This is a genomic window from uncultured Oscillibacter sp., from assembly GCF_947654275.1.
GTDB lineage: Bacteria > Bacillota > Clostridia > Oscillospirales > Oscillospiraceae > Oscillibacter.
The window spans coordinates 1-57671 of sequence record NZ_CANTJS010000012.1 but is presented as its reverse complement, the minus strand read 5'-3'; the positions used below and the strand labels follow the sequence as shown (position 1 = coordinate 57671).

Below are 57671 nucleotides of genomic sequence, written 5' to 3'. Positions count from 1 at the left end.
TGGCTTGAGTTTGTATTCCCACACCAAATTGGGCATAGCGAATCGGTAGTGCCGCGGGTCACGGCGGGGCCAGCTGATAGGCATTGCACGCCGCCTCATTGCTGCGTCCCTCCAGCTGTGTTCTGCTCCACCCACTGGATGAACTTCTCCTTGGGAACCACCATGCGGCTGCCGACTCTCAGCACTGGGAAGCCGGACGTATGCATTAGCTCGTAACCGCTGGACGGCGAAACACCCAGCACCTGCGATACCATACTTGCATTAAGGAACAGGGGCAGGTCATCGTAACTCTTGCAATTTGACATTTTCATTGCAGTACCTCCTTCAAAAATTTTCTTGCGTTTCGGAGGCCGCTCTGTTAGACTGTTATCAGATCAAGTTGTGTTTTCCGAAACGCGGCGGGCCGCTGAGCTGTTGCAGCAGTTCGGCGGCCTTTTTGCACCGATTGTCCTGTGATTTCGCTTGGCCATGCACCATACCCGTTCCTGCCCTGTGGTCTTGTTTGACCCCCACGGCGTTTTCTTTGACCTTGGCGCGCTCGGCTGTTTCCAGCATCTTGGCCTCGCTTCCCTGGTGAGTATCGTCTTTGGTGATGGGTATTCAGTTGTCCAGGTGCAGATAATAATTGATGATTTATTTCCTGTGTGATATAGTCAATCTATCTGCAGGGCTATCGTAACACAACAAAATGGTATTGCCAATGTATAATAATAAAATAATCGTCTATTCTGCGAGAGGAGAACTTCTGATGAATTTTCCAAGACTTACTTTCCCATTGACTGTGGACTTTGGTGATACGGAATATTGGATCGGAGAACAGGGACCTTTCAAATACGCTGCCGCGGTGATGGAGTTTTTTATTGGAGAGGAAATCGGGGAGGTTTCCAACGACGGCATCCCCCTGATGCGGGAGCTGGAGCAGCAGCTTCAGACGTTCGGCAGTCATCTCAAGCCCTACGTGAGAGAGCGGGAAATAGACGCGGTGGCGTTTCTCTGTCCGGAGGAGCAAGCGGCTGGCTGTTCGGTTTGTTTTGCATTTCATCCAACGGATGGCCGCATTGGAATTATGACAGAGCGGTACAGCTTTTCCTCTCTACACGACTTCCTCTTCGTGGAGTTGGGCAAGGCGATCCTCCGCGGCAGCGCGCCCCGGCAGTGCCGGCTGTGCGGGCGCTGGTTTCTCCATGAGCAGGGAGACCGGGCGATGTACTGTGAGCGCATCGCTCCCGGTGAGACGGAGCAGACCTGCCGGGAGATCGGGGCGCGGGCGGTTTTTGAGAAAAAATTCAGGACGAGGACACCTGGAAGCTCTACAAGCGAGCGTATAAAAAGTACTATGCCAGGTACATGAAAGGAAATATGAGCGAGGAGGTTTTCAAGACCTGGGCGGCGCAGGCTGCGAGGGATCGGGACGCGGCAATTGAGCAAGTGAAAGCGGCCTTGGACGAGAATCTGAAAGCGCAAGTCATTGAGCGGCTGAAAGAGGAATTGAACCGTCAGTGAGTACTGCTCTATCTTTGGAGACACTGGTGCAGCAAACATTTAGACAGGGAGGAACTGATATGTCTATTCTTGGCGCAATCATCGTCCCTCACCCGCCGCTCATTATTCCCACGGTGGGACGCGGGCGGGAGCGGGAGGTCCAGGCCACCATCGACGTCTACCGGACTGCCGCGAAACAAGTGGCGGCCTGGAAACCGGAGGTGTTGATCATCACCTCTCCCCACCAGATCATGTACGCCGACTACTTTCACATCTCCCCAGGCAAGAGCGCATCGGGCGGTATGTCCGCCTTTGGCGCGGCCCAGACCAAACTGCGTGTAGAGTATGACGCCCCGCTGCGCCGCGAGATCATCCGCTGCGGGGAAGCTGTCGGCATCCAAGCCGGGACACTGGGACAGCGAGACCCATACCTGGACCATGGCACATTTGGGCCCCTATACTTTTTGCGGGAGGCCGGAGTGGACTGTCCCATTCTCCGCATCGGCCTGTCCGGATTCTCCCCGCTGGACCACTACCGGCTGGGACAGTGCATCGCCCAGGCTGTAAATGCCCTGGGCCGCAGGGCGGTGTTCGTCGCCAGCGGAAACCTTTCCCACAAGCTGAGAGATGACGGCCCCTATGGCTTCGCCCCGGAGGGCCCGGAGTTTGACCGCCAGATCACCGAGGCCATGGCCGCCGGGGACTTCCTGCGCTTTTTGACCATGGACCCGGCCCTCTGCGAGCAGGCGGCGTAGTGCGGCCTACGTTCCTTCCAGATCATGGCTGGCGCGTTGGACGGTCAGGCTGTGGAATCAAAACTCCTCAGCTACGAGGGCGTCACCGGCGTGGGTTACGGGGTGGCCACGTTCACTGTCATCGGCCCGGACGAGGACCGCCGATTTGGAAAACAGTGTGAGGTCATGGAGCGGGCTCGGCTGGCAGAGAAAAAGGCCAACCAGGACCCCTGGGTCAAGCTGGCCCGGATGTCTCTGGAGACCTTTGTGAAAACAGGAAGGCGTCTGGAGCGTCTGCCGGAGGATCTGCTCCCTGAGATGACAGAGCAGGTCGCCGGGGATTTTGTCTCCTTCCACGCCCACGGCCAGCTCCGGGGCTGCATTGGCACCACCGGACCGACCACGGAAAACGTTGCCTGGGAGATCGTGCAGAACGCCGTCTCCGCCTGCTCCTGGGACCCCCGCTTCCTGCCGGTGACCGTGCCGGAGCTGAACGGCCTGGAGTACAGCGTAGACGTGCTGGGCCAGCCGGAACCGATTGCCTCCCCAGACCAGCTGGACGTGAAAAAGTACGGCGTGATTGTTTCCTGCGGCAGCCGCCGGGGACTGCTATTGTCTGACCTGGAAGGCGTGGATTCAGTTGAGCAGCAGATTGATATCGCCCGGCAGAAGGGTGGCATCAGCTCTCGGAAGAAGGTCATCCTGGAACGGTTCGAGGTGGTGCGTCACACATGATTTGTGAACTGTGTTTCCATCACTGTGGCCTGTCCAAGGGACAGACCGGCTTCTGCCGGGCCGGGGCCTGTCGGGATGGGGCTATTGTCCCTCTGAACTACGGAAAGCTGACCAGCCTGGCCCTGGACCACATTGAGAAGAAACCCCTACGGCGGTTCCATCCCGGCGCTCTGATCTTGTCCGTGGGCAGCTTCGAGTGCAACCTGCGCTGCCCCTTCTGCCAGAACCATGAGATTTCTATGTGTGGGGACGGAGAACTTGGGATAGTGGAGCTGTCCCTGGAGGCGCTGGCCGACAAGGCGCTGGAGCTGCGGCCCTACGGCAATATCGGGGTGGCCTACACCTACAATGAGCCGTTGATCGGCTATAAGTACATCCGGGACTGCTCCGCCCTGATCCATGAGCAGGGTATGATTAACGTGCTGGTGACCAACTGCACCCTTGAGGAGGCCCCCTGGCGGGAACTGCTCCCGCTGATCGACGCCGCGAACATCGACCTGAAAGGCTTTACTCCCGAGTGGTACCGGAAGCTGGGTGGTGATCTGGAGACGGTGAAGCGCTCCATCGTCCTGGCTGCGGAGCAGTGCCATGTGGAGGTGACCACCCTCCTGATTCCCGGCAAAAACGACAGCGAGAAGGAAATCAGGAACCTGGCCCAGTGGCTGGCGTCGGTGGATTGTAATATTCCTCTGCATCTATCCCGGTTCTTTCCACGGTACCGGATGGCGGACAAGCCGCCCACACCGGTGGAGCGGGTGTGCGGGCTGGCCGATGTGGCGAGGGAGTACCTGCCTTTTGTCTATACGGGGAATTGCTGATGAAATCAGGATTGTACCCCATCTATTCAAAAATATGATGTAATAAAACAGAGATAGAGTTTGAAGACATGGCCTCTTAACTCTATCTCTGCTTCCTTAATCATGATTCACATATGCGGTATCGTGCCGAAGTTCCCATTGCAAAGGTTTTCAACATGTACAGGACCACGCAGCGGCGTCAGGAACGTTTTGCCGCCTCTGCGCATAGATTGTACCGAGCAAGGGGGCTCGCGATGGTTCGCGAGCTCCCGTTTTTTAGGAGGGACAACATATGTGCGGAATCGCCGGAATGATTGACTTTGAGCAGGACCTGCGGGAGCGGGAGAAAACGCTGCTGGAAATGCAGTCCGTCTTACGCAGGCGGGGGCCGGATGAAGACGGGATCTACCTGAGCCCGCGGGCGGCCCTGGCCCATGTCCGACTGTGCGTGGTGGACCCGGAAAATGGCCGTCAGCCCATGACCGCCCGCCGAAACGGCCAGACCTGCACCCTGGTTTACAACGGAGAGCTGTACAACACGCCGGAGCTGCGCCGGGAGTTGACGGAAGCGGGCTGGGAGTTTGACGGTCACTCGGATACGGAGATGCTGCTGAAAGCCTGCATGGAGTGGGGGCCCGCGTGTGTAGACCGCCTGAACGGCATTTTCGCCTTTGCGGTCTGGGATGGGGAAACGCTGTTTCTGGCCCGGGATCGGATGGGGGTAAAGCCTCTTTTTTACTCGGTGACGGCGGATGGAACCTTGGTATTCGCCTCGGAGATCAAAGCAATTCTGCGGCACCCGGATATTCCGCCGGAGGTGGATGCGGAGGGCGCGGCGGAGCTGCTTCTGATCGGCCCGGGCCGGACGCCGGGGCAGGGGGTTTTCCGGAATGTACGGGAACTGCTGCCGGGACAGTGCGGCGTCTTTGACCGGGAGGGCCTGCGGCCGTGGAAATACTGGAGCCTCACCGCCCGGCCCCATCTGGAAAACGAGGCGGACACCGTGGCCCATGTTCGGGACCTGGTCCAGGACGCCATCCGGAGGCAGTTGGTCAGTGATGTGCCTATTGGGACCTTCCTCTCCGGCGGATTGGATTCCAGTGTCATTTCCGCCGTGGCGGCGGAGGCCCTGGGAGAGCATGGGGAACGGCTGAGGACCTTCTCGGTGGATTACCGGGAGAATGACCGCTATTTCACCGCCGGAAAATTTCAGCCCTCCGCCGACGGGCCCTATATCGAAGCGATGGCGGACTGTTTGGATACTCTGCATACCAATGTGGTGTTAGATCCCGTCCAGGTGGCCGCGGCCTTGGATGACGCCGCGGAGGCCCGGGACCTTCCGGGAATGGCGGACGTGGATTCGTCGCTGCTGCTGTTCTGCCGGGAGGTGCGCGGGGATGTGACGGTGGCCCTCTCCGGAGAGTGCGCCGACGAGATTTTCGGAGGCTATCCCTGGTTCCGGGACCCGGCGGTCCGGGCGGAGAACGGATTCCCCTGGGCGCAGTCCACGGCTTGGCGGGCGTCTTTCCTGACGCCGGAGTACGCCCAGGGATTGGACGCCGATGAGTTTGTCCGACAGCGCTGGCAGAAGACGCTGGCGGAGACGGACTGCCTGGACGACGATACGCCGGAGCAGAAGCGGGTCCGTCGGCTCACACGGCTGAATATGGACTGGTTTATGCAAACGCTTCTGGACCGGAAAGACCGCATGAGCATGTGGAGCGCGCTGGAAGTCCGTGTGCCGTTTTGCGACTGGCAGATTGTGGAGTATTTGTACAATGTGCCGCCCGCGCTTCGGGAGCTTGGGGGACAGGAGAAGGGTCTGCTCCGGTCCGCGGCGGCGGACTGGCTGCCAAAATCCGTGCTCCATCGGAAAAAAAGTCCCTATCCCAAGACCGTTCACCCCATCTATCTGGAGACAGTCGCCCAGAGGCTGCACCGGCTGCTGGATGACGGAAATTCGCCTCTTTTCGCCGTGGTCCGCCGGGAGGCGCTGGAGAATCTTTTGACTTACGAGAGTCCCTGGCCCTGGTATGGCCAGCTGATGAGCCGGCCTCAGACGATCGCTTACTTTTTGCAGATGGATCACTGGCTGCGAGCCTATCAGGTCCAGCTGCTGTAAGCGGGAATCCAAACTCGGAACCGGTCACGTTGACAAAAAGGCGCCCCGGAATCGGGGGATTCCGGGGCGCCTTTCTTACATCTCATGAAAATGCCCTGTTGAGGAGGCCTTTTTGGCGTTCCTCTTTTGAACAGCTTTGTTGTACTCTGTCAAATTAGTACTGCCAATAGAAGAGTGCTGACGTTTACAAAATACCAAATATTTGTTCACACAATATGCGATTTTATATTTTAGTGTACCATTTCAGATGGACGCGATACAATGGCAGTATCATGATGCGGGAGGCAATCTTATGTATCGGTACAATATCAGCGCGGCTTTGGCTCCGCTGGAGAAGAAAATGGACGGGGATGTCCTTGTTCTGCTGACGTCGGAGGAACTGGAGCGGGGCGTCTCCATCCCCGGCCTGGAGCGTGTCCTTTGCCACACGCCCTCTGCGCGGGATGCCCGTGTATGCAAAGCGGAAGCCCGGCACAACTGCCTGTGCGGAACGATTGTGACCCCCAGGCGCACACGGGACGGCGTTCCCATCGCGTTCGGCTATCTTCTGACTCCCGGATGGGTGGTACTGTGCGACGATACCGGGACGGCCCGCTCCGCCGTGCAGCGCCTCCGGAAAGAGAACGCACACCTGGAAAACGGTATCGGCGGATTTTTTTATGAATTTATAGAATTGCTGATCGCCAAGGATTTGCACCACCTCCAAGGCATTGGAGACCGTCTGGAGCAGCTGGAGGATCAGGTCCTGTCCGGCGGGATGGAGGGGTTTAACCCCAGGATGACGGCGCTGCGCAAGGAGATTGCCGGCTGGATGCGGTACTACACCCAGCTGGACGATATGGTCTGTGAGTTTCAGGAAAATGAAAACGGGTACTTCGGCGAAAGAGAACTTCGTATGTTCCACATGGCGGAGAAGCGGATCGGGCGTCTGAACAGCGAGGCACAGCTGCTCCGGGAATACGGCCTGCAGCTGCGGGAGCTGTTCCAGGCGGAAATAGACATCCGCCAGAACCGGATTATGAAGGTTCTTACCATCGTGACTACGATTTTCCTTCCCCTGTCCCTGGTAGCCGGGTGGTACGGGATGAATTTTACCGGAATGCCGGAGCTGACATGGAAATATGGATATCCAGCGGTCATCATTGGCAGTGCGCTGATCGTGTTCCTCTGCTTGTGGATTATGAAGAAGAAACGATTTTGGTAGTCCTTCTACCTGAAGGCCTTTTCCTCTGATGACATTGCGGTACCTCCCATTACGAAAAGAAATCGGCGGAGGGACTGCGCTATATGAACATCATTGGCCACGTGTCCAGAAAAATGACGGCCGTCATCTTTGTGTTCCATGTAAAACCGCGGAGTCCTGTCAGTCGACAGAACTCCGCGGCTTTTTGCAGTTTTTTTAGTTATTTGGAAACTGCTGTTCCCCATTTCCCAAACAGCTTCCTGCTCTTCAGAGGATATTGCCGCCCGGTCCCGTTCCCCCTGTTATCTCACACTAAACAGCAGGTCGCCATAGTTGGGAAATGGCCAGTACTTCTTTGCGGTGACGGTCTCTGCCTCATCGCAAGCCCGGCGCAGCCGTTCCATCTGCGGCAGCACCCGGTCCCGGATGCGCTCGGACTCCGTCCTTATATCGCCGGCTCCTGCCAGTTCCTCCACCAGCCGCTCCAGCTCCGCTGTCCCGGTGTCAATCTGATCTGTGAGACCGGACAGCTTCTCTACCAACGCCATCTCATACGCACAGGCACAGCTGGGACTCAGCGCCTTTTTGCCGGCCGCTGCCCTTGCGGTGTCGGCAGCAAATGCCTGTATGGCGGGAAGGATCTCGGTACGGGCCATGTCCGCCATGGTCCTGGCCTCAATGAAAATGGTCTTACAGTAGTTGTCCAGCGTGACCTCGCAGCGGGAAACCAGTTCCGCCTTGGTATACACGCCGTGGGAGGTGAGCATATCCACGTTCTTCTGGTCCAGCAGATGGGGAACGCAGTCCGGCGTACTGGGGTAGTTCATCAGCCCCCTCTGACCGACAGCCGTCTCGATCCAGGCGGCATCGTAGCCGTTGCCGTTGAAGATAATCCGCTTGTGGTCACGAATGGTATCACGGATCAGGCCCTGCAGGGCGGATTCAAAGTCCCCTGTTCCCTCCAGCTGATCGGCAAAGCGCTTCAGGCTCTCGGCCATGGCGGCATTGAGCATAATGTTGGCACAGGCGATGGAGTCCGAGGAACCCACCATGCGGAATTCAAACTTATTTCCCGTAAAGGCAAAGGGCGAGGTTCGGTTGCGGTCAGTGGTATCCCGGCGGAACCGGGGCAGAACGTCCGCTCCCAGCTTCACCTTCCCCGCCTTCACGCCGGTGTAGGGCGCGTCATGCTCGATTGCGTCCAGAATGGCCGTCAGCTCCTCGCCCAGGAACATGGACACCACGGCGGGCGGAGCCTCGTTGGCTCCCAGTCTGTGGTCATTTCCGGCGGTAGCCACTGAGATGCGCAGAAGGTCCTGAAAGTCATCCACCGCCTGGATAACGGCGCACAAAAACAGCAGGAACTGGGCGTTTTCATAGGGCGTCTCTCCGGGAGAGAGGAGATTGACGCCGGCGTCAGTGGACAACGACCAGTTGTTGTGCTTGCCGGAGCCGTTCACGCCCTCAAAGGGTTTCTCGTGGAGCAGACAGACCAGGCCGTGGCGGGCGGCTACTTTCTGCATGATCTCCATAGTCAGCTGGTTGTGGTCTGTGGAAACATTCGTGGTGGAGTAGATGAGGGCCAGTTCATGCTGAGCCGGAGCCACCTCGTTGTGCTGGGTCTTGGCCAGGATGCCCAGCTTCCAAAGCTCCTGATTCAGATCCTCCATGTAGGCGGCCACCCGGGGCTTGATCGTGCCAAAGTAGTGATCATCCATCTCCTGTCCCTTGGGAGGCCGGGCGCCGAAAAGCGTGCGTCCGGTGAAGCGCAGGTCCCGGCGCTGCTCCCACAGCTTGGCATCCACCAGGAAATACTCCTGTTCCGGGCCCGCAGCGGTGCTTACCCGCTTTACCTCCGTGTTTCCAAACAGGCGCAGAATGCGCAGCGCCTGTCGGTTCAGCGCCTCCATGGAGCGCAGCAGAGGCGTCTTCTTGTCCAGCGCCTCACCATTGTAGCCGCAGAAGGCGGTGGGAATGCACAATGTCCGGTCCTTGATAAACGCGTAGGAGGTGGGGTCCCACGCGGTGTAGCCCCGTGCCTCAAAGGTGGCCCGCAGTCCGCCGGATGGGAAAGAGGAGGCATCCGGCTCTCCTCGGATCAACTCTTTGCCGGAGAACTCCATGATGACGCCGCCGTCCGGAGCGGGTGAGATAAAACTGTCGTGCTTCTCGGCGGTAACACCGGTAAGGGGCTGAAACCAGTGGGTAAAGTGGGTTGCCCCATGGGCCACCGCCCAATCCCGCATAGCGGAGGCCACCGCGTTGGCCACGCCAATATCCAGCCTCGCGTCCTCATCAATGGTCCTGCGAAGAGACTGGTACACTTCGGCGGACAGATTCGCTTTCATCACCCGATCATCAAATACCAAACTTCCGAAATACTCTGGCAGTGCTGCCATGTTCGTTCACCCTTTCCGCGATCATCGCATAAAAAGGGCAAAGGCGCCTTCCGGGAATACTCCCTAAAGACGCCTTTGCCTTTATGGGGGCATTATACGCCCTCGCCGGGACCCTGTCAATCATTTTTCAGGGGTTTCAGAAATCTTGGCCGAAACACCGGAAAATTCCGCTGCCGCGAAAAATTTTTCATGAACTTTCCACGATGGGCATTTCTCTTTCCAGAACCTATACCACCCGTACAAGATTGGTGCAGCCATTGAGGTACGCATCCACCTCCGCGGCGGCACTCCGCCCCTCCGCGATGGCCCATACCACAAGAGACTGGCCCCGGCGCATATCCCCGGCGGCAAAGACCTTCTCCACGGTGGTGGCAAAGCCGCCCTCCGAAGTCCGGACCGTCTCTTCCCAGGCCACGCCGAAGGCCTTGCACACTTCGCCCGCGCATCCGGCAAAGCCGGTGGCGGCGATCAGGAGCCCGCAGGGCAGAGCGTCTCCCTCCGTGGTGGTCACGGCGGTCAGTGCGCCGTTCTCCACACGGATCTCCTTAATTTGCACGCCAAACCGCCTGGGATCCTCTCCAAACAGGGCAGCAGCCTCCTCATGGGCACAGTCCCGGGGCAGAACACCGTTTTGCAGGTAGTCTGCCTCCGGACGGCGCACCAGCTGTGCAATGGACCGGCATCCCTGCCGCAGGGCCGTGGCCACGCAGTCGGAGGCGGTGTCGCCGGTACCGATGATGATCACGTCCCGCCCTTCCGCTGTGGGAACGGCGGGCGTTTTACCAAACTGCCGCTGTTCCACAGCGGCCTTCAAAAACTCCGTGCCGTAGCAGATGCCAGAGATTCCCTCTGTCTCCAATCCAAGGGGGCGGGGCCGCTCCGCGCCGCAGCAGAGGATTACCGCATCATAGTCCCGCAGCAGCCTCTGGGCCACCTGGGGGTCCGCCGCATCCACACCGGTGACAAAGCTGACCCCCTCGTCCGTCATCAGGTCAATTCTGCGCTTTACGATGTCCTTGGGCAGCTTCATATTGGGAATGCCGTAGGTCAAAAGCCCTCCGGGCCGCTCCTCCCGCTCCACAACGGTGACAGAGTGGCCCCGGTGATTCAGCTGGTCCGCCGCCGCCAGGCCCGCCGGGCCGGAACCCACCACCGCCACCTTCTTTCCCGACCACTGAGGCGGACGGCGGCGCCGCACCGCCCCGGCGGCAAAGGCCTCCTCTATGACGCTCAGTTCGTTGTCCCGGATGGTCACGGCATCGCCGTACATTCCACAGATGCACGCCCCCTCGCAGGGCGCGGGACAGACCCGCCCGGTGAACTCCGGGAAATTATTGGTTTTCAGCAGGCGGCTCAGGGCATGAGAGGGGTTCCCCGCATGGATCATGTCGTTCCACTCGGGAATCAAATTATGCAGGGGACAGCCAAAGTCCCGCCCCTCCCACCGGATGCCGGATTGGCAGAATGGGACGCCGCAGTTCATACACCGCCCTCCCTGTTCCCGGCGGGCTTCCGCCGTCAGGGGGATGCGGAAGGGCTCCCAGTCCCGGACCCGCTCCAGCGGCGGGCGGTCCGCCAGCTCCCGCCGGTCATATTCCAAAAATCCAGTGATCTTTCCCATATCGTCACCCCTCCTTATCCTCTCGCGGTGGCATAAAACGCCTCGATCTCCGCCTGCTCCCGGCTCATTCCCTTTTCCTCCTGCTGGGCAATAGCCCGAAGCATCCGGTCATAGTCTCTGGGCATGACCTTCTTGAAGCAGGGAATATAGGACTGGAACGCCGCCAGAATTTGCTTCCCTCTGGGGGAACCGGTGGCGGCTACATGCTCCTCAATCAGGGCACGAAGCTCCGCAATATCGTGGGCCTCTGTCAGTTCCGCAGCCTGAACCTGCTCCTTATTGAGGCGGAGATACAAATCATGCCGTTCGTCCAGCACGTAGGCCACGCCTCCGGACATGCCCGCCGCAAAGTTCTTCCCGGTGGGCCCCAGGATCACTGCCCGGCCTCCGGTCATGTACTCGCAGCCATGGTCGCCCACGCCCTCCACCACAGCGGAGGCACCGGAGTTGCGGACGCAGAAGCGCTCTCCGGCCATACCGTTGATGAAGGCCTTGCCGCCGGTGGCTCCATAGAGAGCCACGTTGCCCACGATGATGTTCTCCCCCGGCTTAAACCCGGTCCCCCCCGTCGGCGGATGCAGAATCAGCTTGCCGCCGGAGAGGCCCTTGCCGAATCCGTCGTTGCAGTCCCCCTCCAGGTCCAGCGTCAGCCCCCTGGGGATAAATGCCCCGAAGGACTGCCCGCCGCCGCCGCGGCAGGTGATGACATAGCTGTCCTCCGGCAGGCCGTTTTCGCAGGTTCGGGTGATCTCTGAACCGAACAGGGTGCCGAAAGCCCGGTCCGTGGAGGAAATCCGGATATCCAGACGCCCGCTCCTCCTGTCCCTGAGACTTTTTCCCAGTTTTTCCATCAGCACCCGCATATCCGCCGTCCTCTCCAGCTGAAAGTCGTAGACTGCGGCGGGGTCGAAGTGGGGCACATGGTCACCACAGGGATTTTGCAGCAGTGCGTCCAGATTCAGGGCCTCCGCCCGGCGAGTTATCAGTTTTTCCCGAACCCGCAGCAAATCGCACCGGCCCACCAGCTCGTCCACGGTCCGTACGCCCAGGGAGGCCATGTACTCCCGCAGCTCCCGCGCTACAAAATACATAAAGTTCTCCACGTACTCAGGCCTGCCGGAAAACCGCTTCCGGAGCTCTGGGTCCTGGGTGGCAATACCGGCGGGACAGGTGTCCAGATTACACACCCGCATCATGCAGCAGCCCATGGCCACCAGGGGCGCAGTGGCAAAACCGAATTCCTCCGCCCCCAGCATACAGGCAATTGCCACGTCCCGGCCTGTCATCAGCTTGCCATCGGCTTCAATCACCACCTGCTGGCGGAGGTCGTTTTGTATCAGGGTCTGATGGGCCTCCGCCACCCCCAGCTCCCAGGGCAGGCCCGCCCCCTGAATGGAGCTGCGGGGGGCCGCTCCGGTACCGCCGTCGTGGCCGGAGATCAGCACCACCTGCGCCCCGGCCTTGGCAACGCCGGCGGCAATCGTGCCTACTCCCGCCTCGCTGACCAGTTTGACACTGATCCGGGCGAACCGGTTGGCGTTTTTCAAATCATATATCAGTTGGGCCAGGTCCTCGATGGAGTAGATGTCATGGTGGGGCGGCGGGGAGATCAGGGTCACGCCGGGGGTAGAACACCGGGTCCTGGCAATCCAGGGATATACCTTTTTCCCCGGCAGGTGCCCCCCCTCGCCGGGCTTGGCCCCCTGGGCCATCTTGATCTGAATCTCATCAGCGCTGACCAGATACTCACTGGTGACGCCGAAGCGGCCTGAGGCCACCTGTTTGATGGCGGAGCGGCGGTCACTGCTCAGCCGCTCCCGTGCCTCGCCGCCCTCGCCGGAGTTGGATTTTCCGCCAATGCGGTTCATCGCAATAGCCATGCACTCGTGGGCCTCCCGGGAGATGGAGCCATAGCTCATGGCCCCGGTCTTGAACCGCCGGACAATGCTCTCCACCGGTTCCACCTCTTCCAGGGGGATTCCCCCGTCCTCCGAAACACGGAAATCCAACAGGCCCCGCAGCGTGTGGGGTTTGTCGGCAAAATCCACCAGGGCACTGTACTCCTTAAAAATCTCATAGCTCCCTTCCCGCGCCGCCTTCTGCAAAAGGAGAATGGTGCGCGGGTTGTACATATGGTCCTCTTTGTCCGGTCCGGAACGGAGCTTGTGAATCCCTGCGGAATCCAGCGTGGAGTCAAAACCCAGACCCAGAGGGTCGAAAGCCTGACTGTGATTCCACTCTACGCCTTCTCCGATTTCCTCCAGCCCCACGCCCTCCACACGGCTGACCGTGTTGGTGAAGTACCGGTCCACAGTGGCCCTGTTGATGCCCACGCACTCAAAAATCTGGGCGGACTGGTAGGACTGGATGGTGGAGATTCCCATTTTGGAGGCGATCTTCACAATTCCGTGGAGAATGGCCTCATTGTAGTCCCTGACGGCCACGGAGGACTCCTTGTCCAGCAGTCCCCGCTCCACCAGCTCCTCCACGCACTCCTGGGCCAGATAGGGATTGATCGCCTGGGCGCCGTATCCCAGAAGCGTTGCAAAATGGTGGACGTCCCGGGGCTCCGCGCTCTCCAGAACCATGGAGACCGCTGTCCGTTTTTTGGTCCGAACCAGGTGCTGCTCCAGGGTACTCACCGCCAGGAGAGAGGGAATCGCCACGTGATTTTCATCCACGCCCCGATCCGAGAGAATGATAATGTTGGCGCCCTTCTTATAGGCCCGGTCCACATTCACCACCAGACGGTCCAAGGCGTTGGCCAGAGGGGATCCCTTGTAGTACAGCAGGGAAACGGTCTCCACATGGAAGCCCGGGCGGTCCATATGCCGAATTTTCATCAGGTCCACCGAGGTCAAAATGGGGTTTTGGATTTGAAGAACCGTACAGTTGGACGCTTTCTCTTCCAGCAGGTTGCCGCTGGGACCCACATAAACGGTGGTGTCGGTGACAATTTCTTCCCGGATGGCGTCGATGGGGGGATTCGTCACTTGGGCGAAAAGCTGCTTGAAGTAGTTGAACAGGGGTTGGCGGCGCTCGCTGAGTACTGCCAGCGGCGTGTCCACCCCCATGGCGGAGGTGGGCTCCATCCCATCCCGGGCCATGGGGAGAATGGCATCCTTCACCTCCTCATAGGTGTAGCCGAAGGCCTTATACAGCCGGTCCCGCAGCTCCTGAGGATGGGTCTCCACCCGCTTGTTGGGAATGGGGAGGTCCCGGAGGTGAATCAGATTGGCGTCCAGCCACTCGCCGTAGGGCTGGCGGCGGGCATAGCGGGATTTGAGCTCTGCGTCGTCCACCAGCCGGCCTTCCCGGAGGTCCGCCAGCAGCATCCGTCCCGGCTGAAGGCGGGACTTTTTTACAATGCACTCCGGCGGCACATCCAGCACTCCCACCTCGGAGGAGAGAATCAGTTGTTGATCGTCTGTGAGATACCACCGGCAGGGCCGAAGTCCGTTCCGGTCCAGCACCGCCCCCACGGTGTCGCCGTCAGAGAAGACGATGGCGGCGGGCCCGTCCCAGGGCTCCATCATGGTGGCGTAATAGTGGTAGAAATCCCGCTTCTCCCGGTCCATCCGCTTATCCTTAGCCCACGGCTCCGGGATGCAGAGCATGACGGCCCGAGGCAGCTCCATACCGTTCATCATCAGGAACTCCAGGGTGTTGTCCAGCATAGCGGAGTCTGACCCGTTCTGGTCCACAACAGGCAGAATCTTATCCATATCGTCATCCATAACGGGAGAGGAGACGGTCTCCTCCCGGGCCAGCATCCGGTCCGCATTTCCCCGGATGGTATTGATCTCCCCGTTGTGGAGAATATACCGGTTGGGGTGCGCCCTCTCCCAGGAGGGGGAGGTATTGGTGGAGAAACGGGAGTGGACCAGGGCGATGGCGCTCTGACAGTCCGGGTCCGTCAAATCGGCATAGAACTGCCGCAGCTGCTCCACCAGAAACATTCCCTTATAGACAATCGTCCGGCTGGAGAAAGAGGGGATATAGGTATTGACATTGGACTGTTCAAATACCCGCCGGACAACATACAGCCTCCGGTCGAACTCCAGACCCCGGGCACAGTCCTCCGGGCGCTTCACGAAGCAGTGGCAGATATGGGGCATACAGCTTCTCGCCTTCTCCCCCAGCACCTCCGGATGGACCGGCACGTCCCGCCAGCCCAGGAACTCCAGTCCCTCCTTGTCCACAATGATCTCCAGCATCTTTTGGGCCTGGGCCCGCCTGACCCTGTCCTGGGGGAAGAAGAACACCCCCACGCCATAATCCCGTTCACCCCCCAGAGCGATTCCGAGGTTACCGGTGGCTTTTACCATCAACCTGTGGGGCACCTGGAGCAGCAGGCCCACGCCGTCGCCGGTCTCTCCGGCGGCGTCCTTTCCGGCGCGGTGCTCCAGCTTTTCCACGATTTTTAAAGCGCTGTCCACCGTCCCATGGGATTTTCGTCCCCGGATGTCCACAACCGCGCCAATGCCGCAGGCGTCGTGCTCAAACCGGGAGCTGTACAGCGGAGACACAAATGACATAAAAAACACTCCGTTCGCTGGCAAAATAAAAAAAGAGCAACGGGACCCCTTGGGAGGCCCCGTTGCTCTCTCATATTTTTTATTATACGTGCAAAAATACGCAGCTGTCAACGCTTTTTCCTGAAAATATCGGGCTATTCTCCCGTTTTCAGTAACTGCGCCAAAAGATTTCTTTTTGTGTCAGCACTCTTTGTGCATTTATGCGCTGCGGACGAATGTTCTCCATTCACATACGCACCGATTTATTTTGCCTCTTCGTCCTGGAGAGCGTCATAGCCCTGCCCGCCAGTGCGTACCTTCACCACATTTTCCACGTTGTAAACGAAAATCTTTCCATCACCGAAAGCGCCGGTGTACAGCACCTTCCGGGCGGTTTCCACCACCAGACTCACCGGCACCTTGCTGACCACGATGGACACCTGGATGCTGGGCAGCATGGTGGCCTCCACCTTGGCGCCCCGGAAGTAGCCCTCGGTCTTGCCTCGCTGCTCGCCGCAGCCCATGACATTGGTTGCCGTCATGCCTGTAATGCCGATATTGAACATGGCCCGCTTCAGCGCGTCGAATCGCTCCATCTTACAGAGAATGTCCACTCTGGTTATTTTCACGCCGCCCCGGGATGCTTCGACGGAGACGGCGGGGGGCACGGTCTCCACCGGTACCGCCTCCTGCAGGGGAACGGCTTCGGGCGATGCAGGGACCGGCAGGCCGTCCGGCGTATCGTCGTAGACGAAGGCGAAGCCACCGTAAGCGGAGGGCAGGCCGTGCTCCGTGATGTCCAGGCCCTTCAGCTCCTCCTCCTGGGAGACGCGGAGCCCAATAGTGTGCTTGATCACTTGGAACACAATCGTGATAGTCGCCGCCGCCCAGAGAGCCGTGGCGGCCACGCCCAGGCACTGGATCAGGAAGAAATGAGCCCCGTGGCCGTAAAGCAGACCCTCGCTGGTGGAGAACAGGCCCGTCAGGATCGTCCCCGCCGCGCCGCAGACGCCGTGGACGGAGATCGCGCCCACCGGGTCGTCGATCTTCAAAACGGAGTCAAAGAAATTCACGGAGACAGGCAGCAGCAGTCCAGCGATGGCACCGATGGCGGCGGCTCCCGCCGGGGAGACCACGTCGCAGCCGGCGGTGATTGCCACCAGCCCCGCCAGGGCGGCGTTAAGGGTCATGCCCACATCCGGCTTCTTGTAGCGAACCCAAGTGTAGATCATAGTCACGACACTGGCCACCGCCGGGGCCATGTTGGTGGTGACAAAAATCAGCCCCGCGCTGACGATCACATCATCCCCCTCCATGCCCACGGTGGAGCAGCCGTTGAAACCAAACCAGCAGAACCAGAGGATAAACACACCCAGAGCGCCCAGGGACAGACTGTGGCCCAGGATGGCCCGGGGCCTGCCCTGGTCGTCGTATTTGCCGATCCGGGGACCCAGGATAGCTGCGCCGATGCAGGCGCACACGCCGCCCACCATGTGAACCGCCGTGGAACCCGCAAAGTCATGGAATCCCAATCGGCTCAGCCAGCCGCCGCCCCAGATCCAGTGGCCGGAAACGGGATAGATGAAGGCGGAGATGCAGAAAGAGTAGAGGCAGTAGGAAATGAACCTGGTCCGCTCCGCCATAGCCCCGGAGACGATGGTGGCCGACGTGGCGCAGAAGACCGTCTGGAAAATGAGGTAGGCAAACAGGGGCACCCCGGCGGGCAGGACGGCGGAATAGTCCCCTCGGACGAAGGGGTCCAGCCCTCCGATGATGGCCCCGGGCCCGGCAAACATCAATCCAAAGCCCAGAAGCCAGTAAGTAGGTGTGCCAATGCAGAAGTCCATGAGGTTCTTCATCAGGATATTGCCGGTGTTCTTGGCTCGGGTAAAGCCTGCCTCGCACATGGCGAAGCCCGCCTGCATCAGGAAGACCAGAGCCGCTCCCAGCAGAACCCAGATGGTGCTGACAGATGAATACATAGTACTCCCTCCTTAAATGAAACGGGCAAAGGCGTCCGAGAGTCACGCTCTCAGGACGCCTTTGCCCTTGTGATGGGTACACTTTACCACGGCGCCGGCAGCTCCGTCAATAGAGGGGGATACAAGATATTAGAGTATCTACACAAAAAACTTTTGCAAAATTATACAATTCACCCAACGTCATACATTGTAAGACTCCACAACCCAACGGGCGGCTTCCGCCAGCTTCATGCCGCTGTCCATGGCCCGGCGCTGGAGAAACCGGTGGGCCTCCTCCTCGCTCATGCGGTTTACATCCATGAGGAGCTCCTTGGCCTTCCGGATCAGCTGCTGGGCCTCTTCTCCTCTCCCGGAAACAGGGTGGCGGAGATGTGTGCTCTCAAAATCCAAAAGCAGCCTTAACGAGGCCATGAACTCAGCATGTGTGGCGGGCAGAGGCAGCTTGTAGAGATTTTCTCCGCCGCACAGGTCCAAATAGGAAGCCCTGGCTATGACCAGCAGCACCGCTGTTCCCCGCAGCTCTGCCGCCAGGGTATCCGCCGTCATATCCGGCAGGTGAAAGCCACAGATTACCATGGCGCTGCCCAGCTGCCGGGCCATGCGGATCACCTCCGCACCGGAAGCGCAGGCCATGGTTTCCCAGCCCTCCCTGCTCAGCAGGCACAGGCTCTTTTGCCGGATGCGCTCATCTGCAAAAGCGACAATCGCTCGCTCCATCTGCGGCTCACCATGTAATCAGGCAGCGGTCCAGCTCCCACTGGGATATCTGTGTTCGGTATTCCTCCCACTCCTGCCGTTTGCCCTCAATATACCGCGCAGCATAAGGCCCCAACGCCTTTATTACCACCGGATCCGCCTCCATGGCCCGGAGGGCATCCTCCAGCGACGAGGGCAGATTCCGGATTCCCCGCGACGCCAGCTCTTCCGGCGACATGTGGTAGAGGTTTCCGGCAATCTCCGGCGGCGGCGCCAGCTCCCGCCGGATGCCGTCCAGCCCTGCAGCGAGACATGCCGCCAGCGTCAGATAGGGATTACAGGTGGGGTCGGGGCTCCGCAGCTCCACGCGGGTCCCCTGCCCTCTGGAAACGGGAATTCGGATGAGCGCAGAGCGGTTGCCGGAGGACCAGGTCAGGCAGCAGGGAGCTTCGTAGCCCGCCACCATTCGTTTGTAGGAATTCACCAGCGGATTGGCCAGCGCACAGAATCCCCGGGCGTGCTCCAGAAGGCCCGCGATAAACTGCCGGGCCAGAAGGGACAATCTCTGTGGATCCCTTTCGTCATAAAACATATTCCGTCCCTCACGGAACAGAGAGAGGTTGATATGCATCCCGTTGCCCGCCGCATCCCGCAGGGGCTTTGGCATGAAGGTGGCGTGGAGTCCGTTCTTCTGGGCCAGGGTCTTCACAGCCAGTTTGAGAGTCATAATGTTGTCGGCGGCAGTAAGGGCATCCGCGTATTTCAGGTCTATCTCGTGCTGTCCGGCAGCGACCTCGTGGTGACTGGCCTCCACCCCGATTCCCATCTTCTCCAGCGCCAGAGCCACCTCTCGGCGGGTGCTCTCGCCGTGATCCAGGGGACCAAGGTCAAAGTATCCCGCTCTGTCGGCGGTCCTGGTAGAGGGATTCCCCTCCTCATCAGTGAGAAAGAGGAAAAACTCCAGCTCCGGCCCCACATTCAGGGCCAGTCCCATATCCTCTACCGTCTGCAGTGCCTGCTTCAGCACGTTCCGGGGATCTCCGGCAAAGGGAGAGCCGTCCGGGTTGTGGACATTGCAGATCATCCGGGCCACCTTGCCATACTGCGGACGCCAGGGCAGGATGGCGAACGTATTCAAATCCGGCTTCAAATACTGGTCGGACTCCTCCACACGGACGGAGCCTTGGATAGAACTGCCGTCCAGCATGATCTCCCCGTCCAGTGCCCGCTCAATCTGCGATACCGTAATTGCCACATTTTTCAGCTGTCCAAAGAGATCGGTAAACTGCATCCGGATAAACTGGACGTTCTCCTCCTGGATCAGGCGGAGGATCTCCTCTCTGGTGTATCCTTCCATTCTGTGCTCCTTTCGGCCCAAGGCCCGCTAATTGAGATAATACCTGACATAAAAAGAGCAAAGACACCCCCTGAGGGGGCGCCTTTGCTCTCTCTGGAAGAGATTATACCGTAAAGTCCGCCGCTGTGTCAATGCGCGATGACGGATTTTTGTGAAAAACCAAAGTTGACAGACGTTGCAAAACGCTATAAAATACGGGCAAAGGCAAAGACGTCTCTTCCAAGGGATGTCTTTGCCCTTTTTTGATTGTGAGGGGATCGCTATGGCAATTCATGAAGCGTGCGGCGTGTTTGGCGTCGTCTGTCCGGAACCCGCCGATGTGGGGAGGATCGTCTACTATGGGCTCTATGCCCTCCAGCACCGGGGGCAGGAGAGCTGCGGCATTGTGGTCAATGATGACGGCGTCTTTGCCTCCCACAAGGACCTGGGACTGGTGGGCGAGGTGTTCAACCGTGACATTCTGGATCGGCTGCCCCGGGGAACGATGGCGGTGGGCCACACCCGCTACGGCACCACCGGAGCCGCCAGTCGGCGGAACTGCCAGCCCATCGAGGTCAATCATCAAAAGGGGCATATGGCCCTGGCTCACAACGGAAACCTCAGCAACGCCGCCGAGCTCCGGGACAAGCTGGAGCTGTCCGGAGCGATTTTCCACACCACCAGCGACACAGAGACCATTGCCTATATTGTCACCGGAGAGCGGCTGACTGCCCCCTCTATCGAAGAGGCCCTCAGCCGTGCTATGAAGTGCCTGGAGGGGGCCTATTCTCTGGTGCTCATGTCCCCCCAGAAGCTGATCTGCGCCCGGGATCCCCGCGGCTTCCGGCCCCTGTGCTATGGACGGCTTCCGGACGGCGGCTATGTGGCCGCGTCAGAGAGCTGTGCCCTGCGCGCCGTGGGAGCGGAGTTCATTCGGGACCTGGAGCCGGGGGAAATTCTAATTTTTCAAAATGGGGAAGTCACCTCCCGCCGGGAACACTGCGGTAAATACCGACCTACGCCCTGCATCTTTGAGTACATCTATTTTTCCCGCCCGGATTCCGTCATCGACGGTGTATCCGTCCATGCCGCCCGGCTGCGGGCGGGAGAACTCCTGGCCCGGGAGCACCCTGCGGAGGCGGATGTGGTGGTGGGTGTTCCGGACTCCGGCCTGGACGCCGCATTGGGATACAGCCGGGCCTCCGGCATCCCCTATGGCATTGGACTGATTAAAAACAAGTACATTGGCCGAACCTTCATTGCCCCTGGACAGGAACACCGGCTGGATCAGGTGCGGCTGAAGCTCAGCGCCGTGGAGGAAACCGTGGCAGGCAAGCGAGTCGTGCTGGTGGATGACTCCATCGTCCGGGGGACCACCAGTGGGCGAATCTCCTCCCTTCTCCGAGAGGCGGGCGCCAGGGAAATCCATCTGCGCGTCTCTGCTCCGCCGTTTTTGAATCCCTGTTACTATGGAACAGATATTGACTCCCAGGAAAACCTGATCGCCTGCTGTCACAGCTCAGAGGAAATCGCCAGAGTGATTGGCGTCGACACGCTGGGATACCTGCCCGTCTTGGCTTTGAGACAGCTGACGGGAAGTCCATTCTGCTGCGATGCCTGTTTTACCGGACATTATCCCACCACGGTTCCCTCTGATTTGCGAAAAGACCGGTTTGAGCGAAAACTGACGGAGCGAAAACAAGAGGTGTGGGAAAAACAGGGTTCACCACCCCATGAGTAAATTTTCTTTTCCGGCTGATGTCAATTGACGGTATGCTTTATCAGGATACAGAGGTCTGCCAGATTGCCTCATTGGCGTAAAGTAGCAAACTTTCCCTTCATAGGCAAATTGTTCCTCCGCCCACAACTGTGTCACCGACATATAGTACAACCGCCTGCCCTGCTGTGATGGCCCGTTGGGGCTTGTCAAACAAAAGCCGGATTTTCCCCCATTCATCAGGATATACCGCAGCGGGCCACTCAGTTTGCCGATACCGAATTTTTGCGCGGACCCGCATTGGCGCAGACAGACGGTCGATTGCGATCCAGTTCACATCATCTGCCCATAATTCCCGGTTGTACAGCGACTGCTCCGGGCCAACTGTTACGGTATTCTCTGCCATATCCTTGCGGCAGACATAGACCGGCTTGTTCATGGCAAGGCCAAGTCCTTTCCTCTGGCCTATGGTATATCGAACAGCGCCCTGGTGCCGCCCAATCGCTTGCCAAAACAGATCAAGGATATCGTCGGTTGGGTAGAGTTTGCCTGTATACCGCTCCAAAAAGACAGCATAATCTCCACCCGGTACAAAGCAGATGTCCTGACTGTCCGGCTTCCCGGCATTGCGGAACTTCCGGGCCTTTGCAATGCCCCGAACCTCCTCCTCGTTCAATTCGCCCAGCGGGAAGCGAACAGGGGCCAAATGTTTCTGTGTCATTGCGTAAAGGATATATCTCTGATCTTTACTCTATAGCAATCCACAAAAATACCGCAAAAGATCAGCGGTTCGGGAATCGCATGGCTGCGTTGTCCCCGCAAGGGGGACGCCGCATCCGTAAGGCGGCAGAGCCTCGCGCCAAAGGAACGGCGCTCGGCAGACTTCACGGGTGATGTGAAGCCAGCCGCCAACGACTGCGCAGTCGTCCTTGACGGGCGCCAGCCTCGGCCCAGAGGAACGGGCCTCGGCAGACCCCATGGGTGATATGGGGCCAGCCCGCCTGCGTCCGCCGCCTGCAATCCCCGTCCTCGCTTCCTTCTCCACGGGGCTAGGCCTTGATTGATAAATGACGAAATGCACAACGGCGAGAGATTTTTTCGTCGATCAAGGCGATTTGACGCCGCCATACTTTGTGTATGGCAAGGAAAATCAACGCTGAGCGGCGGAAAAAGCTCCGCCGTTTGGGTGTTTTGACATTTTTCAAACGAGGCCTAGTAAATCCGGGTGATTGATATGATGATAGGGAATACCGTCTACGGTAAAATACCGCTGGTAACTTCCGCTGGTCACAACGGAAATATCCCGAATATTCAGCTTATGCAAATATGGAGAGTCGCTTTTTGAATCAGGGATTTGTAGTTCTGCAATCCAATGTTCATTGCCAGGTCATTGTGCAAGTAAACATTTTTCGAGGGAGAATATCCGCTGGTTTTGTTGCATTCGTCGCTTTACATCCAGACATTTCTGCGGTAAACTTTTCTCATCTAAACCGTTGAAGCGGAGATCAAACCAGTCATGCCCCCACAGAGAACCCGTGGTGCTGAGAATCGGGTGGGAAACAAGCCGGCAAATGGACCGCCGAGGGCGCGGGCAAAGGCGCATTGCGCTGAGTACCCCGTGACGTGTGGGCATACGTCAGTTGCCGGGAGTATGTTGGTACTCCGCTGAGTGCGCGGCTTTTGGGCCGTGAAGCAAGGTGGCACCGCGAGCGATTTTTCGCCCGTCCTTGACTGATTTGTAAGTCGGGGACGGGCGATTTTTGTTTTACCCGCCCCGAAAGGAGGAACCATGATGTACTATCCACTCTTGGAGGAGGCCCGCATCCTGGCGGCATCCGGCGCTTACCGCCGCATCCCCGTCAGCCGGGAACTTCTCTCCGACTTCATCACCCCCATTCAGGCCCTGCGGACCCTCCGGGCGCAAAGCGGACATTGCTTCCTGCTGGAATCCGCCGCCGACAGCGCGGGCTGGGGCCGGTACACCTTCCTGGGCTTTGATCCAACCCTGGAGATCACCTGCAAAGACGGTGTTCTTCGCCTCCGGGACCGGGACACGGCGCGGGTGGAAATCCAGCATCCTGCCTCAGTGCTCCGCAAGGTCCTGGCGGAGTACAGGAGCCCCCACATACCGGGACTGCCCCCGTTCACCGGCGGGCTGGTGGGATATTTTGCCTATGACTATCTCAAGTACGCCGAGCCCTCCCTGAAGCTGAACGCCCAGGACCGGGAGAAGTTCCAGGATATGGACCTGATGCTCTTTGAGAAAGTCATCTGCTTTGACAACTACCGTCAGAAAATCATCTTGATCGCCAACGCGGACGCCGCCGGGCTGGATGAAAGCTACCCGGCTGCCTGCGGCGAACTGGAGCGGATGGCGGCCCTGCTCAAATACGGAAAGCCGATGGAGCGCAGGCCCGGGCGGCTGACCACGCCCCTGACGCCGCTCTTCGACCTGCCCGCATACAAGGCCATGGTGGAAAAGGGCAAGGCGTACATCCGGGAGGGGGACATCTTCCAGGTGGTGCTGTCCAACCGCCTGGAGGCGGGCTTCGAGGGCTCTCTGCTGGACGCATACCGGATGCTGCGCTCCAGCAATCCCTCCCCCTACATGTTCTACTTCACCAGCGAAAACATGGAGCTGGCCGGGGCGTCCCCGGAGACGCTGGTGAAGCTGGAGGACGGGGTTCTGCACACCTTTTCCCTGGCGGGCAGCCGCCCCAGGGGAAAGACGCCGGAGGAGGACAAAGCCCTGGAGAAGGAGCTGCTCTCGGACGAAAAGGAGCTGGCGGAACACAATATGCTGGTGGATCTGGGCCGGAACGACCTGGGGAAGGTCTGTAAGTTTGGCATGGTGGAAGTGGAGGACTATCTGTCCGTCCTTCGGTTCTCTCACATCATGCACCTTGGTTCCTCCGTCCGGGGGGAGATCCGGGAGGACAAGGACGCCCTGGATGCGCTGGACGCCGTGCTCCCCGCTGGCACCCTCTCCGGGGCCCCGAAGCTGCGGGCCATGGAGATCATCGACGAGCTGGAGGACGACAAGCGGGGCATCTACGGCGGGGCCGTCGGTTATCTGGACTTTACCGGCAACCTGGATACCTGTATCGCCATTCGGCTGGCCTTTACGAAAAACGGGAAGGTGTTCATCCGCTCCGGCGGAGGCATTGTGGCCGACTCCGACCCGGAAAAGGAGTATCAGGAGCGGGTGAACAAGGCGCGGGCCGTGGTGGAAGCCCTGGAGCGGGCACAGAAGGAGGCGGACTTATGATCCTGCTCATCGATAATTACGACAGCTTTTCCTACAACCTCTATCAGCTCGTTGGCTCCATTCAGCCGGATATCAGGGTCATCCGCAACGACGAGATGACCGTTCCGGAGATCGAGGCCCTGGCTCCGGAGAAAATCATCCTCTCCCCCGGCCCCGGCAGGCCGGAGAACGCGGGAATCCTGATCGAGGCCGTAAAAGTGCTGGGGCCGAAAATTCCCCTCCTGGGCGTATGTCTGGGGCATCAGGCCATCTGCGCCGCCTTTGGAGGTACTGTCACCTACGCAAAGAGGCTGATGCACGGCAAGCAGTCGGAGGCCGCCTTTGATTCCGGCTGTCCGCTGTTCCGGGGACTGCCCGAGCGGGCCCCGGTGGCCCGCTACCACTCCCTGGCGGCGGTCCCGGACACACTGCCTGGCTGCTTGGCCGTCACCGCCCGGACAGCGGATGGGGAGATTATGGCGGTGCAGCACCGCAAGTACCCTGTCTTCGGCGTGCAGTTTCATCCGGAGTCCATCCTGACCCCGGAAGGGAGGATCATGCTTACCAATTTCATTCATTTTGACATGGGAGGACCAGACTTATGATTAAGGAAGCCATTGTGAAAATCGTGGATAAACAGGACCTGACCTATGAGGAAGCCTATCAGGTCATGAACGAGATCATGAGCGGCGAGACCACCGCCACCCAGAACGCCGCGTTTCTGGCGGCGCTCTCTACCAAAAGCGCCACGGCGGAAACCATCGACGAGATCACCGGCTGCGCCGCCGCTATGCGGGAACACGCCCTGAAGGTAGGCGCGGGGGACATGGACCTCATGGAGATCGTGGGCACCGGCGGCGACGGGGCCCACAGCTTCAACATCTCCACCACCGCCGCCTTCGTGGCCTGCGCGGGGGGCGTGAAGGTGGCCAAGCACGGCAACCGGGCCGCGTCCTCTCAGTGCGGCACAGCCGACTGCCTGGAGGCCCTGGGCGTGAACATCGACCTGAGCCCGGAGCAGTGCGTGAGAATGCTCCATGAGGTGGGGTTCTGCTTCTTCTTCGCGCAGAAATACCACACCTCTATGAAGTATGTGGGGGCCATCCGGAAGGAGCTCGGCATCCGCACGGTGTTCAACATCCTGGGGCCCCTGACCAATCCGGCCAGACCCGGGAGAATCCTGATGGGCGTCTATGACGGCGCCCTGCTGGAGCCGCTGGCTCAGGTGCTGATGAAGCTGGGCGTGAAGCGGGGGCTGGTCGTATATGGACAGGATAAGCTGGATGAAATCTCCCTCAGCGCGCCCACCACCGTCTGCGAGCTTGCGGACGGAAACTATAGGACCTATGAGGTGACGCCGGAGCAGCTCGGTCTGGAACGGTGCCGGAAATCGGATCTTACGGGCGGGACTCCGGCGGAGAACGCCGCCATCACCCGGGCGATTCTGGACGGCAGCGAGAAGGGCCATAAGCGCGGCGCTGTCCTGCTGAACGCCGGCGCGGCGCTGTGGACCGGCGGCAAAGCGGAGAGCCTCGCCGCAGGTGTTTCTCTCGCAGGCCGGCTCATTGACAGCGGCAGGGCCCTGGAAATCCTGGAGGCGGTCAGAGCCGCTTCCAGGAAGGAGTGAGCCATGGCTACAATCCTGGATACCATTGCCGCCCACGCCAGGGAGCGCGTGGCGGCGGACAGGGAAGCGCTGCCCCTGGAGGCGCTGAAAGAGCTGTGCCGGGAGCGGGGCAGCCGGCCTCCGGACGGGGACGGGTTCCTCTCCCGCCTGCGAAAGCCGGAGATGAGCTTCCTCTGTGAGGTCAAAAAGGCCTCGCCGTCAAAGGGCGTCATCTCGGAGGAGTTTCCCTATCTGGACATCGCCCGGACCTATGAGGCCGCGGGAGCGGACGCGGTCTCCTGTCTGACGGAGCCGAAATGGTTTCTGGGCTCGGACGATATCTTCCGGTCCATCCGCCGGGAAATATCGATCCCCATGCTGCGCAAGGACTTCACGGTGGATGAATACCAAATCTATCAGGCAAGGCTCCTGGGAGCGGACGCGGTGCTGCTCATCTGCGCGCTGCTGGACACACACACCCTTGCCCAGTACCTGGAGCTGGCCAGAAGCCTGGGCCTTGCCGCTCTGGTGGAGGCCCACGATGAAACGGAGGTCCGTTCGGCGGTCAGCGCGGGGGCGCGGATCATCGGCGTGAACAACCGAAACCTGAAGGATTTCTCCGTGGACTTTTCCAACGCCGCCCGCCTGCGGGACCTGATCCCCTCCGGCCGGGTCTATGTGGCGGAGAGCGGCGTGACCTCTTCGGAGGACGTGGCGGCGCTGAGGCGCATCGGCGCGGACGCGGCGCTCATGGGTGAGGTCCTCATGCGGGCCGGGAATCCAAAAGCCCTGCTGCGCGAAATGCGGGAGGCGGCGCGGTGATCAGAATCAAGATTTGCGGTCTGTACCGCCCCGAGGACATCCGGTACGTCAATCAGGTGAAGCCGGACTGGTGCGGTTTTATCATCAATTTTTCCCAGAGTCACCGCAGCCTTTCCCCAGACCGGGTTCGGGAACTGCGGCGGGAACTGGATGCCGCGGTCGTTCCGGTGGGGGTGTTCGTGGACCAGCCGCTGGAGGCCGCCGCCGCGCTGCTGAACGATGGAACGCTCTCGATTGCCCAGCTCCACGGCCACGAGGACGCGGCGTATATCGCCGCCCTCCGCGCCGCCGCGCCGGGACATCCGGTGTGGAAGGCGTTCAAAATCCGTTCTCCCGGAGACCTGGCGTCCGCCAACGCCTCCCCGGCGGATCTGGTGATTCTGGACAACGGGTATGGGACCGGGGAGACCTTTGACTGGTCTCTGGCGGACGGCGCGGCGCGTCCCTGGCTGCTGGCGGGCGGGCTGACGCCGGAAAACATCCCGGACGCCATCGCGCGGCTTCACCCTTACGGCCTGGACATCTCCAGCGGAGTGGAGACGGACAGGAAGAAAGATCTCACGAAAATCCACGCGGCGGTCGCCGCCGCACGAAAGGACTGATGTTCCATGTCAAAAGGACGCTTCGGCATCCACGGCGGGCAATATATCCCGGAGACGCTGATGAACGCCGTGATCGAGCTGGAAAGGGCCTATGATTTCTATAAAACCGACCCCGCGTTCAACCGGGAGCTGACAGGCCTGCTGAATGAGTACGCGGGCCGCCCGTCCCGCCTCTGCTATGCGGAGAAAATGACCCGCGATTTGGGCGGCGCGAAGATTTACCTCAAGCGGGAGGACCTCAACCACACCGGCTCCCACAAGATCAACAATGTGCTCGGGCAGGCGCTGCTGGCGAAAAAGATGGGCAAGACCCGTATGATCGCCGAGACCGGCGCGGGGCAGCACGGCGTGGCCGCCGCCACCGCCGCCGCCCTCATGGGCATGGAGTGCGTGGTGTTCATGGGGGAGGAGGACACCCGGCGGCAGGCGCTGAACGTCTACCGGATGCGCCTTCTGGGGGCGGAGGTCGTCCCCGTCACCACCGGAACCGCCACCTTGAAGGACGCGGTCAGCGAGGCCATGCGGGAGTGGACCCGGCGCATTGACGACACCCACTACTGCCTGGGCTCCGTCATGGGCCCCCACCCCTTCCCAACAATTGTTCGGGACTTCCAGGCGGTGATCTCCCGGGAACTCAAGGCGCAGATGCTGGAAAAAGAGGGCCGCCTTCCCGACGCGGTGGTCGCCTGCGTGGGCGGCGGGTCCAACGCCATGGGCAGTTTTTACCATTTTATCGAGGACAAGAGCGTGCGCCTGATCGGCTGTGAGGCCGCGGGGCGCGGTGTGGACACCTTCGAGACCGCCGCCACCATCGCCACCGGCCGGGAGGGCATCTTCCACGGCATGAAGAGCTACTTCTGCCAGGACGAGTTTGGTCAGATCGCGCCGGTGTACTCCATCTCCGCCGGGCTGGACTATCCCGGTATCGGCCCCGAGCACGCCTGGCTCCACGACACGGGCCGGGCCGAGTATGTGCCCATTACGGACGAGGAGGCGGTGAACGCCTTCGAGTATCTCAGCCGCACGGAGGGGATTATTCCGGCCATCGAGTCCGCCCACGCCCTGGCCTATGCCATGAAGCTGGCCGCCGGAATGGGGAAGGACCGGATAATCGCCGTTACCATCTCCGGCCGCGGGGACAAGGATGTTGCCGCCATCGCACGATACAGAGGGGAGGATCTTCATGAGTAACATCGCTTCCGCCTTTGCCGGCGGCAAGGCGTTCATCCCATTTTTCACCTGCGGAGACCCGGATCTGGGGACCACCGCCGCCTGTGTCCGGGCCGCTGTGGAGAACGGCGCCGATCTCATTGAGCTTGGCATTCCCTTCTCCGATCCCACCGCCGAGGGACCCGTCATTCAGGGGGCCAACATGCGGGCCCTGGCCGGAGGCGTGACCACGGACAAAATCTTTGACCTGGTGCGGGACCTGCGGCGGGATGTGGCGGTCCCCATGGTCTTCATGACCTACGCCAACGTGGTATTCTCCTACGGCGCGGAGCGGTTTGCCTCCGCCTGCCGGGACACCGGCGTGGACGGGCTGATCCTGCCCGACCTGCCCTTTGAGGAAAAGGACGAGTTTGCGCCCGCCTGCCGGAAGTACGGCGTGGATCTGATCTCCCTGGTGGCACCCACCTCGGCGGACCGGATCGCCAGAATCGCCCGGGAGGCGGAGGGGTTCCTCTATGTAGTCTCCAGCCTGGGTGTCACCGGGACCCGAAGCGAGATCACAACCGATCTGGGCGCAATGATCCATGTGGTCCGGGAAAACACGTGCATCCCCTGTGCCATCGGCTTCGGCATCTCTACCCCTGAACAGGCCGGGAAAATGGCGGCGCTGTCCGACGGAGCCATCGTGGGCTCGGCAATCATCAAGCTGTTGGAGCGGTATGGAAAAGACGCTCCGGAGCATGTGGGGCGCTATGTCAGGCGGATGAAGGACGCGCTGGCGTAAATATTCTATAGCAATCGTCAAAAATATTAAGGAAGCACTGATTAAATCAACGTGCGCAGATTTACGTCAGAAATTTTTGCTGACAAGGAAGGAAACCGCTGGAATCCTGACGGATTTCAAGGTTTTCTGACGCGGATCAGCGGAAATTTATGACGTGAAGATGCGTATGGGGATTTAATCAGTGCTTCCTTAACAATAAGCAGAGGCAAGGAACCAGTGTAAGCTGTCGAGCTGAGAAACACAAGCGAGGGCCTCTGGATAGCGTCAGAGAGTTGGTCCAAGCAGCGCATCTTCCATTTGCGAAGGATGGCTTTCATCTTGGACCACATTTTCTCAATGGGATTGAGATCAGGGCTGTAGGGTGGAAGGTACAGTACCTTCATGCCCTTTGCCTCCAGAATTTCCCGGACGGCCTTGACATGGTGGGAACGCATATTGTCCATCACAATGATGTCGCTTGGCCGAAGAGTTGGGAACAGCGTCTCTTTCAAATACTGGACAAAGTGTTCTCCCGTTGTATCGTCCTGGTATGTTGTAAACGCTTTTTCCTCATCCGGACGAATGGAAGAAACAACCGTCGTTGTCCGCGGCGTATTCAAAGGGGTATGATCCACCGCCCTTTGGGAGGAGGGCGCTCTCTCATAAAGGCGGGTCAAATCCGTGTTGACTCCGCTTTCGTCCAAAAATACCAAGTGTTCCACCATCTCAGGCGTTATGGTTTCTTTCCACTCTCTGCGCTTTTCCTGCACATCGAACACGGTCACGCTCACTTGCGTAGAGAGATTCCTTTTTCAACGTATAGCCCGTTGCGTTGATTGTCCGCTCCACCGTAGAATAGCTGTTGGAAAGATTCAGCTTCTCCCGTATCTCTTCTATTGTGATGTCTGGATCCGCATCGATACAGTCGCGGATATTTTCTTTGTCCTCTGCTGTCAGAACCGGTTTTCGGTCACGCTGGCTGGTCCGCAGCTTGACGTTGCCTGTTTTCCGCTTCTGTTCCGTCAGCCGGTATACCGTCCATTTGCTCACGGAATATGCCTTTGCTATCCCTTCCGCATCATGGGTTGCCTCATACCCTTCTACCAGTAACTTCCGTGCTTCATTGTGCAGTATACTATCATCTCCTGTTTCCGTTATACTACCTCTGTCAAATATTGGTGCCTTTTTTGATGATGCTATAAGATCAATCCGCTCTGTGGCGGTTCTCTTTGTATACACAGGTGCAATCGACAAGGGCGTACCGGCAAAGAACTTTTGCCGGTACGCCCGAAAGTGCTTGTATAAGATTCAGCAATAGGGTAAAATGGATATCCAATACATCTGCTGAGAATGGAGGGATGTGCCTTGGCAGTACCGACCAACATTAAGACCTTACTCGCCGGAAATGCCGTTGAGTGGGCCAGAATCGAATTTAAGGAGACCAGGGATGCCGAGGCATCACTCAAAACCATCTGCGCTTTTGCCAATGATATTGACAACTGGGGCGGCGGTTACCTCGTCATCGGCGTTGAGGAGAAGGACGGCAGGCCGGTTCATCCTCTAAAAGGCGTCCCCGTAGACAAGGTAGATGGTTATCTGAAGGATATGCTCAACAAGTGCAAGCGTATCCAGCCGGAATATCTGCCCATCGTTGAGGTGGTGGACTACCAGGAAAAGAAATTCATTGTGGTATGGGCTCCCGGCGGATACTTGCGTCCGTATTCCTCCCCCAAGTCGATGGCCAAAGGGGAGAAGGAACGTATCAGCTACATCCGGAAAATGTCCAGCACCATCATACCCTCCGAGGAGGAGAAACGGGATCTCTATAACCTTGCCAACAATGTCCCCTTTGATGACCGTGTCAACCACGAGGCGGACATTGCGGATCTGAACCTCACGCTGATTCAGGCGTATCTCAAAGAGGTGGAGAGTTCCCTGTACGAGGAATCCAGGCATATGGATTTCCTTGATCTGTGCCGGAGCATGAACATCGTGAACACCCTGCCGGAGTATACCAAGCCGAAGAATGTGGGGCTGATGTTCTTCAGTCTGGAGCCTGATCATTTCTTTCCGTATGCCCAAATTGATGTGGTCCAGTTTCCGGAGGACCTGGGTGGAGATCAGATTATCGAAAAGACGTTCAAGGGACCGCTTCACCAGCAGCTGCGGGAGGCACTTCAATATATTCGGAACAGCGTGATTCAGGAGCGGGTAATCAAATTTCCGGACAGGGCAGAGGCGGAACGATTCTTCAATTATCCCTATGCGGCAATCGAGGAGAGCCTTTGCAACGCAGTGTATCACAAGGGGTACGACGTGCGGGAGCCCATTGAAGTTCGCATCCTCCCTGACCGTATTGAGATCGTCAGCCATCCGGGAGCAGATCGGTCCATTTCCGAGGAGGGCCTGCGGACCTACCGGGTCTTCAACCGGAGATACCGCAACCGCCGTATCGGGGATTTCTTGAAAGAAATGCACCTGACAGAGGGGCGGAACATGGGGTTCCGGATGATCCTCAACGCACTGGAGCGCAATGGGTCCCCGGAGCCGATCTTTGAGACGGACCCTGAGCGTCTGTCTTTCTGCACAACGATCTTCATTCACCCTCAGTTTCTGCCCTCAAATGAGACCAAAGATGGGACCAAAAGTGGGACCAAAAAAGCTGCACCGAACCGCCGTACTGAGAGAGTGCAGTTGATCCTCTCTGCGATCCAGGAAAATCCACAGGTAACAGTGCGTACGTTGGTTGAGGATTTCGGCATTTCAAAAAACACGATTTTACGAATTTTGAAAGAGCTGTAAGAGAATGGAACCATCAAGAGGGAGGGCTCCAGCCGGAAGGGCCGCTGGGTCATACTATGAATCTGACCACACAACCAGCCACAGATGCCGCTGGAAACAGTGGAAAATCAACGCCTAAAAAGTGTCAGAGAACAAATGATTCGGAGCGGAAATGAATAAAAACAACCAAAAAATATTGCAAAAAATTGCATTCTGGCGTTGACGTGCAGGGGGTCACAGGTTCGAGTCCTGTATCGTCCACCAGATTCAAACCTTAGAGCCGCAACGGCTCTAAGGTTTTTTCATATCCGATTGGAGGCGGTTTCCCTTGTTTTTTCCCTTATTGGGTTCAAGCGTTGGAAATGGCTAAACCGGAATCCGTCTGCCCGGAGGCAAAGCCCTGAATCAGCTTTTCCATGCGGGACGCGCTGGCGTGCTTCATCTCGTCCAGAACATGACCGTAAATGTCCAGGGTAAAGGCGGCGGTAGCATGTCCCAGATTTTCCTGCACCGTCTTAATGTCATCCCCGCTTTGAAGAGCAAATACCGCATAGGTATGCCTTAAATCGTGGAAGCGGACACTGGACATACCCAGCTTTTTCATAACGAGCTTAAAGCAGTCGTACACCGTCCGATAGGAAAGAGTGCCCCCGGTAGGATTGGTGAACACAAGACCGCTTTCCTCCCATGCCTCCCCAGCTTTCAGCCGGTCCCCGTTCTGTTTCAGCTTCTGCCAGCGGAACAGCCGGACAACCGAGGGAGCCAGGGTCAGAACACGGCTCTTATTGTTCTTGGGCGGGGAAAAGTAATAGGTTCCGCCCTTTTTCTTTTCCCGGCAGAGCTGGCGCTTGACGGTCAGGGTCCCATGGTCCAGGTCGATATTTTCCCAGCTCAAACCTAAAAGCTCACCCTGGCGCATACCCGTGAACAGCGCGATTTGAAAGAGGTATTCATGGGTATGCCCTTGGATTTCCCGCAGGAACGCCGCCGCCTGTTCCCGGTTCAGAGGCTTGGTTTCCTGTCTGTAAATCCGGGGCAGTTCGCAAGCGTCCGAGGGATTGAACCTCAGAACGTGGTTTTTCTTGGCCTGTTCCAGCGCCTTGTGAAAAACGCCGTGGACGTTCTTGACCGTCTTGGCGGAAAGTCCCCTGCCGCCGTCCTCCTTGGACCGGAAAAGCTCATTGTAAAACTTTTGAACTTGGTCCGAGGTCAGGGCTTCCAGCTTCAAGGAACCCAGCCGGGGAATGATATACATTTCCGCTTGCTGGCGGTAGAGAAGCGCCGTGGAGGGCTTCACGTCTCCCAGATAATCTGTCAGCCAGTTTTCCAACCACTCTTTCACGGTAATCTTACTGGGGACTTTGTAGGTGCCCTCGTCCAGTTCCGTGATAATTTTGGAGAGCTTTTGCCGGACCTCTTTTTGGGTCTTTCCGGTAATGGATTTCTGAATTTGCTTTCCGGTTCCGGGGTCGTAGCCAACGGTTGCGCGGGCCTCCCAGAAAGTGTATTCCTTGCCGTTTTTCGTTACGGTTCTTTTACGGATAGAGCCGTTGCCATTAGCGGCACGGCCCATGGATTTCTTGCGTGGCATGTATCTAAAACCTCCTTTGAAATGCCACGCGGGGGAATTACTGCGTTTACAAGTATATCCCCCGCGTGGGCTAACGTCAAGTGATGTCAAGCAGTCTCTTTCAGGGTCTGGATGTAATCCAGGAAAGCCTGCTTCTCAATACGGATTTGACCAGCTACACGCAGCGCGCATAGTGATCTTGAGCGGGCCAAGCTGTAGGCTTTGTTCCGGCTGACTTGCAGAACGTCCGCTAAATCCGATACGGTCAGCAGTACAGGCAGTTCATCATAAGATTTGAAGCTCATGGAAGGCCGCCCCCTTTTTGTGAAAGTGCATTTTCAATCGCGTAGCCCTGGAAAAGGGTGCCGCCGTCCAGGTTGCAGAGGAAGCGGCCGGGGATGTCCTTTGGCAGAGCGGCGGCATCGCCGTTGTCCAGAATGATTTGAGAGAGGACCAAATCTGCCCGTCCGCAAATCTGAATGTCAATGTTGTTCTTGATTTGCCCAGGGAGGACGTTGGCATCAGGCCGCTGGGTAGCTAATACCAGATGAATCCCAAAGGCGCGGCCCAGACGGGCCAGGGTGCTCAACTGTCCAATAATGGCGGTCACCAGTTCTTTGTTGGGTTTGTCCAGGCCTGTTGTGTCAGTCAGCTCGGCAATCTCGTCACAGACCACTATGATACGGGGCATGGCCTTGTTTGGAAGGAGGCTGTTGAACTCGTTTAGAGAGGCGCAGGGGGGTTCCCGGTCCTGAAAAGTGCTCTTCCGGGAGTACAAAGTGTGGGTCAGGTGAGAGAGCAGCGACAACACGTTTTCCCGGTTATCGGCATAACTGCACCTGTCCCCCTGCCACTCGCGGGGAAAGTCCACGCCGCCCTTCAGGTCTATCAGGTAGACCTCGTAATCTTTGGCTAACGCCTGGGCAATGACAGACTTGACCAAGTAGGTCTTGCCGCTTCCCGTACTGCCTCCAATGAGCATATGGGGCGTAACGGCAAGGTCCACGGTGAGAGGGCCGTCCAACGTCTGGCCCAGGGCAATCACGGAATTGTCCTCCGGCAGTTTGGGGAGGTCCGTCCTGGTTGGGAGTTTGGTATTGCCTGGGGCCGTATGAAGCTGGATGAACCGCTTGTCTGGTCCTTCCTCTATGCGGGTGATGCGGCGGTTGATAGCGGCTTCCAGCTTGTCCTGATTGTCGGAAAAGTCTGCCAGGGGGATGCCCCCGGAGAGGACCAGGAGTTTACTGCCCTCTTCAGAGACCACCACAGGCGGCTCCCCTGCCCGGTTGACCAGTCCGGCCCGGTACATATCGTGGGACAGCTCCTTTGCGTGGCGGGGCATTGCGCTGAGCATTACCAGTTGAAGATACAGGACCAGGGCCAGGGGCGGGACGCAAATCCAAATGAGCGGCGCGGTGAGCCTGGCAATCAGGGGTTCCAGGCCCAGAAGCAGGGGGTACTTCCGCAGAAACAGCAGAAGCAGGGCAAAGTACAGGATGCTTGCCGCGATACGGGCAGGGTGCCGCCGCATTGCGGAAAATCCGGCCCGGAGGCGGACTTTGGCGGTGCGGAGCTGGGTCTCCATAGCCAGCTCGTCAAAGCGGTTGGTATTATTTTTTTGCATAAATTGTACCTCCTTTAGAACGGTAGATTTTCAGTTTCATCATTGGTGGTGGTTTCTTTGGTACACGCGCTGGGCTGTAAAACGCCCTCAATCTCAAGCTGGCTCTTGCTGTCTGCTTCAATCTGCCGAAAGATGTTCGTACTGCAGACCCGCATAGGATCTGCAGCCAGTTCGCGCAGATAGACCTTTAACGGGTTTTCCGTGGTGAAGAAGGGCGAAAAGATTTTATGCTTGAGGTCGTATTTTTCAGCCCTGATGGTGTTCTCCGTGACCTCCCAAATTTCATCAAGGCGGCGGTAAAGCTGTACCGCGCTGTCTTTCAGGGGAAGTTTGTACTCTGAGACAAAATCCCGGGGATGTTCAATGGTCGTAATAAAAATAAGAGAACATTGCAGGGTCTTATCACGGTAGCGGCTATGGACTGGCGCGTTATGATGCGGGTCCAGGGTTTTCAGAAGCGCCTCATAAGTGAATATTTTGGGGTTGGGGCGCAAATCGTCCAGAATGAGGGCGGGTTGTCCGCAGTAATGAGACAGGGGGTCCGCACCGGTGGCGGTCAGATACACAGACAGGCCCAGCTTTTCCGCATACAGGCGGCAGACAGTGGTTTTGCCTACGCCGGACTGCCCGTAAGCCCAGATGACCCTGCAGTCTCTCCGGCCATCGGCTTTCTTGCCCCAACTATGTTCGGCATAGTCCCAGGCGCGGGCAATTTGATTCCCGTGCTTGGCATAAGTAACCGGGTCAATGTAGTCCTCGTAGTTATACGGGGTAATGGTCCCATCGGCGCACTGTTCCAGGATTTTCTGGAAGGAAGCCTTCTTGCTGGCACCTTCCAGGAAAGCGGCGACATCAAAGTTTGCCTGGACAGCTTCCAGGGGATATTGATGCTTTCCCGGCTCGTTCTTGTGCAGGTAGTATTGGATGGTAAAGAGCTTGCTGGTCTTGATGCGCTCTACCTTATTGGGCGATGTGTTAAACCATTTGGCAACGTGCTCAAACTGCACATTGTTCTGCCCAAAATTCAAATACAGGTGATAATGCGGCTTTTTGAGCTGTCCGTCGTCATCCAGGTCCTTGTCATGGAGGATATAGGCGTATTGCTTGACGGACTGCTTGCTCTGGACAACTGATTCGATTTTTCCATCGTTCCAGCCATCTTCAGCATAAAGTACGATTTCTAAATGTTTGGCCATATGAACTCCTTTCTTTTATTTTTGGCTTCTTACACCCTTTACACCGCCCCCCAAGACGCCGCCCGGTGGGGGGCGGTAGAAGCGGTGCCGCTGGTGCCGGAGGGATTGCGGCAGGGTTACACCGTTACACCCGGCATCGGTGGGGCTTGTCCCCCTGGTCTGGCGTGGAGGTTGGGCCTCCCCGCCAGGGGGGACAATCGCCGCCGATGCCATCTGTCAAGTGCGCTTGGCCTCGGCCTTGCGGATATTCTCCGCCTTGGCGGTCAGCTGGTACTTTCCGTTGTTATCCCGGTACAATTTCACGGCCAAGCCGTCATATTTCACCGGGATATACTCGGAAGCGAGGACATCCAGCCTCTTTTCGCCCGGAATCTTAATATCCAGGCTTCCGAAGCTGTGCGCGGGGTAGACAGTTGTGTACTTGTAGCCCTCTACCTTGTCGGTCTTTGCGCCGTCCACATAGGCGTAGTAGGGCCGTACAGCTGTCAGCAGGGCCTCCTGGCCCAGGGAACTGACATCAAAGGTCAGTTTCAAAAAATTCAGCGTATTCATAATAAGAATACCCTCCTTTTAATTAGGCTCCCGCATGAGCGGGGCGAAGTTAGTCGAGATTTGGCATCTCATGGGTTCATCCTATGCACGTTTCAACACGGCAATTTGTCAATTTGGCGGCATTGCCAATATCCCGTTCTATGTACGGGCGACAGGATGAATCAGTCAAAAAGTTCTGCCGGAAATCTCGTACCCCTTGTTTAATGCCAACGGGCAAAAAACGATTCCAGAAAAAAGGCGGTTTTTGCAAAATTTTTTGTTACAGTTTGGTTACAAGCTCTCATTTGGACAAAAAGAAAAATCCCCCATGGACCGGAACGGTCTCATGCGGCCCGATACAGACCGGGGGAGATACCATGCACCCGGCCCAGCGTCAAGGGCCGCAAAAAAGTTTCCCAGGTTCCGAAGAGCCTGGGAAATTTTTTTGCTTTCCGCTCCGCTCCACCCCTGACCCTGTTCCGGGCGCATGGGGACGGGTATCAACAAAGCTCGCGAGCGAGCTTTGCTGACACCACTTTCTTACTATGGGAGGAACGGACTATGAAGCAGACGATTAAGACCAGCCGGACGGCGGGGTATCTGGAAAAGATTTTCCGGGCCTTGAATGAGCACTATTTTGAGGGGCAGATTGAAGAGCCGGTTATCACTATCCAGAGTACTCCCAGGGCCTACGGGCATGTAACCGTTGCCAAGGCGTGGCAGAGGGCGGACGGGGGAGCGCGGCATGAACTGAACATCGGGGCCGGGACCCTGGACAGGCCCATCGAGAACGTGACAGCTACGGTGCTTCATGAAATGGTCCACCTGTTCAACCTTCAGGTGGGGATTCAGGACACCAGCCGGGGCGGAACCTACCACAACAAGCGCTTTCGGGATGCGGCGGAGGCGCGGGACCTCCATATCTCCTATGACAAACGCATTGGGTGGAGTGTCACGGAACCCACGGACGCGCTTATCGAGTTCATTATCTCCCAGGGCTGGGACGACATTATGATGAACCGCCGGGACGGCTTTTCCATGCGGGGCGTGGGAGGACCGGGCGCAAAGGGAGGTCCGGCACCTGTTACGGGCAGGACTTCCAGCACCCGCAAGCTGGTTTGTCCCAAATGCGGGCAGAGCGTCCGGGCAACGAAAACGGTGCATATTCTTTGCGGGGACTGCTTACTCCCTATGTTGGAGGTCTAACGGGTAAAAAGAAAAAGCACTTTGCAATGATCGCCGTTGGCAATCATTGCAAAGTGCACTTCAAGAAACGTCCCTGCGGTTTTTCACTTTTTTGCCACGCGGCCCTTGCTTTTCCTCCGGTTTGGAGCTACAATGTCAGTACGGAGACATATTGCGGCAGGCCGGGAAGGTGTCGTTACCACCCCCCGGCCCTGTACGAGTGATTAGCCCACTCAGCACAGCAACGATGTTGCACCACAGGCTTATTATATCCGTTTCGAGTTTCATTTGCAAGAGCGGAGAAAGGGCCGTGCGTTCGCTTTTCTGGCGGTGTTGGGTTTCATAAGCTCGGCACCGCTTTATGTTTCCGGCAGGTTCCCAGGGCGGGGAGCTTTCCCCGCCCCTCTGGGGGAGCTTGCTGGACTACATGATAAAGGAGAATCAGAAACCATGCGAAAAAAGTTCATATCTCTGATGCTGGCCCTGGCGCTCTGCCTGGGGCTGGCGGTCCCGGTGAGCGCGGCGGGATTCTCGGATGTTCCGGCATCCCATTGGGCCTATGAACAGATTAACCAGGCGGTTGCGGACGGCATTGTGGGAGGGTATGCGGATGGAACCTTCAAGCCCTCCGGCCCGGTATCTTATGCGGCATTTTCTCTGATGCTGGCCCGTGCCTTTTACCCTGGGGAGCTGGCGGCATACTCCGGCTCTGGCGCGGGGGAAACGGTTATGAACCAGCACGGTATTTTGAAATATACCGGGCGGCAGTTAGGTACGGTCAGTTCTGGTGGGCAAGCCATATCCAGGGAAGATATGGCCTTGTGTATGTATAATCTGTTGGTGGATAAGGGGGCGGGGATTCCCTCCGTACAGGAACAGAGCGCGGCAATGGCCTCTATCCGTGATTTTAATGATATTGAATACAATTGCCGTAAAGGAGTGCTTGTCTGCTATGCCCTGGGCCTACTGACCGGGCAGGGGGATGGGAGCTTTGGCCCTAAGAACTCCATGAACCGGGCACAGGCCGCCGTGGTCATTGGACGCTTGCGGGACTATGTTCAGAGCAACGGCGGCGAGACTGCTGGCGTGATGGAGATTTCGGCTGGCACAGAGCCGAAAGCGCCTAGTATACAAACCCTTGCTAATGGCCAACCTATTACAGAGGAAAACATTCTGGCAATTTTAGAGGAAATTAAAGAAGAATATCCAAGTGGTACTTCTTGGGCCGAGCCCACGGTTAATGGAACTTTGTATAATAACTATGGTACCAGTCCGCAGATTAACCCCTTAATGTATAAATACATAACTGCTACTAGTAGCGTTTACGCTTGCGGCGGATTTGTAGCTATGTGCGACTATCGTATTTTTGGTCCCAATGATACGCTTCCTTTTTACCAAATTGACCTCACCAATATTCGCCCGGGTGATGTCATTGTACAATTGGATAAAAACGGAGAATCCACACACTATATATATGCCTGTAGTCGCCCGTATACATTTTATCAATATACTTTGGTTGCTACTGGTGAAGGTAATGTAAGTAATAAAGTAGCTTGGAGAGATTGTGAAGTATTCAAAAATGACGATGGGGCACATTATGTTGCATGGTCCCGATATCCCACATAATCATATATGTAGGTTTGGTCGGAAACAGAGAGGAAACAGCTCTAATGATCTGGGTTGTTTTCTCCCCGGGCTCATTGAAAAGTGCACTTCAAGAGGACTGGTTTCATCCAGGCAAAAAGCGAAGCCACGGCTTCCCGTGGCCCCGTGCAGTTCCCCCGCGTGGGCGGCTGTACCCTTATTTTTTCCCTTAACAGGTTGGTAAACACGTTAAATCAGGTGGTACGGTTTGGTAAAGGCAACCCGGCTCAAACCGTTGCAATCAGGGCATTTCCGGCAAAATCCCGCATGGTTGGACAAGTAGGGGCTAAAAATTCGAGTCCTGTACCGTCCACCAAGTTGCATTGACAAAAAATATGCAAGCAAAAATCCCGCACTTCGGTGCGGGATTTTTGCTTGCATCTCGTTTGTCGACGAAACTTGGTGCCGGTGGTGGGACTCGAACCCACACGCCATCGCTGGCGGCGGATTTTGAATCCGCTACGTCTACCAATTCCATCACACCGGCAAATTCCTCTGCTATTATACAGGATGTCTCCGGAAAATTCAAGTGCTTTTTTACGAAGGGGCGTGTCCATTCGCGCGTTTTATCAGGAGGGGGGGCGGGCTTGGTTCCGCCCCGGTTTCGGAAGAGAGGGGCCGCCGTCCCCGGCGGCCCCTGTTTCCGCAAGAACCACATCAAACGGCAAAGCCGCCGCGGCAGTTTTGTGGTACAATTTCCCTGCGGCACTTCTGGCGTCAGACATGGAAACCGGAGACGGGCCTGGCATTAGCGGCCCGCACAGGCGGCGTCCCGGCGGTTTGGAAACAGACGCCGGATTTCGTCTCCGGAATCTGTGACAAACCCCCGCCCTCCCTCGTATATCAAGTGAGAGCGCTCATGAATCGAGGATGACATATGGAAAGGACCCAGTTTAACAACGCCGTGGAACAATTTCAAAGCATGGTCTACCGGACTGCCCTCCACGCCCTGGGGAATCCCCAGGACGCGGACGACGCGGTGCAGGAGGTCTTTTTCCGCCTGTTCCGGGAGAAGAAGACCTTTGAGGGGCAGGAACACCTGCGGCGCTGGCTGCTGCGGGTGACGGTGAACTACTGCCGGGATGTGCTGAAAAGCCCCTGGCGGAAGCGCCGGGCTTCTCTGGATGAGGTTCCGGAGACACCGGTGTTCGACCGTCCGGAACAGGCCTGCTTATACCGGGAGGTCATGGCCCTGCCGGAGAAATACCGGACGGTGCTGTATCTGTTCTACTACGAGGAGCTGACGGTCCGGGAGATCGGGGAGCTGCTGGGACTGAAGCCGTCCGCAGTGACCACCCGGCTGTCCCGGGCCAGAGAGCGGCTGAGAGAAACGTTGGGGGAGGCGTGGCAGAATGAGTAACCGGAGCTTTTATCAGGAAACCTTCTCCCAGGTCCATGGGTCCGGAGACATTCGATGGGAGGATTATCAGATGATGAAACGCAGAACAGCGGGAAAGCGCCTGGCTGTGATTGCGGCGGCGGCCGCTCTGGCGGCGGCGCTGTCGGGACTGGCGGTGGCGGCCAACTTCTTCGGCCTGGGGGACCTGCTGCTGCCGGAGCAGGGCAGCGTGAATGTGACGGACGAGAACGGCGTCGTGGTCCCCGGCGAATACGAGTACAAGGATTTTGTCAGCCTCTCCGGCTGGTCGGACACTCCGGAGAGCCAGGCCCTGGCGGAGTGGCAGGCGTTTCAGGAGCGCTATGACCGGGACGGGGCCATCATCGGCGCGATTGGCAACGCCCCTACGGGCTTCGAGGAAAGATACGGGAACTACCTGGTCTACACCCAGGAGATGGCCGACAGGCTGGAGGAGATCATCGCAAAATACAATCTGAAGCTCCACACCCGGATGGAGGTGGTCCTGCCGGAGACCTGGCCCCTGGCTGTGGGGGACTTTTTCCGGGAGAACGTTACCCCCTGGTCCGGCTACATCTACGAAAACGGCACCTTCCGCTTCGATGGCGGCGCGGAGCTGGGAGCCGGAGAGCTGAAGGGCTACGGGACCATCGAATACCAGTTCAGCCGCTCCGTCAAGGGGACCTTTGACGACGTGGCGCTGAACGTCGGTGACCTCAGCGGCTTTGAGGAGTGGGGCTGTCAGACAACGGACGGGACCCCCGTCACGTTGGGCCTGGGGCCCCGGAACCGCTCCCTGATTCTGGCGGATCTGGGAGACAGCTTTATTCTGATAAATGTGCTGACTGGACGGGAGGGAGACGACACCTTCTCCAGCGGCCCCATTGGCCGGGAGGAGCTGGAGGAGCTGGCGGACAGCTTTAATTTCTCTGCCCTGACCCCGGCAAGGGCTCCGGATTTCGACGGTATCGCTGCGGCCAACACCCGTTATATGGAAGAGCTGGAGCGCCAGCCCCTGGAGGTGACGCCGGAGGAATCGAAGGACCCCCTCTACACCCGGACGGGCATCCAGACCGGCACGGCCCGGGACTTCGTTCTGCTGCTGGCAGAGCGGCTGAAGGACGGAGACCGGCAGGCGGTGGCGGAGCTGTTCGCATACCCTGTCCAAATTGAAACGGCCGGCGGAGCTTACGCCGCCGGCACGCCTGAGGAGCTTCTGGAACACTATGACGAGACCATCGGGGAGGGCGTCCAGGGCCTCATCGCGGACATGACCTGGGACCCGGAGCCCCTGCCGCCGGAAATCTTCTCCGACGGCAGCGGCCTGGCCTCCGCCGCCGGCGGAACCGTGTGGTTTGGCCTGACGGAGGAGGCGGTCATCCGAATCTTCACCCTCCAGACGGACCAGTGGAGCATCCGGCCCGCCGGGGGCATCACACAGGGCTGAGGGGGGAAGCGCTACATAATCACAATCTCGCCCTCAAGCTGCCGGATGACACAGAAGCGGGACGCCTGGTGCAGGCGGAGGGTCTGATCCCCAAAGGTGATTTTCGTTCCGGGGTAGGCGACGTCGCACTCCAGACGCCCGTCGTCCGCAACCTCCTCCCGGGCCTCCGCCTGCTCGTCCAGGGTCTTCTTTGCCCGCTGGAGCTTCAGCCCTGCGGCGGCCAGCTTGATCTTCACCTTTCCGATGAGGCTGGACTTCGTGGGGCTGTCCGGCTGGCACTCCAGCTTTTCCAGCTCCATTTCCAGGGCGTTGACCTCCCGCCGGGCGGCCTCCTGCTCAAAAATGATGCAGGGCCTTCCGCCCAGGACGATGGAGGACTTGCATTCCGAGGGGGAACCGACGCTTTTGGCGGAAATCTTATGGGCCGCCCAGATACGGCCTCCCATAATGGCGCCCCGTCCGGACCGGACCACGACCTCCCCGCCGCAGTAGACGCCGCTGCCGACGATGCAGTCCGTCTGTATATTCTCCCGGGCGCAGACGGTGGCGTTTTCAATGAATTTGGCAAACACACTCTTTTGAGACTGGGCCGTGGTGATTCCGTCGCCCAGGATGCCCTTGACAACCACCAGATCCCCGCCGGCCTCCACGGTGCTTCCGGCCTCCACGACGCCGGCCACATTGATATTGCCCGAGGCCCGGACGGTGAAGCCGCTGAGCACGTCGCCCTGAATATTGATGTCCCCCAGGAAGTTGAGATTGCCTGTGGAAAAGTCCACGTCTCCCTTGATGTCCAGCACGGGCTTGACCTGGAAGCTGCGCCCGCTGAACTCCACGTGCCCCGCTATGGAGGCCAGCAGCTGGGTTCCGTCCTCGCTGATTTCCGTGTTCCGGCCCTTGGGAAGGGGGACGGACCGGCCGCTCTTGGCGGGAAGCTCCTGATTGTCCACGGTGCGCCCCGGCTCGCCCTCGGTGGGCTTGATCAGGTGGCAGATTTCCTGCCCCTGCTCCACATTGTAGATGAGGTTCAGAGAGGTGTAGTCCACCTGATTGTATTCGTTCACCTCCAGAATTCTCTCAATCACCCGGGGATAATTGTCCACAATATTTCCGTTTTTTCCGTCGAAGGCCGGCTTTCCTTTGGCCAGGAGGTACAGATGGAAATAGCGGCTGTCATCGTGGGCCAGGCGGTCCAGCAGGCGGGTGTTCACGCCGTAGGAAATTCCCTGCTTCCCCAGGGTCTCGAGAAGCATCTCCCGGGACAGCTCCTTTCCCTTCCGAACGGGAGGGAAGATGATGATCCAGGCATAGAGCTTGTCGGAGGACAGGAAGATATAGGGCAGGGCGTCCAGGTCGGGAAGGGCGGCAGGGGCGTCGGCAGGGGCGGCTTCCTCTTCCTGCTTTCCGTTTTTCCGGTTTTTCTTGGGGCTGTGTTTGGCCTTGCCGCTGGCCTCCTTCACCCGGGAGGCGCAGACGGTTTTCAGGGCCGACTGAAGCCGCCGCACCTCCCGCCGCGCCATTTCCGGCGGAAGCTCCCCGTCCTCGTCCAGGCAGACGCGGGGGGCGGGCAGGTAGCCGGCTTCCTGCCGCCTCTGGTTGTAAAGCGTGTTGATGGGATGGTCCGCGGACAGCTCCAGCAGCGCTTCGTTCTGATCTAAAACGGGCTGGGCCTCCGGGGCGCTCTCCGGGATGGGCTCCGGGGCCGCCTGGCTCTCAGGCTCCTCCGGCTGGGGCTTGTGTTTGGATAGGAAGGAAGCGATTTTTTTCTTGATTGACATGCCAACACCTCAACTTTCCTGGCAAAACGCTTGATGAAACGGGATGGAACGGTACTCCTTATATCATATTTCGAACCGGCGGAAGATGATTCCCCGGCTCGCGGCGGCCGCCCCGGAAAGACCGGAAAGACCGGAAAGAGTGTTCCGGCAGGACCGCCGCCCTTTGATGAATGGGAGGGAAAAATTGCGGGGGGGCGTACAGCCGGAACCCGGACGCCTCCGGCTCTTACAGGGATTCGATCAGACGGGTCAGGGCCTCGCAGAAGCGCCCCACATGAAGGCCGTCCACGAAGCGGTGATTCAGCTCCATGGAAATATGGAGGCTGTACCGCCCCTGCTCTTCGGCATACTTCCCCCAGGCGATGCGGGGAACGGAGTCGTCGGGATCAAAGTCCCGTTCGTTGGTCAGGGCCGTCAGCTCCACCCAGGGCAGGCAGGTGAAGAAAATCAGGTCCTGACTGTCCTCGTGGTCCAGAAGTGCGGTCTGGGCCGCGCTCTTCGCCCTGGCGGCGGCGCAGAAGGACTGAATGGTTTCCTCCAGGGGCAGGGTGACAATGTGAAAGACCTCCGCGCCGGGATGCAGGTCCGTGAAGCTGGGCGCGCGGCGGTCCAGCAGCACCGGCCTGCCTCCGTCCAGCGCATAGCGGAAGCTTTCCACGGAATTGACGGCCTCGGCGGCAAGGTAGACCAGGGCATAGTAAAAAGAAATCTTCTGCTCCCTGGCGAACCGGACCAGCCGGGTGACGTCCAGCCTGAAGGTGACGCTGTAAAACGGGTTGGACATGCCGGAAAAGAACTCGAACAGCTCCCGGCGGGGCCAGCTTTGAAGGTCTATGAGCTGAGGCATAAAAAATCCCCCCTGTCTGGTATCGTCAATAAACTTGAAAAGCATCAAAGCTGCTTTTCACCGGCAAATGTTGCCGGAGCCGCTGAAAGCGGCAGTTTATTGGGCTTCATAGTTCAGCAAACATGCGCTGCGCGGGCCTTTGGCCTGCCTGTTGAAACATGGCAAGGCGCCATGTTTCAACTTTACTGACTATATCGCCGGCAAGCGTGAAGAACGCTTTCCCGAGGAATCCGGCGCGTCCGAAGAAAAGCGCTGGCTTCCTCCGGGCTCCGCCGCCGGTCTTCCTTCTATGATACCAAACAAAGAGGACTTTTTCAAGATTTTCAAGAAACGAAACAAAAAACCGGAGAAAATTTCCGTTATGAATGGAGTTTCTCCACATGGAGGCAGCGCATGGCGTTGAGAATGGCGATGAAGGCCACGCCCACGTCGGCAAAAACAGCCTCCCACATGGTGGCTGCGCCGAAGGCGCCCAGCAGCAGCACCGCTCCCTTGACGCCCAGGGCAAACCAGATATTCTGCTTGACAATTCGCAGGGTCTTCCGGGAAATGCGCATGGCTGCGGCGATTTTGGCAGGGTTGTCGTCCATCAGCACGATATCCGCCGCCTCAATGGCCGCGTCGGAGCCCAGGGCCCCCATGGCAATGCCGATGTCCGCCCGGGTGAGCACCGGCGCGTCGTTGATGCCGTCCCCTACAAAGGCCAGAGCCGCGCCGGCGCTCTTCTGAGCCAGCAGTGCTTCCACCCGCTCCACCTTGTCCGCCGGCAGCAGCTGGGCGTGATACTCGTCAATCCCCAGGTCCCGGGCCACCGCCTTGGCGGCGGCCTCGGCGTCGCCGGTGAGCATGACGGTCTTTTTCACCCCCGCCGCCTTCAGGCCCTCCACCAGGGTTCTGGCCTCGGGCTTGGGCAGATCGGAGATGATGATGTGACCGGCATAAGCGCCTTCCGCCGTCACGTGGACAATGGTGCCGGGAAGCTCGCAGGGCTCCCACCGGACCCCCTCCCGTTCCATCAGGCGGGTGTTGCCGGCGGAGACAGCTTTGCCGTCCACCCTGGCGGTGACGCCGTGACCGGCGATTTCCTCCACGTCCGTCACCCGGTTCAGGTCAATCTCCTTTCCCCAGGCCTTCCGCAGGGAAACGGAGATGGGATGTCCGGACCAGCTCTCCGCCAGGGCGGCGTATTCCAGCAGGGCGTCCTGGCTGAACCCCTCCGCCGGGTGCAGGGCAGTGACGGAAAAGCTGCCCTGGGTCAGGGTTCCGGTTTTGTCGAAGACCACCGTCTCTGTTTTGGACAGGGTTTCCAGATAATTGCTGCCCTTTACCAGAATGCCGCACTTGCTGGCTCCGCCGATGCCGCCGAAAAAGCTCAGGGGCACGGAGATCACCAGGGCGCAGGGGCAGGAGATGACCAGGAAGATCAGTGCTCGGTGGAGCCAGCCGGTCCACTGGGTGCCCGCCAGAAAGCCGGGCTGAGACCCGGTGGGAATCAGCGCCAGGGCGATGGTGGGCAGCAGAAACAGGGCTGTGGCGGCGATGACCACGCAGGGGGTATAGTACCGGGCGAAGCGGGTGATGAAGTTCTCGCTGGCGGCCTTCTTCTCCCCGGCGTTCTCCACCAGGTCCAGGATTTTGGAGACGGTAGACTCCTCACAGGGCCTGGTCACCTTCACCCGTAAAAGGCCGGACTGGTTCACACAGCCGCTGATCACCGCGTCTCCGGGAGCCACGTCCCGGGGTACGGACTCCCCGGTAAGGGCGGCGGTGTCCAGGGCGGAACTGCCCTCGATGACGGTGCCATCCAAAGGCACCCGCTCACCGGGCTTCACCACCACGACGGACCCGACTTCCACGTCCTCCGGGTCCACCTCCTCCAGGGAACCGTCCTCCGTTTCCAGATTGGCGGTATCGGGCCGAATGTCCATCAGGGCGGCGATGGACTGCCGGGACTTGCCCACGGCGTAGTCCTGAAACAGCTCGCCGGTCTGGTAGAAGAGCATGACGAAGACCGCCTCGGCGTACTCCCCGGTGGCGAAGGCCCCCACGGTGGCCAGAGCCATGAGGAAGTTCTCGTCGAAGACTTGGCCGTTGAGGATGTTGCGGACGGCCTTCCACAGCACATCCCAGCCGATGACGGCGTAGGGAATCAGATAGAGCATCCATAACAGCGGTAGGCCGTCCGACGGCATCAGCTTGACAACGACCAGCAGCACCGCCGCAATGAGAATTCGATACAGGGTTTTCCGCTGCTTGCGGGTGAGGTTTTTCATAGAAATCGCCTCCTAAATGCGTCTGTTATTCTTGCGTTCCGCCTGCCGGGCTGGTATACTGAAAGGAGTCAAACGGCAGGTCCTTGCTGTTTGTCTGTATAAGACGGCCGTGACCTTGGATCGGGGGCGGCCGTCTTGTTTGCTGTTTTGCTGTATGGATTTTTAAGGGGCGGGCTTTCGCAGCGCCGCCAGCCCCAGGGGCAGAGGACCGGGGATGATTTCCAGCTCCACCGGGGCCAGGTTCAGACCCTCCAAAAATGCCCGGTAGCTCTCCGGTGTGAAAGCGCGTTCGTAGTGAAAGCCCATTCCGTGGTAGATTTTGATGACCGTCCCGTAAGCGGCTCCGGCCTTGCCCTGGAGATACGTGGGCAGAAGCAGGATTCCGCCGGGGGCCGTAACTCGCCACAATTCCCGGACGGCCTGCTCCGGCGCTTCCAGCAGGTGGAGCACGTTGGCGGCAATCACCGCGTCAAAAGAGCCGTCCGCCTCCGGCAGAGCCAGCAGGTCCCGCCGGGCAAAGACGATGTTGGTGAGACCCCGCCGGGCCGCCTTTTTCCGGGCCCGGTCCAGCATGGGCAGGGACAGGTCTGTGCACAGAACCTGCCCGGCCCGGCCGGATACCGCCAGGGAGAACAGGCCCGTTCCCGCGGCGCAGTCCAGCACCAGGGACCCAAGGGGGACCAGGGCCGCGACACGGGCCGCGGCGGCGGCGTTGACCCGCCGGTTGGTTCGCTGGGTCCAGTCGTAGGCCCTGGCCCAACGGTCCCAGAACGTCATGTTACAGGTTGATGACGCAGTCCGGCTCTACCTTTTTGCACACGGCCACGATCTCCTTCATGATGTCGTCAAACCGGGCGTCGTCGGCGTCCACGGTCATTTTCTGGGCCATGAAGCTGACGGTGGCGTCGTGGACTCCGTCAATTTTTTTGATGGCCTCTTCCATTTTGGCGGCGCAGTTGGCGCAGTCCAGATCGGTGAGCTTGAAACGCTTTTTCATAATGAGTTCCTCCTGATATGTTGATATGTTTTTGCATAGGGGATGCTATTCTTTGACGTGCTCCAGTCCCTGGTCAATGATGGTTTTCACATGGTCGTCGGCCAGGGAGTAAAACACCGTCTTTCCCTCCCGGCGGGCTTTCACCAGCCGGACGTTTTTCAGAGCCCGGAGCTGGTGGGAGATGGCGGATTGCGTCATGCCCAGCAGCTGGGCAATATCGCAGACGCACATCTCCGCCTCAAAGAGGACATACAGGATGCGGACCCGGGTGGAGTCCCCAAAGATGCGGAACAGCTCCGTCAGGTCATACAGGGTGTCCTCCCCCGGCATCTCCTGCCGGACCTTTTCCACGACGTCCTCGTGGGCGTGGATAAAATCGCAGCAGTCCACGTTGTAGCGGTCTTCCATGGCGGTTCCTCCCTCGAGCTTTATTTGAACACTTGAACGACTGTTCATATGTTCATTATACTCAGACGGACCGGTTTGTCAACCCCCTTTTTTCAAAATGCTCATGTGCCCGGGCGTTTCCGGAGCAGTCTGTCCCATTCTCCAAAAAGGACCATAAAAAGGGTGGAAAAATAGGTCGTCCTATGATAGACTGAAAAAAACGGACAACAGGAGGCCATATGAGCAAGCTGGAGCAGTACCTGCAGGAACGGCGTATGCGGAAAAACGCCTTTACAGAGCATAACTTTTTTGAGCTGGAGTCGGTAGAGACCGACCGGGTGGTGTACCGTCTGGACATCCGGGAGGAGAGCCGGAATCCCTACGGCATGGTTCACGGCGGGGCCCTGTACACCCTGGCGGACGACGCCGCCGGCACCGCCGCCCACACCGACGGACGCAGCTATGTGACCCAGAGCGGGACCCTCCATTTTCTGGACAACCGGGCCCACGGCGTCATCCGGGCCACCGGGACCGTCCGCCACCGAGGCGGGTCCACCGTGCTGGCGGTGGTGGACATCACCGGCGAGGAAGGAACTCTGCTGGCCACAGGGGAATTCTCCTATTTCTGCGTGGACCGAAAGCGGATGGAGGAGCGGGCCGAAGAGTAGAGCGGAGAGCAATGAGGCGTCAGGAATTTTATCGAAACGAGGCAATTCCCGATTCCTAATTTCACATAGGCGGAGGGTTGAAAAAGCCGGAGGCATGCTGCCTCCGGCTTTTTGCCGTTCCGCCGTCCGGCTCAGGACAGCGGGAAGGTCACGGTGGCGGTAAACAGGTCCGCCATGGTCTCCACCCGGAAATCACCGCCGCAGGCCTCAGTGAAGGACTTGGCGATGCTCAGCCCCAGGCCGCTGCCGCCGTCGGTGCGGCTGGCGTCCCCCCGGACGAAGCGGGCAGTGAAGTCCACCCCCTCCGGCAGCTCCGTCCGGCTGGTGTTCCGGACGCTGGCGGCGGCCCGGCCCTCCCCGATTTTCAGGGCGAGGTAGATTCGGCTGCCCTCCAGGGCATAGCGCAGGGCGTTGTCGATGAGATTCTGGAACACTCTGTACAGCCGTTTCCCGTCGGCGGTAATCATCACCGGCTCCTCCGGCAGGTCGATTTTAAAGGCCAGGGCGCTGCGCTGAATGGGCCCGTCCATGTCCGCCAGGGTCTGCCGCAGGAGCTTGCCCAGGTCCAGCCGCTCCGGCTGGACGGGGAGCTGGTCCGCCGCCGCGCGGCTGACCTCGAACACGTCCTGAACCATGCTTTTCAGCCGCTGGGCCTTCTCGTCGATGATGCGGGCGTAGTCCGCCGCCGCCGGAGGCAAATTCTCCTCCTGCCGCAGCAGCTCCGCATAGGAGAGGATGGAGGTCAGGGGGGTTTTCAGGTCGTGGGACACGTTGGAAACCAGCTCCACCTTCATCCGCTCGCTGCGGGTCTGCTCCGCTAGGGCGGCCTTCATGCCCGCCTGGATGTCGTTGAGGCGCTCCGCCGTCTGCCGCAGGTCGGCGTCCTCCGGGAGAATCAGGGGCTTTGACAAATCCCCGGCCCGGACGGCCTCCACCTGGTCCGCCAGACGGCCCAGGTCCTTGGCAAGGCCCAGCTCCCGGCGGGCCAGGGCCGCCGCCGCCCACGCCAGCAGCAGCACCGGCAGCAGATAGACCGTCCAGAGCAGCCAGGAGGGGTAACCAATCAGGGTCATGTTGATCAGAATGGACAGCATCTCAGCCGCCAGCAGAACCGCCAGCAGGACGAACAGGGCCACCCGGCGGCTGAGGCGCTTTTCAACGGGCCGCTTCAGGTCTCTGGCGCGAAGAGCCCGAAAAAAGGGCCGCAGGAGGGACCTCCGGGCCTCCCTGGGGTTGTGCCGGTGGTCGTTGCGGATGAGCCAGACCAGCCAGATCAGGGCCAGCAGGCCGGGGACGTTGCTCAGGACCAGCCGCAGAACCGCCATGCCCCAGGCGGTGAAGGAATAGCCGCCGTCCCAGCCGTAGCCATAGCCATAGAGAAGCTCATAGACGAAATCCAGATTGGCGATTCCCGGGAGGAACGCCCACCACAGACAGGCCAGCACCAGCAGAAAACGGGCCTCCGTCCACACGCGGCAGGTCCAGGCGGCAATTTTCCGGTCCGCCATCAGCCGGTGCTTCCGCAGGCAGAACCAGACGAACAGGCATGCCAGCCCGGCGGCGAACAGGGCCGCCTGGGTGCGGTAGAAGCTCCGGGTCTCCTCCACCTGCTGGGCAATGCTGTACATGCTGCCGCTGCTGTAGGAGTTCCCGGTCCGGTAGTCCACGCCGTAGTAGCGGATGGGGTCCTGCCGGACGGCCATGTGGACCGTCACGCCCTCCAGGTCCTCGCTGACGGGGAAGTTGTCATAGCCGGGGACGAACCACAGAGAGTCCCTGTCGTAGAACCCGTTTCCATACACGTCCAGGGAAACCCCGTCCTTGACGATGGAAACCCGGCCGTTCTGAAAGGTCAGGAAAAAGTTGCAGCCGTCCTTCTGCCCCTGGACCCCCGTGCTGAAATCGACTGTACCGGCGCCGCTCAGCCGCTCCGCCTCCTGGAAGAAGGACCGGCCTCCCTCCGCGTTGGAATAGGTTTTCCTGTCCGCCGTCTCGATGAAGTAGAGGACGTTTTTGTCGTTTTGAAACGCCTCGTCCGGGTCCCGCTCCTTCTCCGGCGCCGGCACAACGGAAGCGGAGCTCGAGGAAGCGGAGCCCAGGTCCACCCGCACCTCGGGACCCGTCACATAAGCGGTTCCGCTGGTGCCTTTGTCAATGGTTTCGAAGGTCCACCAGCGGTCCCCCGCCTCTTCCACGGCGTGAACAGTGTCCTCCTGGAGGACGCAGCCCAGCTCGCTGCCCTCCTCCGCCTCCAGCCAGTAGTCATAGCAGTAGAAATCCGGCCTGCCTCCTGCCCCGATGGTCAGGAAGTCCCGGAGATAAGAGGAGACCTCGGAGCGGAACCGCTCCGTCTCCTGCCAGTCCTCCGCAAAGCGGGGGACCGGGTCCCGCTCCCAGGCGACCCGGTTCGCCGCGGTTCCCAGGCTGGAGAGAGTCAGCGTCACCCCCAGAAAGAAGGCCAGGAAAGCGGCAAACGCCATGACCCGCCCACCGGGGCGGAGGACCTTCACGGTCTTTCCCGCCTCCACGGCCTCCCGGACCTCCTCCGCCACAAACCGCTCCAGGGCTTCGCCGGGGTCCTTATCCATGCTGTTCCATTTTGTATCCAATGCCCCACACCACCTTGATATAGTCTGGCTCTTTGGGATTCAGCTCGATCTTTTCACGAATGCGGCGGATGTGCACCATCACCGTGTTCTCACAGGAATAGGCATCCTCGTTCCAGATCCGCCGGTAGATTTCCTCGGCGGGGAAAATCTGACCTGGGTGCTTCATAAGGAGCTCGAAAATTTTCGTCTCCGTAGGCGTGAGCTTCACCTCGTCCCCGTCCGCCCGCAAAACACGGCCCGCCGGGTCGTAGCTGAGCCGCCCGTTGATCAGCAGACCCTGCTTCTCCCCGGCGTGGACGTCCCCCAGCAGAGTATAGCGCCGGAGCTGGCTTTTCACCCGGGCCGCCAGCTCCTGGGGGTTGTAGGGCTTGGTGACATAGTCGTCCGCGCCCATGGAGAGGCCCAGAATTTTGTCGGTGTCCTCGCTTTTGGCGGAGAGGACAATCACGGGCAGGTTCCGCTTTTCCCGGATGCGGAGCAGGGCGGAAAGGCCGTCCAGCCTCGGCATCATCACGTCAATCAGAATCAGCTTCACCGCCGGATCCAGCGCCTGGTCCAGGGCCTCCATGCCGTCGTAGGCCCGGCGGACCTGATAGCCCTCCCGTTCCAGGGTGATGGCAATGGCCCGGACAATCTCCGGATCGTCGTCTACAACCAGAATACATTCGTTCATGTCTGCTTCCTCCCTTGAGCTGCTTACAGCATATCAGCCAATTCTTACAAACGGGTCGACAAAATTCTTAAGGTTTTCTTAATCTTTCCGGACTTTCCGGAAGGCAAAGGAAAAAGCGGGGAATTCCCCCGCTTTTCGGATGTAGGGGCCGCCGCCCTCGGCGGCCCGCCGGTGCAAGGGCCTCACATCGGGCCGCCCATGGGGGCGGCCCCTACAAAATAAAACCTGCCAATCGGACGCTCCCCTGCTTTGGGGGCGTGTCCATTTTTATAGCGGGGATGCTGTGTAGGGGAGGGGCTCTGTCCCCTCCCGTTCTTCCGGGCTCTCCATGCTTTCGGGAAACGGGCCGGGACAGAGCCCGGCCCCTACATAAAATCTTCGCCTTGGACATGCCTCTGCTTCTGGGCGTGTCCATTTTTACAGCGGGGATGCCCTGTAGGGGAGGGGCTCTGTCCCCTCCCGTTCTTCCGGGCTCTCCATGCTTTCGGGAGACGGGACAGGCTCTTGCATAACATCTCCCAATGGGACGCCCCTCTATTTTTTCAGCGGCATGGCAAAAATGAACCGGGTGCTCTCCGCGTCGCTCTCCGCCCGGAGCGTCCCTCTGTGCTCCGCCGCGATGGCGGCGGCGATGCTCAGCCCCAGGCCGAAGCCGGACTGTTCCCCCCGGGAGGCGTCCGCCCGGTAGAACCGCTCGAACAGCCGGGGCAGCTGTTCCGGCGGGATGGGCTCGCCGGGGTTGGAGACGGTCAGCCGGGCCTGGCGCTCCGTCCGCCGGAGGGTGAGGACGACGGTCCCCCCCGCCCGGCTGTACTTCACCGCGTTGTCCAGCAGTATGGAGATGAGCCGCCGGAGCTTGTCCCGGTCCCCCAGGACCAGGATGTCCCCGGCAACCTCACAGTCCAGGGCCTTCCCGGCCTCGAAGGCCACCGGCTCAAAGGAGAGGGCGCAGTCCTCCGCCGCGTCGGAGAGGGAGACCTCCGTCAGAACGGCCGCCTGGGTCATGTTGTCCGCCCGGGCCAGGGTCAGCATCTCTTCCACCAGAGTTTTCATCTGCCGGGCCTCGGAGAGGATATTGTCCCGCCAGCGGGCGGGGCGCGCCTCCAGAGGCAGGGCCTCCAGCAGCTCCGCGTTGGAGAGAATGACGGTCAGGGGCGTTTTCAGCTCGTGGGAGGCGTCGGACAGGAACTGCCGCTGCTGCCGCCAGGCCCGTTCCACCGGGTGCGTGGCCCACCAGGCCAGCAGGATGGACACACCCAGCAGCAGGGTGAAGGCCGCCGCCGCAATGCGGAGGTAGGAGCCCATCATCTCCCGGAGCATGGCCTGTTCCATGGACATGTCCACAAAGGCCAGGCGGCTGAACAGGCCGTTGTCCTGCCGGAGATAGCGGAGGCCGTACCGGCTCACCACCCCCTCCTGCCTCTGCTGGTCCATGCAGTCCCGAAGGACCGCCTCCAGCTCCTCCGTATCCTCCAGGTCGGCATAGGTGCCGCCGGTGACATAAGCGGTGTAGCCCCCGCCGCCGGGCCAGAGGGAAACCGTGAAGTAGGGCAGCAGCACCTTGCCGCCCCCGATTTCCACGCCGATCTCCGGGGCGCGGGCAGGCCGCTCCTCCTGAATAACCCGGCGGAGCACCTGCCGGCTCAGCTCCTCGATGTTTCTCTCCACCGAGGCGAACACGGCGAACAGCACCACCGCCATCACGGCGGTGACCATCGCCATGCAGACCGCCACGAATTTCAGCCGCAGCTTTCGGATCATGGCTGGCTCCTCCTCTGAACATTGTTGAATTTGTGGAAAATTTCGGGGAAAAGGTGGAAAAATTCTGTTGTTCCCACAGTTCGACGAAAATCGTCACCCCTGTTTGTCTGCTTCCTCCGTCTCCAGACAGTAACCAACCATGCGGATGGTGCGGATTTTTACACAGGAATGGAGATGGGTCAGCTTTTTCCGGAGGAAGGAGATGTAAACCTCCACGTTGTTGTCCTCCGCGTCGGACTCATAGCCCCAGAGCTTCAAGAGAAGGGATTCCTTGGTGAGCACCAGATTCCGGTTCAGCATCAGAAGCTCCATCATGTCGAACTCCTTCCGGCTCAGCCGGACGGAGCGCTCCCCCCGGCTCAGGGCAAAGCTGTTCTTCTCCAGCCGCAAATCTCCGAATTCCAGCAGGTCCAGGTTCCGCAGCTCCGGCTGCCGCCGGGTCAGGGCCCGGATACAGGCCAGCAGCTCCTTGGGGTCAAAGGGCTTGGTCAGGTAGTAGTCCGCCCCCCGGTCCAGTCCCTCCACCCGGTCGGATATCTCAGACCGGGCGGTGAGCATCAGCACCGGCGCGGAGCTCCCCGCCTCCCGCAGGCGGCGCAGGACGGTGAACCCGTCCAGCCTGGGCAGCATCACATCCAGCAGAATCACATCATATATGCCTGTGAGCGCCTCGTCCAGGCCGGATTCCCCGTCGTGGCGGACGTCGGCGGTGTAACCGTTCAGCTCCAAAAGGTCCTGAAGCGTCGCCGCCAGACGGACCTCATCCTCTATTACAAGCACCCGCATAGGGGCCTCCTTTCACCATGAAGCCTGTATGAACCGCAACCGGGCGGAAATCCCGGGCCAGCGCCGCCGGTACGGCCGTCTCAGCCGCTCAGGCCGTTGGCGGCAATGTACATCAGGGGGTCCAGGTCGTCTGTGGACATGGAATAGATGGTGCTGCTGTCCCCCAGCTGGACATAGCGGCCGGAGCCGTCCGGCAGCTGGGCGCCGACGGAGAGGGTCAGGGTCTGCTCCGAGCCGCCCGCGCTGTAGCCGGCGGTAAGAACGGCGCTGGGCGCGTCAAAGCCGCAGATTTCCTCCGCATCCTCGCTGGGCCGGTAGTCCACGCATCTGAGCAGGGTCATGTGAGACAGGTCCTTTAACAGGTCCTGGAGAAGCTGGTTGGAGGTGACATTGTTGTTCTCCTGGAACCACAGGGTGGACTGGCCCTCTCCCTCGGCCCGCCGGGCGCTGAGGACCGTCATCAGCGGCTCGGGGGGCTCCGCCGGCTCCTCTCCCTCTTCTCCGCCCTCCTCGCCGCCGGTTCCGGCGGGGACGGGGCCCTGGAGGCTGAGGGCCAGAAGGCTCGCCTCAGACAGCTCCGGCAGCCGGGGCAGAACGCACATGTTGTATATGGGGGTGGACATGTACTTGCAGAGGGTATCCGCCACGATGTAAACCGTGCTTTCGTCCCCGTTCATCTGGAGATAATAGCTGTCTCCGTCGGTGGTGGTTTTGCCGAAGACCAGGGTCTGCGTGCTTCCCCGGCTGCTGGTGGCGGAGAGGGTGGCGGAGGGGGTAGTAAACCCATAGGTCTCCATGGACTCCCCGGCAGGCAGGGTCTGCTGAAAGTGGAGGCTGGACAGCTCGCTGGCAATGGAGGCGACGGTGAGGTCGTCCAGGGGGAAGTCCGGGTCGTCGGCCCAGATCCACGCCCCCTGCTCGTCCAGCGCGAAGGAGAGGGTGGCGGAGCCGTTGTCATAGGTGATGGCGGTATAGCTCTGAGGGGCGGCGTCCTTGCCGGAGGAAGACGGCGCCGCGCCAATGGTTGCTCCCCCCACCGCCGCCTCCCGGGCCGCCCGGTAGCGGAAGCCCAGGACAATCAGCAGCGCGGCGAACAGGACGGTGATGATAGACAGCAATATGGTAACGATCCGTTTTTCTTTCCAGGTCATGAAAGGTCCTCCTGTTTTCTGAATCCGGCGGCGGTCCGCCGGGAAATCGTGATGTGTCGGGACTGTTTGGATGTATTATATCCCAGAACGCCGGGCTTTGTCAATTTTACAGGGCCCAGGCCTTCCCGCGGCCGAGACCTTCCACGCGGCCGAGGCCTTCCATGCGGCGGGCCGGGGGGGCTCTGCCTTCGACGGGCCCGCCGGGTACCAGGAGCCTCTTTGTGTCTCAGAACCTGTATTCACAGCCGGGGGACGCTGGATGGGCAAGGACTTTTCCTGTCAGACAAAGAGCTTTTCCGCAGCCATCCTGACGGATTGCAAGGGAAATCGACGCGGTATGACGGGAAAAGGCCCTTCGGACCGCGTTCAGCGGTTGTGAAGACAGGTTCTCAATGTATCCGTTTCTCCTGAAAATCCCCTGAAAACAGAAAAGGTTCACAGTTTGTTTAAAAAAAAGCAAGATTGATTTCAAATTTAGGGGGTATGCTAATACCATCCTCCAAGGAGGAGACACGATTTCCTCTCTTTCTGTTTCTTTTCCCTCTTTGCAGCCGGCGGCAGGAGATCCTGTCCGCCGGTTTTTTTGTGCTCCGGCCTCCCGCCGGGGCCTGTTCCCGCCGTCCGCGGCCATTTGACCGCGCTCCGTCGGCAAGGGCGCGTCCCGTTCGGAGATTTTATGTAGTTCTGCCCCGGCCTGTCCCCCGAAAACCGGGCTCCGTCCCTTTTCCCCGGCGCTTTTGAAAAAACGGGGCGGGCCGGAGTCCGCCCCCGGCTCCGCCGTCTGACAAAATGCGTAAGCGGGGGCGCCCTGGCAGCAAGAACAGGGAAATCAATTTTCAAGAATAGTACAAATATCCGAGGGATTCAGGAGACAG

At 59.3% G+C, this 57671-nt stretch carries 48 protein-coding genes, 1 tRNA gene and 2 pseudogenes (1 of these 51 running past the window's edge); 20 read left to right on the top strand and 31 right to left on the bottom strand.

Features of this window, described 5'->3' with window-relative positions; translation table 11 throughout:
- The 3 genes in view from Q0063_RS04985 to Q0063_RS04975 are tightly spaced (at most 58 nt apart) and all read right to left on the bottom strand, a layout consistent with a single transcriptional unit that may run on beyond the window.
- Positions 1 to 84, bottom strand: partial view of a helix-turn-helix domain-containing protein gene (locus Q0063_RS04985; RefSeq protein ID WP_297870875.1) — the start only. 648 nt of this gene lie to the left of the window's left edge; the window shows 84 of its 732 coding nt (coding positions 1-84); its start codon is at positions 82 to 84; its stop codon lies off the left edge, out of view.
- Positions 85 to 95: 11 nt separating this feature from the next.
- Complete coding sequence (locus Q0063_RS04980; RefSeq protein WP_297870874.1) at positions 96 to 311, bottom strand: AlpA family transcriptional regulator; 216 nt, start codon at positions 309 to 311, stop codon at positions 96 to 98.
- A 58-nt stretch (positions 312 to 369) separates the two neighbouring features.
- Positions 370 to 555 carry a hypothetical protein gene (locus Q0063_RS04975; RefSeq protein WP_297870873.1) on the bottom strand — a complete coding sequence of 62 codons (186 nt, stop codon included), beginning with the start codon at positions 553 to 555 and terminating at the stop codon, positions 370 to 372.
- Between the two features lie 133 nt (positions 556 to 688).
- Between Q0063_RS04975 and Q0063_RS04970 the strand changes: the two are divergent.
- The 6 genes and pseudogenes from Q0063_RS04970 (at position 689) to Q0063_RS04945 (ending at position 7074) form a co-directional block, all read left to right on the top strand.
- Positions 689 to 1503: pseudogene (locus Q0063_RS04970) on the top strand (DUF6076 domain-containing protein).
- 59 nt (positions 1504 to 1562) lie between these two features.
- On the top strand, positions 1563 to 2237 hold the full coding sequence (locus Q0063_RS14705; RefSeq protein WP_367180332.1) for a class III extradiol dioxygenase subunit B-like domain-containing protein: 675 nt from the start codon (positions 1563 to 1565) through the stop codon (positions 2235 to 2237).
- A 51-nt stretch (positions 2238 to 2288) separates the two neighbouring features.
- Entirely contained in the window at positions 2289 to 2951 is a 663-nt protein-coding gene (gene amrA / locus Q0063_RS14700) for an AmmeMemoRadiSam system protein A (RefSeq protein WP_367180331.1), read from the top strand.
- Positions 2948 to 3769, top strand: a complete 822-nt coding sequence (gene amrS, locus Q0063_RS04955) for an AmmeMemoRadiSam system radical SAM enzyme (RefSeq protein ID WP_297870871.1) — start codon at positions 2948 to 2950, stop codon at positions 3767 to 3769. The genes amrA and amrS overlap by 4 nt, the downstream gene beginning before the upstream one ends.
- A gap of 271 nt (positions 3770 to 4040) precedes the next feature.
- Entirely contained in the window at positions 4041 to 5870 is a 1830-nt protein-coding gene (gene asnB, locus Q0063_RS04950) for an asparagine synthase (glutamine-hydrolyzing) (RefSeq protein ID WP_297870870.1), read from the top strand.
- A 292-nt stretch (positions 5871 to 6162) separates the two neighbouring features.
- Positions 6163 to 7074, top strand: coding sequence for a CorA family divalent cation transporter (locus Q0063_RS04945; RefSeq protein ID WP_297870869.1), 912 nt, complete (start codon positions 6163 to 6165; stop codon positions 7072 to 7074).
- Positions 7075 to 7355: 281 nt separating this feature from the next.
- Here Q0063_RS04945 and Q0063_RS04940 read toward each other — a convergent pair whose 3' ends face one another.
- The 6 genes from Q0063_RS04940 to glnA all read right to left on the bottom strand — a co-directional run bounded on the left by Q0063_RS04940 (position 7356) and on the right by glnA (position 19625).
- Positions 7356 to 9452 (bottom strand): glutamine synthetase III, encoded by a 2097-nt coding sequence (locus tag Q0063_RS04940; protein ID WP_297870868.1) that lies wholly within the window; start codon positions 9450 to 9452, stop codon positions 7356 to 7358.
- Between the two features lie 226 nt (positions 9453 to 9678).
- Entirely contained in the window at positions 9679 to 11073 is a 1395-nt protein-coding gene (locus tag Q0063_RS04935; protein ID WP_297870867.1) for a glutamate synthase subunit beta, read from the bottom strand.
- Positions 11074 to 11087: 14 nt separating this feature from the next.
- Complete coding sequence (gltB, locus tag Q0063_RS04930; RefSeq protein WP_297870866.1) at positions 11088 to 15611, bottom strand: glutamate synthase large subunit; 4524 nt, start codon at positions 15609 to 15611, stop codon at positions 11088 to 11090.
- Between the two features lie 242 nt (positions 15612 to 15853).
- The gene (locus Q0063_RS04925) at positions 15854 to 17572 is read right to left on the bottom strand and encodes an ammonium transporter (protein WP_297870865.1); all 1719 of its coding nucleotides are present in this window, start codon (positions 17570 to 17572) and stop codon (positions 15854 to 15856) included.
- A 180-nt stretch (positions 17573 to 17752) separates the two neighbouring features.
- Complete coding sequence (locus Q0063_RS04920; RefSeq protein WP_297870864.1) at positions 17753 to 18289, bottom strand: ANTAR domain-containing response regulator; 537 nt, start codon at positions 18287 to 18289, stop codon at positions 17753 to 17755.
- 7 nt (positions 18290 to 18296) lie between these two features.
- Positions 18297 to 19625 (bottom strand): type I glutamate--ammonia ligase, encoded by a 1329-nt coding sequence (gene glnA / locus Q0063_RS04915; RefSeq protein ID WP_297870863.1) that lies wholly within the window; start codon positions 19623 to 19625, stop codon positions 18297 to 18299.
- A 262-nt stretch (positions 19626 to 19887) separates the two neighbouring features.
- Here glnA and purF point away from each other — a divergent pair, with 262 nt between their 5' ends.
- Positions 19888 to 21345, top strand: a complete 1458-nt coding sequence (gene purF / locus Q0063_RS04910; RefSeq protein ID WP_297870862.1) for an amidophosphoribosyltransferase — start codon at positions 19888 to 19890, stop codon at positions 21343 to 21345.
- A gap of 97 nt (positions 21346 to 21442) precedes the next feature.
- Here purF and Q0063_RS04905 read toward each other — a convergent pair whose 3' ends face one another.
- From Q0063_RS04905 to Q0063_RS04900, 3 genes and pseudogenes are all read right to left on the bottom strand, one after another.
- Positions 21443 to 21886: an aminomethyltransferase beta-barrel domain-containing protein gene (locus Q0063_RS04905; RefSeq protein WP_367180335.1), complete on the bottom strand. Its 444-nt coding sequence runs from the start codon at positions 21884 to 21886 to the stop codon at positions 21443 to 21445.
- 33 nt (positions 21887 to 21919) lie between these two features.
- Positions 21920 to 22057 (bottom strand): annotated as a pseudogene (locus Q0063_RS14695) (tRNA 2-thiouridine(34) synthase MnmA); the annotation flags it as partial.
- Positions 22058 to 22522: 465 nt separating this feature from the next.
- Positions 22523 to 22690, bottom strand: coding sequence for an FAD:protein FMN transferase (locus Q0063_RS04900; RefSeq protein ID WP_297870881.1), 168 nt, complete (start codon positions 22688 to 22690; stop codon positions 22523 to 22525).
- Between the two features lie 423 nt (positions 22691 to 23113).
- On the opposite strand from Q0063_RS04900, the gene trpE reads away from it, so the two are divergent.
- The 7 genes from trpE to trpA are packed head-to-tail and all read left to right on the top strand — an operon-like array spanning position 23114 to position 29552.
- Positions 23114 to 24589, top strand: a complete 1476-nt coding sequence (gene trpE, locus Q0063_RS04895; RefSeq protein WP_367180334.1) for an anthranilate synthase component I — start codon at positions 23114 to 23116, stop codon at positions 24587 to 24589.
- Positions 24586 to 25173: an aminodeoxychorismate/anthranilate synthase component II gene (locus Q0063_RS04890; RefSeq protein ID WP_297870860.1), complete on the top strand. Its 588-nt coding sequence runs from the start codon at positions 24586 to 24588 to the stop codon at positions 25171 to 25173. Before trpE ends, Q0063_RS04890 begins: the two co-directional genes overlap by 4 nt.
- Complete coding sequence (trpD, locus tag Q0063_RS04885; protein WP_297870859.1) at positions 25170 to 26195, top strand: anthranilate phosphoribosyltransferase; 1026 nt, start codon at positions 25170 to 25172, stop codon at positions 26193 to 26195. Before Q0063_RS04890 ends, trpD begins: the two co-directional genes overlap by 4 nt.
- Before the next feature lie 3 nt (positions 26196 to 26198).
- Entirely contained in the window at positions 26199 to 26996 is a 798-nt protein-coding gene (gene trpC / locus Q0063_RS04880) for an indole-3-glycerol phosphate synthase TrpC (RefSeq protein WP_297870858.1), read from the top strand.
- On the top strand, positions 26993 to 27598 hold the full coding sequence (locus Q0063_RS04875) for a phosphoribosylanthranilate isomerase (RefSeq protein WP_297870857.1): 606 nt from the start codon (positions 26993 to 26995) through the stop codon (positions 27596 to 27598). The genes trpC and Q0063_RS04875 overlap by 4 nt, the downstream gene beginning before the upstream one ends.
- Before the next feature lie 6 nt (positions 27599 to 27604).
- On the top strand, positions 27605 to 28789 hold the full coding sequence (trpB, locus tag Q0063_RS04870; RefSeq protein WP_297870856.1) for a tryptophan synthase subunit beta: 1185 nt from the start codon (positions 27605 to 27607) through the stop codon (positions 28787 to 28789).
- Positions 28782 to 29552, top strand: coding sequence for a tryptophan synthase subunit alpha (gene trpA, locus Q0063_RS04865; RefSeq protein ID WP_297870855.1), 771 nt, complete (start codon positions 28782 to 28784; stop codon positions 29550 to 29552). The genes trpB and trpA overlap by 8 nt, the downstream gene beginning before the upstream one ends.
- A gap of 116 nt (positions 29553 to 29668) precedes the next feature.
- Here the strand turns inward: trpA and Q0063_RS04860 are convergent, their stop codons facing one another.
- A complete protein-coding gene (locus Q0063_RS04860) occupies positions 29669 to 30322 on the bottom strand; it encodes an IS630 family transposase (protein WP_297870854.1) in 654 nt (217 codons plus the stop codon).
- Positions 30258 to 30770, bottom strand: coding sequence for a transcriptional regulator (locus Q0063_RS04855; protein ID WP_297870853.1), 513 nt, complete (start codon positions 30768 to 30770; stop codon positions 30258 to 30260). The genes Q0063_RS04860 and Q0063_RS04855 overlap by 65 nt, the downstream gene beginning before the upstream one ends.
- 126 nt (positions 30771 to 30896) lie before the next feature.
- On the opposite strand from Q0063_RS04855, the gene Q0063_RS04850 reads away from it, so the two are divergent.
- The gene (locus Q0063_RS04850; RefSeq protein ID WP_297870852.1) at positions 30897 to 32333 is read left to right on the top strand and encodes an RNA-binding domain-containing protein; all 1437 of its coding nucleotides are present in this window, start codon (positions 30897 to 30899) and stop codon (positions 32331 to 32333) included.
- Positions 32334 to 32661: 328 nt separating this feature from the next.
- On the opposite strand, the gene Q0063_RS04845 is transcribed toward Q0063_RS04850, so the two are convergent.
- The 5 genes from Q0063_RS04845 to Q0063_RS04825 form a co-directional block, all read right to left on the bottom strand.
- Positions 32662 to 33903, bottom strand: a complete 1242-nt coding sequence (locus Q0063_RS04845; protein ID WP_297870851.1) for a tyrosine-type recombinase/integrase — start codon at positions 33901 to 33903, stop codon at positions 32662 to 32664.
- A gap of 86 nt (positions 33904 to 33989) precedes the next feature.
- On the bottom strand, positions 33990 to 34187 hold the full coding sequence (locus tag Q0063_RS04840; RefSeq protein ID WP_297870850.1) for a helix-turn-helix domain-containing protein: 198 nt from the start codon (positions 34185 to 34187) through the stop codon (positions 33990 to 33992).
- On the bottom strand, positions 34184 to 35506 hold the full coding sequence (locus tag Q0063_RS04835; protein ID WP_297870849.1) for an FtsK/SpoIIIE domain-containing protein: 1323 nt from the start codon (positions 35504 to 35506) through the stop codon (positions 34184 to 34186). The genes Q0063_RS04840 and Q0063_RS04835 overlap by 4 nt, the downstream gene beginning before the upstream one ends.
- Positions 35507 to 35520: 14 nt before the next feature.
- Positions 35521 to 36702, bottom strand: a complete 1182-nt coding sequence (locus tag Q0063_RS04830; RefSeq protein WP_297870848.1) for a Rep family protein — start codon at positions 36700 to 36702, stop codon at positions 35521 to 35523.
- Between the two features lie 216 nt (positions 36703 to 36918).
- On the bottom strand, positions 36919 to 37254 hold the full coding sequence (locus Q0063_RS04825) for a hypothetical protein (RefSeq protein ID WP_297870847.1): 336 nt from the start codon (positions 37252 to 37254) through the stop codon (positions 36919 to 36921).
- 540 nt (positions 37255 to 37794) lie between these two features.
- Here Q0063_RS04825 and Q0063_RS04820 point away from each other — a divergent pair.
- Together Q0063_RS04820 and Q0063_RS04815 are read left to right on the top strand one after the other, a co-directional pair.
- Positions 37795 to 38439, top strand: a complete 645-nt coding sequence (locus Q0063_RS04820) for a SprT-like domain-containing protein (protein ID WP_297870846.1) — start codon at positions 37795 to 37797, stop codon at positions 38437 to 38439.
- A 429-nt stretch (positions 38440 to 38868) separates the two neighbouring features.
- Positions 38869 to 40044, top strand: a complete 1176-nt coding sequence (locus tag Q0063_RS04815) for an S-layer homology domain-containing protein (RefSeq protein WP_297870845.1) — start codon at positions 38869 to 38871, stop codon at positions 40042 to 40044.
- A 418-nt stretch (positions 40045 to 40462) separates the two neighbouring features.
- On the opposite strand, the gene Q0063_RS04810 is transcribed toward Q0063_RS04815, so the two are convergent.
- Positions 40463 to 40549 (bottom strand) — tRNA-Leu (locus tag Q0063_RS04810).
- Positions 40550 to 40939: 390 nt separating this feature from the next.
- On the opposite strand from Q0063_RS04810, the gene Q0063_RS04805 reads away from it, so the two are divergent.
- Both Q0063_RS04805 and Q0063_RS04800 read left to right on the top strand, forming a co-directional pair.
- Positions 40940 to 41422, top strand: coding sequence for an RNA polymerase sigma factor (locus Q0063_RS04805; protein ID WP_297870844.1), 483 nt, complete (start codon positions 40940 to 40942; stop codon positions 41420 to 41422).
- A complete protein-coding gene (locus Q0063_RS04800) occupies positions 41415 to 42866 on the top strand; it encodes a hypothetical protein (protein WP_297870843.1) in 1452 nt (483 codons plus the stop codon). Before Q0063_RS04805 ends, Q0063_RS04800 begins: the two co-directional genes overlap by 8 nt.
- Before the next feature lie 11 nt (positions 42867 to 42877).
- On the opposite strand, the gene Q0063_RS04795 is transcribed toward Q0063_RS04800, so the two are convergent.
- The 6 genes from Q0063_RS04795 to Q0063_RS04770 form a co-directional block, all read right to left on the bottom strand.
- Complete coding sequence (locus Q0063_RS04795) at positions 42878 to 44644, bottom strand: DUF342 domain-containing protein (RefSeq protein WP_297870842.1); 1767 nt, start codon at positions 44642 to 44644, stop codon at positions 42878 to 42880.
- A gap of 226 nt (positions 44645 to 44870) precedes the next feature.
- Positions 44871 to 45491 (bottom strand): CatA-like O-acetyltransferase, encoded by a 621-nt coding sequence (locus tag Q0063_RS04790; protein ID WP_297870841.1) that lies wholly within the window; start codon positions 45489 to 45491, stop codon positions 44871 to 44873.
- Between the two features lie 359 nt (positions 45492 to 45850).
- Positions 45851 to 47764 carry a heavy metal translocating P-type ATPase gene (locus Q0063_RS04785; RefSeq protein WP_297870840.1) on the bottom strand — a complete coding sequence of 638 codons (1914 nt, stop codon included), beginning with the start codon at positions 47762 to 47764 and terminating at the stop codon, positions 45851 to 45853.
- 162 nt (positions 47765 to 47926) lie between these two features.
- On the bottom strand, positions 47927 to 48541 hold the full coding sequence (locus Q0063_RS04780) for a class I SAM-dependent methyltransferase (protein ID WP_297870839.1): 615 nt from the start codon (positions 48539 to 48541) through the stop codon (positions 47927 to 47929).
- Between the two features lies 1 nt (position 48542).
- Positions 48543 to 48761, bottom strand: coding sequence for a cation transporter (locus Q0063_RS04775; RefSeq protein WP_293279839.1), 219 nt, complete (start codon positions 48759 to 48761; stop codon positions 48543 to 48545).
- Positions 48762 to 48806: 45 nt separating this feature from the next.
- A complete protein-coding gene (locus Q0063_RS04770; RefSeq protein ID WP_297870838.1) occupies positions 48807 to 49169 on the bottom strand; it encodes a metalloregulator ArsR/SmtB family transcription factor in 363 nt (120 codons plus the stop codon).
- A gap of 218 nt (positions 49170 to 49387) precedes the next feature.
- Between Q0063_RS04770 and Q0063_RS04765 the strand changes: the two genes are divergently transcribed.
- Positions 49388 to 49816: a PaaI family thioesterase gene (locus Q0063_RS04765; protein ID WP_297870837.1), complete on the top strand. Its 429-nt coding sequence runs from the start codon at positions 49388 to 49390 to the stop codon at positions 49814 to 49816.
- 131 nt (positions 49817 to 49947) lie between these two features.
- Here Q0063_RS04765 and Q0063_RS04760 read toward each other — a convergent pair whose 3' ends face one another.
- The 5 genes from Q0063_RS04760 to Q0063_RS04740 all read right to left on the bottom strand — a co-directional run bounded on the left by Q0063_RS04760 (position 49948) and on the right by Q0063_RS04740 (position 56796).
- The gene (locus Q0063_RS04760) at positions 49948 to 52425 is read right to left on the bottom strand and encodes a HAMP domain-containing sensor histidine kinase (protein ID WP_297870836.1); all 2478 of its coding nucleotides are present in this window, start codon (positions 52423 to 52425) and stop codon (positions 49948 to 49950) included.
- Positions 52397 to 53098, bottom strand: coding sequence for a response regulator transcription factor (locus tag Q0063_RS04755; RefSeq protein WP_297870835.1), 702 nt, complete (start codon positions 53096 to 53098; stop codon positions 52397 to 52399). The genes Q0063_RS04760 and Q0063_RS04755 overlap by 29 nt, the downstream gene beginning before the upstream one ends.
- 534 nt (positions 53099 to 53632) lie before the next feature.
- Positions 53633 to 54859, bottom strand: a complete 1227-nt coding sequence (locus tag Q0063_RS04750) for a cell wall metabolism sensor histidine kinase WalK (RefSeq protein ID WP_297870834.1) — start codon at positions 54857 to 54859, stop codon at positions 53633 to 53635.
- A 93-nt stretch (positions 54860 to 54952) separates the two neighbouring features.
- On the bottom strand, positions 54953 to 55645 hold the full coding sequence (locus tag Q0063_RS04745; protein ID WP_297870833.1) for a response regulator transcription factor: 693 nt from the start codon (positions 55643 to 55645) through the stop codon (positions 54953 to 54955).
- An 80-nt stretch (positions 55646 to 55725) separates the two neighbouring features.
- A complete protein-coding gene (locus Q0063_RS04740) occupies positions 55726 to 56796 on the bottom strand; it encodes a DUF4340 domain-containing protein (RefSeq protein ID WP_297870832.1) in 1071 nt (356 codons plus the stop codon).
- Positions 56797 to 57671 lie beyond the last annotated feature (875 nt).

Coding starts and splice junctions, on each gene's coding strand:
- Q0063_RS04980 (WP_297870874.1), bottom strand. CDS start 311: ATGAAAATGTCAAATTGCAAGAGTTACGATGACCTGCCCCTGTTCCTT.
- Q0063_RS04975 (WP_297870873.1), bottom strand. CDS start 555: ATGCTGGAAACAGCCGAGCGCGCCAAGGTCAAAGAAAACGCCGTGGGG.
- Q0063_RS14705 (WP_367180332.1), top strand. CDS start 1,563: ATGTCTATTCTTGGCGCAATCATCGTCCCTCACCCGCCGCTCATTATT.
- amrS (WP_297870871.1), top strand. CDS start 2,948: ATGATTTGTGAACTGTGTTTCCATCACTGTGGCCTGTCCAAGGGACAG.
- asnB (WP_297870870.1), top strand. CDS start 4,041: ATGTGCGGAATCGCCGGAATGATTGACTTTGAGCAGGACCTGCGGGAG.
- Q0063_RS04945 (WP_297870869.1), top strand. CDS start 6,163: ATGTATCGGTACAATATCAGCGCGGCTTTGGCTCCGCTGGAGAAGAAA.
- Q0063_RS04940 (WP_297870868.1), bottom strand. CDS start 9,452: ATGGCAGCACTGCCAGAGTATTTCGGAAGTTTGGTATTTGATGATCGG.
- Q0063_RS04935 (WP_297870867.1), bottom strand. CDS start 11,073: ATGGGAAAGATCACTGGATTTTTGGAATATGACCGGCGGGAGCTGGCG.
- gltB (WP_297870866.1), bottom strand. CDS start 15,611: ATGTCATTTGTGTCTCCGCTGTACAGCTCCCGGTTTGAGCACGACGCC.
- Q0063_RS04925 (WP_297870865.1), bottom strand. CDS start 17,572: ATGTATTCATCTGTCAGCACCATCTGGGTTCTGCTGGGAGCGGCTCTG.
- Q0063_RS04920 (WP_297870864.1), bottom strand. CDS start 18,289: ATGGAGCGAGCGATTGTCGCTTTTGCAGATGAGCGCATCCGGCAAAAG.
- glnA (WP_297870863.1), bottom strand. CDS start 19,625: ATGGAAGGATACACCAGAGAGGAGATCCTCCGCCTGATCCAGGAGGAG.
- purF (WP_297870862.1), top strand. CDS start 19,888: ATGGCAATTCATGAAGCGTGCGGCGTGTTTGGCGTCGTCTGTCCGGAA.
- trpE (WP_367180334.1), top strand. CDS start 23,114: ATGTACTATCCACTCTTGGAGGAGGCCCGCATCCTGGCGGCATCCGGC.
- Q0063_RS04890 (WP_297870860.1), top strand. CDS start 24,586: ATGATCCTGCTCATCGATAATTACGACAGCTTTTCCTACAACCTCTAT.
- trpD (WP_297870859.1), top strand. CDS start 25,170: ATGATTAAGGAAGCCATTGTGAAAATCGTGGATAAACAGGACCTGACC.
- trpC (WP_297870858.1), top strand. CDS start 26,199: ATGGCTACAATCCTGGATACCATTGCCGCCCACGCCAGGGAGCGCGTG.
- trpB (WP_297870856.1), top strand. CDS start 27,605: ATGTCAAAAGGACGCTTCGGCATCCACGGCGGGCAATATATCCCGGAG.
- trpA (WP_297870855.1), top strand. CDS start 28,782: ATGAGTAACATCGCTTCCGCCTTTGCCGGCGGCAAGGCGTTCATCCCA.
- Q0063_RS04845 (WP_297870851.1), bottom strand. CDS start 33,903: ATGCCACGCAAGAAATCCATGGGCCGTGCCGCTAATGGCAACGGCTCT.
- Q0063_RS04840 (WP_297870850.1), bottom strand. CDS start 34,187: ATGAGCTTCAAATCTTATGATGAACTGCCTGTACTGCTGACCGTATCG.
- Q0063_RS04835 (WP_297870849.1), bottom strand. CDS start 35,506: ATGCAAAAAAATAATACCAACCGCTTTGACGAGCTGGCTATGGAGACC.
- Q0063_RS04830 (WP_297870848.1), bottom strand. CDS start 36,702: ATGGCCAAACATTTAGAAATCGTACTTTATGCTGAAGATGGCTGGAAC.
- Q0063_RS04825 (WP_297870847.1), bottom strand. CDS start 37,254: ATGAATACGCTGAATTTTTTGAAACTGACCTTTGATGTCAGTTCCCTG.
- Q0063_RS04820 (WP_297870846.1), top strand. CDS start 37,795: ATGAAGCAGACGATTAAGACCAGCCGGACGGCGGGGTATCTGGAAAAG.
- Q0063_RS04815 (WP_297870845.1), top strand. CDS start 38,869: ATGCGAAAAAAGTTCATATCTCTGATGCTGGCCCTGGCGCTCTGCCTG.
- Q0063_RS04805 (WP_297870844.1), top strand. CDS start 40,940: ATGGAAAGGACCCAGTTTAACAACGCCGTGGAACAATTTCAAAGCATG.
- Q0063_RS04800 (WP_297870843.1), top strand. CDS start 41,415: ATGAGTAACCGGAGCTTTTATCAGGAAACCTTCTCCCAGGTCCATGGG.
- Q0063_RS04795 (WP_297870842.1), bottom strand. CDS start 44,644: ATGTCAATCAAGAAAAAAATCGCTTCCTTCCTATCCAAACACAAGCCC.
- Q0063_RS04790 (WP_297870841.1), bottom strand. CDS start 45,491: ATGCCTCAGCTCATAGACCTTCAAAGCTGGCCCCGCCGGGAGCTGTTC.
- Q0063_RS04785 (WP_297870840.1), bottom strand. CDS start 47,764: ATGAAAAACCTCACCCGCAAGCAGCGGAAAACCCTGTATCGAATTCTC.
- Q0063_RS04780 (WP_297870839.1), bottom strand. CDS start 48,541: ATGACGTTCTGGGACCGTTGGGCCAGGGCCTACGACTGGACCCAGCGA.
- Q0063_RS04775 (WP_293279839.1), bottom strand. CDS start 48,761: ATGAAAAAGCGTTTCAAGCTCACCGATCTGGACTGCGCCAACTGCGCC.
- Q0063_RS04770 (WP_297870838.1), bottom strand. CDS start 49,169: ATGGAAGACCGCTACAACGTGGACTGCTGCGATTTTATCCACGCCCAC.
- Q0063_RS04765 (WP_297870837.1), top strand. CDS start 49,388: ATGAGCAAGCTGGAGCAGTACCTGCAGGAACGGCGTATGCGGAAAAAC.
- Q0063_RS04755 (WP_297870835.1), bottom strand. CDS start 53,098: ATGAACGAATGTATTCTGGTTGTAGACGACGATCCGGAGATTGTCCGG.
- Q0063_RS04750 (WP_297870834.1), bottom strand. CDS start 54,859: ATGATCCGAAAGCTGCGGCTGAAATTCGTGGCGGTCTGCATGGCGATG.
- Q0063_RS04745 (WP_297870833.1), bottom strand. CDS start 55,645: ATGCGGGTGCTTGTAATAGAGGATGAGGTCCGTCTGGCGGCGACGCTT.
- Q0063_RS04740 (WP_297870832.1), bottom strand. CDS start 56,796: ATGACCTGGAAAGAAAAACGGATCGTTACCATATTGCTGTCTATCATC.